Annotated in this window: 43 protein-coding genes and 1 riboswitch; of the genes, 26 read left to right on the top strand and 17 right to left on the bottom strand. The window is 59.6% G+C overall.

Annotated elements, in window-relative coordinates:
• From VGG64_06140 to VGG64_06155, 4 genes are all read right to left on the bottom strand, one after another.
• The coding region (locus tag VGG64_06140) for an efflux RND transporter permease subunit (protein ID HEY1599162.1) at positions 1-1449 on the bottom strand (1449 nt) is incomplete at its 3' end.
• Positions 1446-4829, bottom strand: a complete 3384-nt coding sequence (locus tag VGG64_06145) for a multidrug efflux RND transporter permease subunit (protein HEY1599163.1) — start codon at positions 4827-4829, stop codon at positions 1446-1448. The genes VGG64_06140 and VGG64_06145, both read right to left, overlap by 4 nt.
• An 8-nt stretch (positions 4830-4837) precedes the next feature.
• The gene (locus VGG64_06150) at positions 4838-6217 is read right to left on the bottom strand and encodes an efflux RND transporter periplasmic adaptor subunit (protein HEY1599164.1); all 1380 of its coding nucleotides are present in this window, start codon (positions 6215-6217) and stop codon (positions 4838-4840) included.
• Between the two features lie 221 nt (positions 6218-6438).
• Complete coding sequence (locus VGG64_06155) at positions 6439-8649, bottom strand: SPFH domain-containing protein (GenBank protein HEY1599165.1); 2211 nt, start codon at positions 8647-8649, stop codon at positions 6439-6441.
• Positions 8650-8982: 333 nt separating this feature from the next.
• A riboswitch (cyclic di-AMP (ydaO/yuaA leader) is annotated at positions 8983-9160 on the bottom strand.
• A 226-nt stretch (positions 9161-9386) separates the two neighbouring features.
• On the opposite strand from VGG64_06155, the gene VGG64_06160 reads away from it, so the two are divergent.
• From VGG64_06160 to VGG64_06170, 3 genes are all read left to right on the top strand, one after another.
• Positions 9387-11168 carry an arylsulfatase gene (locus tag VGG64_06160; GenBank protein HEY1599166.1) on the top strand — a complete coding sequence of 594 codons (1782 nt, stop codon included), beginning with the start codon at positions 9387-9389 and terminating at the stop codon, positions 11166-11168.
• A gap of 269 nt (positions 11169-11437) precedes the next feature.
• Positions 11438-13126 (top strand): arylsulfatase, encoded by a 1689-nt coding sequence (locus VGG64_06165; protein ID HEY1599167.1) that lies wholly within the window; start codon positions 11438-11440, stop codon positions 13124-13126.
• A gap of 162 nt (positions 13127-13288) precedes the next feature.
• Positions 13289-14014 carry a DUF1080 domain-containing protein gene (locus tag VGG64_06170; protein ID HEY1599168.1) on the top strand — a complete coding sequence of 242 codons (726 nt, stop codon included), beginning with the start codon at positions 13289-13291 and terminating at the stop codon, positions 14012-14014.
• 102 nt (positions 14015-14116) lie between these two features.
• Here the strand turns inward: VGG64_06170 and VGG64_06175 are convergent, their stop codons facing one another.
• Both VGG64_06175 and VGG64_06180 read right to left on the bottom strand, forming a co-directional pair.
• Positions 14117-14755 carry a response regulator transcription factor gene (locus VGG64_06175; protein HEY1599169.1) on the bottom strand — a complete coding sequence of 213 codons (639 nt, stop codon included), beginning with the start codon at positions 14753-14755 and terminating at the stop codon, positions 14117-14119.
• 99 nt (positions 14756-14854) lie between these two features.
• Positions 14855-18028, bottom strand: coding sequence for a two-component regulator propeller domain-containing protein (locus VGG64_06180; GenBank protein HEY1599170.1), 3174 nt, complete (start codon positions 18026-18028; stop codon positions 14855-14857).
• A gap of 228 nt (positions 18029-18256) precedes the next feature.
• On the opposite strand from VGG64_06180, the gene VGG64_06185 reads away from it, so the two are divergent.
• From VGG64_06185 to VGG64_06210, 6 genes are all read left to right on the top strand, one after another.
• Complete coding sequence (locus VGG64_06185; GenBank protein ID HEY1599171.1) at positions 18257-19543, top strand: efflux RND transporter periplasmic adaptor subunit; 1287 nt, start codon at positions 18257-18259, stop codon at positions 19541-19543.
• Entirely contained in the window at positions 19543-22659 is a 3117-nt protein-coding gene (locus VGG64_06190) for a multidrug efflux RND transporter permease subunit (protein ID HEY1599172.1), read from the top strand. The genes VGG64_06185 and VGG64_06190 overlap by 1 nt, the downstream gene beginning before the upstream one ends.
• Positions 22656-25766, top strand: coding sequence for a multidrug efflux RND transporter permease subunit (locus tag VGG64_06195; protein HEY1599173.1), 3111 nt, complete (start codon positions 22656-22658; stop codon positions 25764-25766). Before VGG64_06190 ends, VGG64_06195 begins: the two co-directional genes overlap by 4 nt.
• A 166-nt stretch (positions 25767-25932) precedes the next feature.
• Positions 25933-26253 carry a small basic protein gene (locus tag VGG64_06200; protein ID HEY1599174.1) on the top strand — a complete coding sequence of 107 codons (321 nt, stop codon included), beginning with the start codon at positions 25933-25935 and terminating at the stop codon, positions 26251-26253.
• Between the two features lie 108 nt (positions 26254-26361).
• Positions 26362-27639: a nickel-dependent lactate racemase gene (larA, locus tag VGG64_06205; GenBank protein HEY1599175.1), complete on the top strand. Its 1278-nt coding sequence runs from the start codon at positions 26362-26364 to the stop codon at positions 27637-27639.
• 54 nt (positions 27640-27693) lie between these two features.
• Complete coding sequence (locus VGG64_06210) at positions 27694-28347, top strand: sugar-binding protein (protein ID HEY1599176.1); 654 nt, start codon at positions 27694-27696, stop codon at positions 28345-28347.
• A 39-nt stretch (positions 28348-28386) separates the two neighbouring features.
• Here VGG64_06210 and VGG64_06215 read toward each other — a convergent pair whose 3' ends face one another.
• The 3 genes from VGG64_06215 to VGG64_06225 are packed head-to-tail and all read right to left on the bottom strand — an operon-like array spanning position 28387 to position 30339.
• Positions 28387-28635, bottom strand: coding sequence for a lipoyl domain-containing protein (locus tag VGG64_06215; GenBank protein HEY1599177.1), 249 nt, complete (start codon positions 28633-28635; stop codon positions 28387-28389).
• 50 nt (positions 28636-28685) lie between these two features.
• A complete protein-coding gene (gene lipA / locus VGG64_06220) occupies positions 28686-29615 on the bottom strand; it encodes a lipoyl synthase (protein HEY1599178.1) in 930 nt (309 codons plus the stop codon).
• Positions 29590-30339, bottom strand: a complete 750-nt coding sequence (locus VGG64_06225; GenBank protein ID HEY1599179.1) for a hypothetical protein — start codon at positions 30337-30339, stop codon at positions 29590-29592. The genes lipA and VGG64_06225 overlap by 26 nt, the downstream gene beginning before the upstream one ends.
• A gap of 280 nt (positions 30340-30619) precedes the next feature.
• On the opposite strand from VGG64_06225, the gene smpB reads away from it, so the two are divergent.
• From smpB to VGG64_06270, 9 genes are all read left to right on the top strand, one after another.
• Positions 30620-31105 (top strand): SsrA-binding protein SmpB, encoded by a 486-nt coding sequence (gene smpB / locus VGG64_06230; protein ID HEY1599180.1) that lies wholly within the window; start codon positions 30620-30622, stop codon positions 31103-31105.
• A 258-nt stretch (positions 31106-31363) separates the two neighbouring features.
• A complete protein-coding gene (locus VGG64_06235; protein HEY1599181.1) occupies positions 31364-32035 on the top strand; it encodes an ABC transporter ATP-binding protein in 672 nt (223 codons plus the stop codon).
• On the top strand, positions 32032-33690 hold the full coding sequence (locus VGG64_06240; protein HEY1599182.1) for an ABC transporter permease: 1659 nt from the start codon (positions 32032-32034) through the stop codon (positions 33688-33690). The genes VGG64_06235 and VGG64_06240 overlap by 4 nt, the downstream gene beginning before the upstream one ends.
• A 57-nt stretch (positions 33691-33747) precedes the next feature.
• Positions 33748-35352, top strand: a complete 1605-nt coding sequence (locus tag VGG64_06245) for a hypothetical protein (GenBank protein ID HEY1599183.1) — start codon at positions 33748-33750, stop codon at positions 35350-35352.
• 87 nt (positions 35353-35439) lie between these two features.
• Positions 35440-36114: a hypothetical protein gene (locus VGG64_06250; protein HEY1599184.1), complete on the top strand. Its 675-nt coding sequence runs from the start codon at positions 35440-35442 to the stop codon at positions 36112-36114.
• A gap of 32 nt (positions 36115-36146) precedes the next feature.
• Positions 36147-36734, top strand: a complete 588-nt coding sequence (locus VGG64_06255) for a DUF3299 domain-containing protein (GenBank protein HEY1599185.1) — start codon at positions 36147-36149, stop codon at positions 36732-36734.
• Complete coding sequence (locus VGG64_06260) at positions 36734-37870, top strand: hypothetical protein (protein HEY1599186.1); 1137 nt, start codon at positions 36734-36736, stop codon at positions 37868-37870. The genes VGG64_06255 and VGG64_06260 overlap by 1 nt, the downstream gene beginning before the upstream one ends.
• 97 nt (positions 37871-37967) lie before the next feature.
• The gene (gene ricT, locus VGG64_06265; protein HEY1599187.1) at positions 37968-38816 is read left to right on the top strand and encodes a regulatory iron-sulfur-containing complex subunit RicT; all 849 of its coding nucleotides are present in this window, start codon (positions 37968-37970) and stop codon (positions 38814-38816) included.
• Positions 38817-39020: 204 nt separating this feature from the next.
• The gene (locus tag VGG64_06270; protein HEY1599188.1) at positions 39021-39437 is read left to right on the top strand and encodes a Minf_1886 family protein; all 417 of its coding nucleotides are present in this window, start codon (positions 39021-39023) and stop codon (positions 39435-39437) included.
• 386 nt (positions 39438-39823) lie between these two features.
• Here the strand turns inward: VGG64_06270 and VGG64_06275 are convergent, their stop codons facing one another.
• The gene (locus tag VGG64_06275) at positions 39824-40051 is read right to left on the bottom strand and encodes a hypothetical protein (GenBank protein ID HEY1599189.1); all 228 of its coding nucleotides are present in this window, start codon (positions 40049-40051) and stop codon (positions 39824-39826) included.
• Between the two features lie 709 nt (positions 40052-40760).
• Between VGG64_06275 and VGG64_06280 the strand changes: the two genes are divergently transcribed.
• The 7 genes from VGG64_06280 (at position 40761) to VGG64_06310 (ending at position 46726) form a co-directional block, all read left to right on the top strand.
• Positions 40761-41399 carry a metallophosphoesterase gene (locus VGG64_06280; GenBank protein ID HEY1599190.1) on the top strand — a complete coding sequence of 213 codons (639 nt, stop codon included), beginning with the start codon at positions 40761-40763 and terminating at the stop codon, positions 41397-41399.
• 569 nt (positions 41400-41968) lie between these two features.
• Positions 41969-42094 (top strand): hypothetical protein, encoded by a 126-nt coding sequence (locus VGG64_06285; protein HEY1599191.1) that lies wholly within the window; start codon positions 41969-41971, stop codon positions 42092-42094.
• A gap of 664 nt (positions 42095-42758) precedes the next feature.
• Positions 42759-44282 (top strand): signal recognition particle protein, encoded by a 1524-nt coding sequence (ffh, locus tag VGG64_06290; protein ID HEY1599192.1) that lies wholly within the window; start codon positions 42759-42761, stop codon positions 44280-44282.
• Positions 44283-44419: 137 nt separating this feature from the next.
• On the top strand, positions 44420-44860 hold the full coding sequence (gene rpsP, locus VGG64_06295; GenBank protein HEY1599193.1) for a 30S ribosomal protein S16: 441 nt from the start codon (positions 44420-44422) through the stop codon (positions 44858-44860).
• Between the two features lie 68 nt (positions 44861-44928).
• Positions 44929-45672 (top strand): tRNA (guanosine(37)-N1)-methyltransferase TrmD, encoded by a 744-nt coding sequence (trmD, locus tag VGG64_06300; protein HEY1599194.1) that lies wholly within the window; start codon positions 44929-44931, stop codon positions 45670-45672.
• Positions 45673-45761: 89 nt separating this feature from the next.
• Complete coding sequence (gene rplS, locus VGG64_06305; protein ID HEY1599195.1) at positions 45762-46133, top strand: 50S ribosomal protein L19; 372 nt, start codon at positions 45762-45764, stop codon at positions 46131-46133.
• Positions 46134-46309: 176 nt separating this feature from the next.
• The gene (locus tag VGG64_06310) at positions 46310-46726 is read left to right on the top strand and encodes a YraN family protein (GenBank protein HEY1599196.1); all 417 of its coding nucleotides are present in this window, start codon (positions 46310-46312) and stop codon (positions 46724-46726) included.
• A gap of 140 nt (positions 46727-46866) precedes the next feature.
• Here the strand turns inward: VGG64_06310 and VGG64_06315 are convergent, their stop codons facing one another.
• The 7 genes from VGG64_06315 to VGG64_06345 all read right to left on the bottom strand — a co-directional run bounded on the left by VGG64_06315 (position 46867) and on the right by VGG64_06345 (position 56271).
• On the bottom strand, positions 46867-47046 hold the full coding sequence (locus VGG64_06315) for a hypothetical protein (protein ID HEY1599197.1): 180 nt from the start codon (positions 47044-47046) through the stop codon (positions 46867-46869).
• Between the two features lie 1116 nt (positions 47047-48162).
• Complete coding sequence (locus VGG64_06320; protein ID HEY1599198.1) at positions 48163-48822, bottom strand: phosphoribosyltransferase family protein; 660 nt, start codon at positions 48820-48822, stop codon at positions 48163-48165.
• Positions 48823-48893: 71 nt separating this feature from the next.
• Positions 48894-49505 carry a dTMP kinase gene (tmk, locus tag VGG64_06325; protein HEY1599199.1) on the bottom strand — a complete coding sequence of 204 codons (612 nt, stop codon included), beginning with the start codon at positions 49503-49505 and terminating at the stop codon, positions 48894-48896.
• Positions 49506-49603: 98 nt separating this feature from the next.
• Entirely contained in the window at positions 49604-50668 is a 1065-nt protein-coding gene (locus tag VGG64_06330; GenBank protein ID HEY1599200.1) for a WYL domain-containing protein, read from the bottom strand.
• A complete protein-coding gene (locus VGG64_06335) occupies positions 50610-52943 on the bottom strand; it encodes a TolC family protein (GenBank protein HEY1599201.1) in 2334 nt (777 codons plus the stop codon). The genes VGG64_06330 and VGG64_06335 overlap by 59 nt, the downstream gene beginning before the upstream one ends.
• Before the next feature lie 670 nt (positions 52944-53613).
• Positions 53614-54090, bottom strand: coding sequence for a hypothetical protein (locus VGG64_06340; GenBank protein HEY1599202.1), 477 nt, complete (start codon positions 54088-54090; stop codon positions 53614-53616).
• A gap of 15 nt (positions 54091-54105) precedes the next feature.
• Positions 54106-56271 (bottom strand): hypothetical protein, encoded by a 2166-nt coding sequence (locus tag VGG64_06345; GenBank protein HEY1599203.1) that lies wholly within the window; start codon positions 56269-56271, stop codon positions 54106-54108.
• A gap of 381 nt (positions 56272-56652) precedes the next feature.
• Here VGG64_06345 and VGG64_06350 point away from each other — a divergent pair, with 381 nt between their 5' ends.
• Positions 56653-57561, top strand: a complete 909-nt coding sequence (locus VGG64_06350) for a hypothetical protein (protein HEY1599204.1) — start codon at positions 56653-56655, stop codon at positions 57559-57561.
• Positions 57562-57671: the final 110 nt, after the last annotated feature.

Genomic DNA, 57671 nt, shown 5'->3' on the forward strand with positions numbered 1-57671 from the left:
AAAGGCGCACGGTACGAATACCGCACACAGCACCAGCGCCACGGCCACCACGGGGCTGGTGACTTCGTCCATCGCCTTGCGGGCTGCATCGCGCGGCGCCAGTCCCTCTTCGAGCCAGCGTTCGACGTTTTCTACCACCACGATTGCGTCGTCGACGACGATACCGATGGCCAGTACGAGCCCGAACAATGATAGGTTGTTGAGCGAGAAGCCCAGTGCCGCCATCGCGGCAAATGTCCCCACGATGGCCACCGGCACGGCGATCAGAGGAATCAGCGCGGCCCGCCAGTTCTGCAAGAAGACCAGTACCACGATCGCCACCAGGATGATCGCATCGCGCAGCGTCTTGAAGACCTCGCCGATCGATTCCTTGATGAAGGGGGTGGTATCGTAAACGATGTTGTATTCCAACCCGTCGGGGAACCGAGCTTTCAGTTCGTCCATCTTCTCGTAAACGCCCTTGGCGGTTTGCAGCGCGTTCGAGCCGGGCAACTGGTAAATCGACAGCGCGACCGAGGGCTTGCCATCCAGCGTGCAGGATTGATCGTACTGCTGCGACCCCAACTCGATGCGCGCCACATCGCGCATCCGCACGATGCCGGCGGACTGGCTCGATTCGTTCTTGGGCGTGGTACCGCCACTTTGACCTGGGCCCCCCGTGGGTCCCGACACGGCCCCCTGCCCTACCTTGATGATGATGTCGGCAAATTGCTCGGGATCGACCAACCGACCGAGCGTGTTGATCGTCAATTGAAACTGCTGCCCCTTGGGAACCGGCTGCTGCCCGATCTGCCCAGCGGCGACTTGCAAGTTCTGTTCGCTGATCGCGGACACGACATCGTCGGCCGTGAGGTTGAGCGATGACATTTTTTCCGGATCGAGCCAAGCCCGCATGCTATAGTCGCGCTCGCCCATATAGGCCACATTGGCTACGCCGGGCAAGCGGCCCAACTCGTCGCGGATTTGGATCGTGGCATAATTGCTAAGAAAGATATTGTCGTAACGTCCGTCGGGCGACGTGAGGTTGACGATCATCATGGTGCTGGGGGACATCTTTTTGACGTTGATCCCCTCGCGCTGCACGAGCTTGGGAATCACCGGCTCGGCCAATTGCACGCGATTGAACGTCAGCACCTGGGCCATGTCGGAATCCATTCCCAGCTTGAACGTCACTGTCAGCACGTAGGCGCCGTCGTTGGTGCATAACGACGACATGTAGAGCATGTTCTCCACGCCGCTGACCTGCTGCTCGATGGGCGCAGCCACAGTGTCGCGCACCGTTTGCGCGTTGGCGCCCGGGTACAGGGCCGTGACCAACACCGTCGGCGGCGTAACGTCTGGATATTGCGCCACTGGCAGCCCCAAAATCGCCACGGCGCCCGCCAGCGTCGCCACGATCGATAGCACCGAGGCAAAGATCGGTCGGTCGATGAAAAAGTGCGATATCACGTTTGTGGCTCCTCTGCAGATTCACTCGTCTTGGGCAAAGTCGTCGCAAACTGTCGCTTAAGCCGACGCCGCCGCATGATCGCCCAGGTAATAGCCGCGACCAATGCCCCCGCGACAATCGCCCCGCCGCTGCCCAGCCGGCCCAGGGCAAAGAGTTGCCAGCCGACGATTGCGCCGCCGGCGCACGCCCACAGGGCAGAGCCAATCTGCTGCACGCGGGCATTCGCGAAGAAACGAGTCTCGCCGATACCTTGGATCACCAAGAAAAATACCGGAGTAAAGAAGATGCCAAAGATCGTCACGCCGAGCATGCCGCTGAACACGGCCGTGCCCAATGCCTGCCGCATTTCGGCCCCGGCACCCTTGGCAATGACCATCGGAAACACACCCAGGATGAACGCGAACGAGGTCATCATGATCGGCCGCAAACGCAGGCGGCAGGCCTCGCGCGTGGCATCGCGCAGTGGTTGTCCTTCGTCGCGCAACTGCTTGGCGAATTCGACGATCAGAATGGCGTTCTTGCACGCCAACCCCACCAGCACCACCAGGCCGATCTGCACAAAGATATTGATCGCCATATGCGCCAGGGCCACGCCCACGATCGAGCACAGCAAGCACATCGGCACGACTAGGATCACGGCCAGCGGCAGCGACCAGCTCTCGTATAACGCCGCCAACGCCAGAAACACAAACACCACCGCCAAGGCAAACACGTACATGGCGGTGTTGCCAGCGCGAATCTGCATGAGCGTCAGCTCGGTCCACTCGGTCTTCATCGACAGGGGCAACGTGTCGACAGCCATGCGGTCGATCATCGAAATCGCCTCGCCTGAGCTGAGCGTGGGAAAAATCACGCCATTGACCGGCGCGGCGCTGTACAGATTGTAGCGCGTCACCATGATCGGCCCGTTGACGTCGTGCAGGTCGACCAACGTGCTCAAGGGCGCCATATTGCCTTGCTTGTTCCGCACCTTGAGAAAGTTGATATCCTCCTCGCGATTGCGGAAATGGCCGTCGGCCATGATGTTGACCTGCCACGACCGGCCAAAGGCGTTGAAGTTGTTGACGTAGAGCGAGCCCATGTAGATTTGCAGCGTCTTGTTCAGATCATCGATGGTCACGCCCATCGAGCGGACCTTGCTGCGGTCGATGTCCATATACAACTGCGGCGTGTTCGAGCGGAACATCGTGAAAACGCCGATCAGCCCGGGCGTCTTGCTCAACGTCTCGATCAGCTTGTCGGTGTACGTTTGCAACATCGACAGCCCCAACGACCCACGGTCTTCGACCATCAGCTTGAAACCGCTGGCGGTGCCAATGCCAGGCACGGGCGGGGCGCCAAAGACGCTGACCGTGGCACCCTTGATCTCGCGCTCGTACAACTCGCGCAGTTTGAACATGATGGCGTCCCCCTTCAAATCGGCCGCGCGCCGTTTATCGAAGGAATCAAGCACGACGAACATCGAGCCGAAGTTCGAACTGTTGGCCGTCAACAAGATCGACTGCCCCGAGACGGCCACCGTGGCGCTCACGCCCGGCGTCGCGCGGGCCAGCTGATCCACGCGCTGCAAGATGTTCTGGGTGCTCTCGACCGAGGACGAATCCGGCAGTTGCACGTTAACCAGCAACCACCCCTGATCTTGTTGCGGAATGAAGCCGGTCGGCATCCGCGAAAACAAGTAATACGTCGCACCCAGCAGGCCCACGTAGACCAACAGCACGATCACGGCCAGGCGCAGCAACCAGCCGACCAGCCCCGCATAGGCGTGCGTCGCGAAATCGAAGGTGCGCTCGAACAAACGAAACAGCCAGCCCAGCGAAAAATCGAGCAGCCGGGCCAGCCAGTCTTTCGGCGCAGTGCGGGGCCGCAACAGCAATGCGGCCAGCGCCGGGCTGAGCGTCAGCGAATTGAACGCCGAGATCACGGTCGACACGGCGATCGTTACGGCAAACTGCCGGAAGAACTGTCCGGATATGCCCGTGATGAAGGCACAAGGTACGAAGACGGCACACAGCACCACGGCCACCGCGACCACGGGGCTTGTGACTTCGTCCATCGCGCGGCGTGCCGCGTCGCGCTCCGGCAGCCCTTTTTCCAGCCAGCGTTCGACATTTTCGACGACCACGATCGCGTCGTCGACGACGATGCCGATCGCCAACACCAATCCGAACAACGAAATATTGTTAAGGCTGAACCCGAACACCTTCATGACGGCAAACGTGCCCACGATTGCCACCGGGACGGCCACGAGCGGAATCACCGTGGCCCGCCAGTTTTGCAGAAACAAGAGCACGACGATCGCCACCAACCCGATGGCCTCGAACAGCGTGCGGACTACGTCCTCGATCGATTCGCTGATGAATGGCGTGGTATCGTAGGCGATATCGTACGCGACCCCCTCGGGGAAGCGCGCACTCAGCTCCCGCATCTTCTGCTGCACGCCCTCGGCCACATCCAACGCGTTGGTGCCCGGCAATTGAAAGATCGCCAGACCCACGGACGGCATCCCGTTAAGCGTGCAGCTCTGGTCGTATTGCTGCGCGCCAAGCTCGACTCGTGCCACGTCGCGCAGCCGCACAACCTGCGGCGCCACGCCGTTCGGGCCTCCGTCAACCGTCTTGATGATGATGTCGCCGAACTGCTCGGGCGTGGCCAATCGCCCCAGCGCGCTCATCGGAGGTTGAAACGCACTGCCCGAGCTGCTCGGTTCCTGGCCGAGCTGGCCCGGCGCGGCGGGTTCATTCTGGCTCTGAATAGCGTCGGCAACCTCCGCGGCAGTGATGCTACGCGAAGCCAGCAATTCGGGGTCGAGCCAGGCGCGGATGCTATAGTCGCGCTCGCCCAGATAGTTGATGTCTGCCACCCCCTCCAGACGAAACAGTTCGTCCTTCACATTGATCGTGGCAAAGTTGCTCAGGTAGATGCTGTCGTAGCGGCCATCCGGCGAATAAAAATTGACCGAGAGAAGTATGTTCGGCGATTTCTTCTTGATCGTCAGCCCTTGCTGCTGCACCGAGTCGGGCAGCTGTGGCATCGCCAGCGACACGCGATTCTGCACCATCACCAGGGCCGTGTTCAGATTCGTCCCCAGGTCGAAGGTCACCGTCAAGTTGTACGAGCCGTCGTTCCCCGACTGGCTCGACATGTACAGCATCCCCTCGACGCCATTGACCTGCTGCTCGATCGGCGCGGCCACCGTGTCGGCGACCACCTGCGCACTGGCGCCCGGATAGCTGACCGACACCTGCACCGTGGGGGGAGTGATCTCCGGATACTGCGACAGGGGCAGCGTAAAAACCGAGATGCCGCCGGCCAGCGTAATGACGATCGACAGCACGGCCGCGAAGATCGGGCGATCGATGAAAAATCGCGATATCATCGGCGGCCCTACCGTTTATCGGTGCCTGCCGTGCCATCGGAATTTTGCGCCGCGGGCGCAGTGTCCGCCGCTGCTGGACCCGGCTTACCATCTACCGGCTTATCCGCCGGCGGCGCTGTGGGCTTGTCGTCCTCAGTGGCAGCCGGTTTTGCCGGTGGCTGTGCCGGGGCTGGCGTTTTCGCAGCAGCACCGTGTTCCGCGGCATCAGATTCGGCCGCCGCTGCCGCTTCGGCCACGGGAATCGGCATCGGCAAGCGATCGGGCGTGACCTCGATCCTCGGGCGGATTTGTTGCAGGCCACTGATAACGACCCAATCGTCGGGCTCCAGCCCCGTGGCGATCACGCGCAACCCATCCTCTTGCAAAGCTCCCAGCGTCACGCGGCGATACTGCACCTTGTTCTGGGCGTCGACCACGTAAAGAAATTTCAAGCCCTGGTCCGTCCCCACGGCGCGGTCCGTGACCAATAGCGCCGGATGCGGTTCTCCCAACGGGATTCGCACCCGCACGAAGAATCCCGGCGACAGCAGACGAACGCCGCTGGCCGGCTTCGGATTCTTGAACATGCCGCGGAGCGTGAGCGTGCCGGTATTGGGATCGACTTTGTTATTGATGAAATTGACAACCCCTTCGTGCGGATAGCCGTCTTCCCCCTGCAATCCCATCATGATCGCGATTTCGCCTTGCTCTTTAGGAAACAACTTACCTTCGTTGATCGCGTTGCGAATGCGCAACAACGTGCGTTCGTCGACGTCGAAGTAGGCGTACATCGGGTCAAGCGAAACCACCGTGGTCAGCAGAGTCTGATCCTGATTGACCAGGTTGCCGAGTGTGAAATAGTAACGGCTCACCATGCCGTCGATCGGCGAAGTCACTTCGCAAAACTGACGGTTCAGCCTGAACGTTTCCAAGTTCGCCGTCGCGGCATCGACCGCGGCCATGGCCTCTTCTTCAGAGGCCTCGTACTTGTTGAGGTCTTGCACGCTCACAGCGCCCGGCGTCTTCGAAGTCTCTTTCGCCAGGGCGTTGTCGGCCTGCGCCAGCTTGAGCCGGGCTTTGGCCAGCTTCAATTGCCCCTCGGCCTGATCGAGCTGTGCCTGATATGGCCGCACGTCGACCTCGAACAGCAGTTCGCCCGCCTTGACGTCGCTTCCTTCCGTGAACGGCATCTTGGTCAGATAGCCCGTCACACGCGGACGGATGTCTACCGAATTCGGGGAATCGGTCCGCCCCGTGTAGTCGATGTAATCCACAACATCGCGGCGAATCGGCTGACTGACGCTGACCACGGGCATAGCCGGTCCCGCGGGCAGGGCCGGCGCGTGGCCGCATCCCGGCGCGAACACCAGCGCAAACGCGATAATGGTCCCTAACGGACGGAGAATCATGCCCAATAAACTCCCGACGGAAGGCAGGCAGAGGCGGAGCGTCTGGCAGGAAAACGAGGGCGGAGCAAGAAAAATATAGCTCCGCGATTGCGCGCAAAATCCCGGATAAGCCGCCAAAATAGGCTCAAGTAGCCGGCCGTCGTGTGCGGCCCTCATGCGCCGACGCGTACCCAGGGGGGTGGGCATAGTGCCCCTCCCCCTAGTCGCGCCGTCGCATATAGCTACTGCTGGTCCTTCGTGCCGGATTGCACCGATTCGATGACCTGCTTCGTCATCCGCGCGGCGAAATCTTTGAACTCCACCGTCGCCGGATCATTCGCCTCGGACTGAAAGCCCGATTTCTCAGCCACTAGCAGGCTGATCAACAGCCCCAGCAACCCCGTCGCCTGACCAGAGGGGGCTGCGCTCGCGCCATCTCCGCCGGCGACAAAAACGCGTTCCGGCACCAGCGGCTGCGTGCTCTTGGACAACTGCTCGGCCAAGAGCGACATGGCATATAGCCGTGGATCGCGATACGAGGCGATGCGCTGGAACAAAACTGCCGCCTCCGACAGACCCACGTGCGCGATCCGCTGCGCTTCGCCTCGGCCAGCCAGCTCGCGCTGACGGGCGTCGGCTTCGGCCAGCACGATGGTTTGCTCGGCCTGTCGTCGCGAGCGCGACAACTCGCCGTCCGAGACCACGACCACCTGCTCGGCCTGCTTGCGGGCACGTGCCAGGTCGGCTTCTCCATGGCTTTCCGAAATCTGAATCTGCACTCGGGCGTTCGTCAACTCGGTTTGCATATTGGCCTGGGCCTGCGACTCGTTAAGGATCCGCAGCTTGTCAGCCGCGGCCCGCTGGCGCTCGTAGGTCTCTAGTTGCTCGAACGATAACTGGCGTTGCCGTAGCTGTTCGAGCAGCGTCTCGATCTTCAGATCCCCCTTCTCCGAATCGGGCTTGCCGATCAAGACATCGACGCATTCGATGTCAAATTCGCGAAACCTCTTGCGCAGCACTTCGCGGGCTTCGGCCTGGATCTCATCGCGCTCGTGCAACAGGGCAAGCATGGTCTTCTTATGCGCCACATCGCGAAAGAAAGCCGAGAGCATCGGATCGAGCGTCTGAGTGATCAGTCGCTTAACGTCGCCGAAACGCTGGATGACGCTCGGCGCCCGCTGATAGTCGATATGCACGACGACCGACAGCGGCAACAACGGTTCGTAGGCATCCTTCGTCACCAAATCGATCGATCGCAGACTCTCGTCGTAACGATGCGATTCACTCTTGCCCGTGATCCAGTGCAATACGAAGTTCGTCGTGGGCACCAACACGATGCTGCCGGCGAAGGTATTAAATGGGTATTTTCCGGGGCCTAGAGGCCGCTCCCACACACCGCGCTCTCCTTCGGCCACCCGCTCACCGTGACGGAAGGCATCGCCCGAAACGTCCGTTCCCTGGCGACCGTAATAGCTAACCACCACGCCGACATAGCCGATCGGCACCACGGTCTTGGGAATCAACTCGACCGCTGCAAACCAACGGTTGATAAAGTACGTGCCGTCGGTCAGTGGCAGGTACTGACGACCGCGCCGGCCGCCGGCCCGCAACATGGCCTCGGGATCCTGATAGTTGTTGTGATAATTCTCATCGGCCGGATCGGTACCGACCGCCGGTGCGATGATTTCTCCCGGCGCAAGGGACGGTCCGTCATGCACTGTGACAATGCCGATGCTATCGACTTCTTCGACACTGTCGGGGTCGAGCGGATGAGGCGTGGGCAACGGACGCCCGACGATGACCGGCTCGAAACCGTCGATTTCGAGCAGATCTTCCCGCCACTTGGCCACGATCTGCACTTCCTGCGGGTCCATCAAATGCCGCAGCGCATGAACCCGTGCTTCGGTAATGACGATAAAGGTCGCCGCGTTGATGGCGTACACACCTTCACGCAGAATGGCGCGCTGGCGACCACGCTGACCGTGCGAATCGTTCCCTGATCCGTTGCCGGCCAGGAACCGTCGTGCGTCTTGAAAGTAATTGCAGTCCACGATTCGCCCCAACGTCTGTCCCGACGAAAGCGGGGCTCCGTCGCGGGCGTAGACGTAGCCGATCTTGCCCTGAGCGATCGTCACCAGTCTCGATTTATGGATACGGTATTGCCACCGCCAATAACCGAAGTGGATGCCACCGCGCAGCAATTCGGCCTGATAGCCGGCCTCGCGCCCTAGCGCCACGATGCGTCCCTCGGGCACCGATCCGGCCGCCGACCATAGCTTCTCGACGATGCCTACCCGATCGTTGGGAATAAAACGCAGCGTCAGCCAAGAGAACAGCAACAGCGCCGCGAATACTGCCAGCACGATCAAACCTACCCCCGTCCACCCCTGAAGTAATGAACCCGCAGTAACAGCAAACAGAACTTCCGACCCACCAATCACCCAGGTAGTCATGTGCCCGATCCTTGTTTTGTCTGTGCTGTGCGTTCGACGCCTGAGGGCTCTGCACCCTGCGTTAAGCACTACTTTTCCCAACAAGCCACGATTTGCAGGGCTGGTACTCTGCCGCGCAGACACACCCCTGCCGAGCATCACCGGCGATCATAGATCGCGCGCGAACGCAATCCAGCCGATCAATCGTGGAGATGGGTTAAGTAGTCCCTGCACCCGTGAGAGCCTGCCGAACAAGCGCGCAGCCAGAATTGGATACACGCCAGAACACCGAGAGGATGCGCTCACCGTCTACGCAAAAGACGAGAAAGTGTCCTTTCAACGCTTGGCCGGGATCACATCTCCCGGCGGGCCTACGAGGTTAGCTGTCGGGCTAGGGCTTGAAAGTGCCCTGGTTCGCAATCAGGCGAACCTGCGCCCCGTGAAATCAGGCCAGAATCAAAACTGGCAGCCTGATTTCGTTTGGGTCCCCCGCTACCGCGTCTGGCGACGCGTTATTAGGCTACACACTGTAATTATACAATGCCGCCGAAGGTCAACAATCTTTCGCGCTCCCGATTCGATCGCAACTCGAATCAGCGCTTCGAGATTGGTTTCGTTTCCTGTTACCACCCGAGTGGTGTCGAGTGACGAACGTTCCGTAAAGGCATCGAAGTTTCAGGAACGTGTTCGCGACGTTCCTACTGTTTGTATCGCACAAAGAAGAGTTCGCGACGCATTGCACCTTTTGAGGGACCATCATGCGAGCGGCGATAAGTGTTCTGCTGACCGCGTTCGTCTTAGTCGAGACCGCGCACAGCGCCACCGCGCCAGCCAAGGCGCGGCCGAACGTGATCGTGATTCTCACCGATGATCAGGGGTGGGGCGACCTGAGCGTGCATGGCAATACGAACCTGCATACGCCGCACATCGATTCATTGGCACGCGACGGGGCGCTGTTCGAGCGATTTTACGTCCAGCCCGTCTGTTCGCCGACGCGCGCCGAGTTTCTTACCGGGCGCTACCATCCGCGTGGCGGGGTCTTCAGCACGTCGACCGGCGGCGAACGACTCGACCTCGACGAGCGCACGATCGGCAACGCCTTTCACGATGCCGGTTACGCCACGGGCGCATTCGGCAAGTGGCACAACGGCGCCCAATACCCATACCATCCCAACGGCCGCGGCTTCGACGAGTTCTACGGTTTCTGCTCGGGCCATTGGGGAGACTATTTTGATCCTCCGCTGGAACACAACGGTGAATCGGTGCGCGGCCGGGGCTATATCAGCGACGACCTGACCGACCACGCGATGGCATTTATCGACGAGCATCGCGCTAACCCGTTCCTGTGTTACCTGGCTTTCAATACGCCGCACTCGCCGATGCAGGTGCCGGATCGCTTCTTCGAGCCATTCCGAGACGCCGAAATTCCGCTGCGGCACAAAGGGCCACAGCCCGAAGACCTGGGCACGACGCGCGCGGCTCTCGCCATGTGCGAGAACATCGATTGGAACGTGGGGCGCGTGCTCGAAAAACTCGCCGATCTGAAGCTCGCCGACAACACGATCGTGGTCTATTTTTGCGATAACGGTCCCAATAGCTGGCGTTGGAACGGCGGGTTCAAAGGGCGCAAGGCATCGACCGACGAAGGGGGCGTCCGCTCCCCGCTGCTGGTGCGCTGGCCGGGACATATTCCCCCCGGCACGCGCGTAAAACCGGTCGCCGCCGCGATTGATCTGCTCCCTACCTTGGCAGGTCTGTCGGGCGTCGACAGCAAAGCCGACAAGCCGCTCGACGGAGTCGATCAAACCGAGTTGCTGCTCGGCGCGCGAGCGACCGCGCCGCCGCGACTCATCTTTTCGCATTGGAATGACAAGGTCAGCGCGCGGGACGATCGTTACATGCTGGACCACACCGGACATGTTTACGATTTGTCGGTCGACCCGGGCCAAACCACCGACAAACGACAAGTACTCGCCGCCGAGGCGACCCGACTCTCGAGCGCTCTGAACGAATGGAAAAGCACGGTACTCGCCGAGCTGACGATGGACCCACGTCCCTTTACGGTAGGCTACCGCGAGTTTCCCAATACGGTGCTACCGGCCCGTGACGGCATGCCACACGGCATGGTGCAGCGCAGCGCCCGGGCGCCCAATTGCTCGTTCTTCACCAACTGGAAAAGTCCAGATGACTACATCACGTGGGACATCGACGTGGCGACGACCGGACGCTACGAAGCAACCCTCTATTACACCTGCCCGGCGGCCGATATTGGCTCTGCGTTTGAATTGCGTTGCGGTAGCAATCAGGTAACGGGCAAGGTGACCGAAGCCCACGATCCGCCCCTCGTGGGCGCGGAACACGATCGCGTGCCGCGCGAGGGGGAGTCGTTTGTCAAGGATTTCAAGCCTCTCTCGGTCGGCGTGATCGAACTACCGAAAGGACGAAGCGAGCTCCGGCTCGTCGCCACCAGCGTTCCAGGACAGACGGTGATGGACCTGCGCGGTATCACGCTCAAGCTCCTGGGTGAGACGGGGCGGTAACCGACTTTTGGTGACCGGTACAAGACCTGCGGCGTCCGTCGATCGACGGTAGAATACGAGTCATGTCGTGGCCCATGACAAACGGACAGAAACGGACAGAATTTGGGACGAAACTCATTATTTCCCGGGAAATGCGCTAGATCGTCCGGTCACGACGTCAATTTTCGGACCGTTGAATAATGTGAATAATGTGAATAATTCCCCGCAGCATGGTAGCGCCGCTGGGGGGTAATCACACCAGTGTCGGCGGAAATTAACAAGTGACAACCATGATGTGGATCGTTCGCCTGACGTCGTTTCTTGGTCGACAGCTTTATGTGCCGCGACTGGCAGCCGCGAGGATCCTCGCCTTCGCAGTCATCGCAACATTCGCAGCCAACGCGCTGGCCGCTCAATCGCAGCCGCCGAATATCGTGCTGATCGTGGCCGACGACATGGGCTGGTCGGATCTGGGTTGCTATGGATCCGAAATTGCGACGCCCAATATCGACAGGCTGGCCGCCGGCGGACTGCGATACACGCAGTTCTACAATGCGGCCCGTTGCTGCCCCACACGAGCCGCGTTGTTGACGGGCCTTTATCCTCACGCGGCGGGCGTCGGGCATATGTTGCAGGATTGGCGCGTGCCGAACTACACGTCGGGCATCCTGCCCACGACCGCCACCTTTGCAGAGATTTTGCACGAGGCCGGGTATCGCACGTACCACGTGGGGAAATGGCACGTCGGCGGAGCAGGCAAGGCCGATCACCCCAATCATCCGTTAAACCGCGGGTTTGATCACGCTTTTGGCACCGCGGGCGGCGGAGGTTATTTCAACCTGCAACCGCTCTACCGCGATCGCGAATACATCAAACCCGGTGAGAATTTCTACGCGACCAATGCCTTCACAGAGAACGCGATCCACTTCCTGGAAGACTACGGTCGCACAGGCGAAGGAAAACCGTACCTGCTGGAACTCTGCTACACGGCTCCGCACTTTCCCCTGCACGCGTTGCCCGAAGATATCGTGAAGTATCGTGGACGCTACCGCGATGGCTGGGACGCGCTGCGAGCCAAACGTTTCGCGCGGCAACAAGAGATCGGCCTGCTGCCGGCCGACACCAAGCTCTCGCCCCGCGACCCGGTCGCCAAGGCCTGGGAGGATTTGCCGGAATCGGAGCGTGACGAGTGGGATTTGCGCATGGCGGTTTATGCCGCCATGATTGATCGGATGGATCAGGGCATCGGCCAGGTTCTGGCTGCGGTCGATCGCCTGGGATCGCGCGATAATACTCTGGTACTTTTTCTTTCCGATAATGGCGCGAGCGCCGAGGCACTCGATACTTGGCCTAATCCCGCCCGCGGACATCGCCCCGGAACTCAGACAGGCGAACCGGGCTCGCACCACTGCCTGGAAGTAGGCTGGGCCAACGCGGCCAACACACCCTTTCGCGAGCACAAGATGTGGGTCAACGAAGGCGGTATTTCCACGCCGCTTGTGGCAAGCTGGCCGGCCGGCATCGCGGCCCGCGGCGGTCTTTGCCATGACGTCGGGCACGTGATCGACATCATGCCGACGCTGCTGCAAGTAGCCGGCGCAAAATATCCCGCCGCACTGCACGATCGCCAGCTGTTGCCGTTGGCCGGACAGAGCCTGGCAGGCACATTTGCAGGCGACAAATCGAGCGAGCGGACATTGGCGTGGGAGCATGAGGGAAATCGCGCCATTCGCGTGGGCGATTGGAAGCTGGTTGCCGTCTATCGTGGCCCCTGGCAACTCTTTGACCTGGCGCACGACCGTTCGGAAACCAATGATCTCGCCAGCCAACAACCAGAAAAATCCCAAGAATTGGCCGTCGCCTGGCAAAGCTGGGCCGACAAGGTCGGCGTCGTTCCCTGGGAGCAATTGCCCGGAGCCAACTACAAACCATCGGCCGGCTACCGCAAAAAGTCCGAACCGGTAACGCCGGGACCATGATTTGGCTTTGGCAACTCGCGGCAGCTCGCGATCCTGAATCGCGTGCGCCGGTGCGTTGCGAGCCACAGTTTCCCCAGTTATGCTTCGCCCCATCGCGACAGTACTCCGTTTGTGGCCAGGCACGGCCGGGCTCGTCGTTCACTTTCGTTGAGGATTCTATTAATGAAATCTGTCAGCTTGCTGGGAGTGCTCGTGGTTGCGTTTGCGGCCCTGGGCGGCGCGGGAATATCGCGGGCTGCAGAGCCACTGCCCAAGGCCTTTGTCGACGGCACCGGCCTGGGCTGGAAACAGCTAACCGAGGCGGACTTCGTAAACGTCAACTGCAACGCCGACACTTGGACATGGAAGGACGGCGTCGCACATTGCACAGGCCAACCGGTCGGCGTGATTCGATCAAAAAAGGAATACATTAACTTTGAACTGGTTGCCGAGTGGCAGCATCTGAAATCGGCCGGTAACTCGGGAATATTTGTCTGGACGATCCCCGCCTCGCTCGATGGACTCAAGCCCGGCAGCCTGCCGCAGGGGATCGAGGTGCAGGTGCTCGATCATGGCTACAAGGACCAGTACGAGAAACAGTCCAAGAAACAGGCCGATTGGTTTACGACCAATGGTGACGTGTTCCGTGTCGGCAAGGCGCGGCTGACCCCCTTTCCGCCCATCTCGCCCGACGGCTCGCGCAGTTTCCCGCGCAAGGAACTAAGCAAGGGAATCAACCAGTGGAACCACTACTATGTGCGAGCCATCAACGGCGAGATCCGCCTGTGGGTCAATGGCGAGGAAGTCTCGGGCGGACAAGATGCAGATCCGCGGACGGGTTTCCTCTGCCTCGAATCGGAGGGTTCGCCCGTCGAGTTCCGCAACCTGCACATTCGCGAGCTACCTTAAGGCACCTCTCTCGACGAAGAGTGGCGAGCGTGACATGAAAAACGCTGATGCAAAGGCCTCAATACTTCCGCTTTGCAATCAACGTTTTGTGATCTGTCTTTCCTACAGGTGGATGATTCCCCGTGCCAGGGCGATCGTTACGGCATGCGTACGATCCGTCGCATCGAGCTTTGCCAGGATGTTCTGAATGTGCATCTTGACGGTGCCGCTGGCGGTGCCGAGGCGGGAGGCGATCTCTTTGTTGGCCAGGCCTTTGGCGACCCAGGACAATACTTCGACCTCGCGCGCCGTGAGGGCGACTTGCGGGAAGTATCCGCTCAGCCGCTCGACGACTTCTGGCGGGAGCAGACGCTGGCCGGAATGGACAATGCGGATGGCCTTGAGAATCTCGGTGTGGACCATCTCCTTCAGCAAATATCCGCGCACACCGGCCTCGAGGGCGCGGTAAATGTCCTGATCGCCGTCGAAGCTGGTGAGCGCGATAATTTTGGCTTCGGGATACTCCTGGCGAATCAGGCGGCTCGCTTCGATTCCATCGACGTCGGGCATTCGCAGATCCATGAGCGTAACGTCAGGCTTATGCTGCCGAAAAAGCTCGACGGCCATACGACCATTGGCGGCCTCGGCAACCAGCTTGATATCGCTTTCGTTGGCCACGATCGACGAGATCCCCTTGCGCACCAGGGAATGATCGTCGACGCAAAGCACGCGAATCGGCATCGTTGGCGGAGCGGTTGGCATTAGTGACCTGTGTGCGCCATGCGCACCCTTTCCTTGTCTGCTAGAGTGATCGAGGATCGCCAATAAACGGGTGCCGCGTGGCGTGGAAAACGATCATGCTCAGGCCTCCCTGGTGGCGGGATGACGCGACGTGACGGGAACGCCGTGCGCAGAGTCCGACAGGGGCAGACGAACCGACACGGCAGTCCCCGCACCCGGCTCGCCCGCCATGCGGAATTCGGCACCGATTTGCGTGGCCCGTTCCTTCATACCGATAAGGCCGTAATGCCCCGGCCGCGCCCAAGGCCCTTCCGCGATTGCAAATCCGACCCCGTCATCGGCAATGGTCAACAGAATCTGCTGCTGCGTGCAAGCCAGCGAGACGTCGATCGTTCGTGCGCCGGAGTGCTTCACGGCGTTGGTAACGGCTTCCTGCGCAATTCGCAGCAAGTTGTACTCGACTTCCACCGGCAATTGCCGGGGGCTGTCGCTAAGCTCCAATCGCAGGCGCACTTCCCGAGTTTCGGTAAGTTGTCGGGCCGCCTGGGCAATGGCGCCGGCCAGCCCCGACCGATCGCCAGGGCCGCTGCGCAATCCGGCCACCGAACGACGTGCGTCCCGCAAGCAGCTAGCGGCGTCGCGAATGATTTCATCAAGGGTGCCACGTTCGTTCGAAGGCGAGAGCCTCGCGGCGAGGGCCTGCATCTCCATTGTCACCCCAGAGAAACCTTGGATCAGCGTATCGTGCAACTCGCGGGCGATGCGGCTTCGTTCGGCGACGACCGCTCGCATTTGCTCCTTGATACGGCGGACGCGCAACCGATACACCCCCAGGCCTGCCAGCCCCAATGTCATGCCGACGAGCGGTAGAAACCACGACGTCTGGTAGAAATGCGGCTCAATCGTGAAGGCCACCGGCTCCCCCTGGTCCCAGTCCGCATTGTCCGATTTGCGGGCCATCACACGGAACCGATAATTGCCGGGCGCTAAATTGGTGTAGAAAGCCTCGCGCCGCGCGCCGGCGTCGATCCAATCGTTGTCGAAGCCTTCCAGTTTGTAGCGGAATGTAATCCGCATGGGCGTCAAAAGGCTAAGCGCCGTGTACTCAAACGCCACGTTGGAAGAACCCGGCGGCAGAGTGCCGATTTCCCGCGGATTACGGATTTGACCATTGACCACGACCCCCTCGACGACAACGGGCGCCGGGGGAAGAACGCGCACCAGGCGCGCCGGATCGATGACCAACAGGCCGAGCGTGGTCGACATCCACAGGCGTCCGTCGCGGGTCTTGCACATGCTCGCTTGAATGCCTTCACGTGCCTCGAACGTGCGCATGGCGTCGGTCATCCGGAACGGCGTGCTTTTCAGCTTGGCGAGATTGCCGCCGGCAAACTTGAGCAGATCAGCCCGCGGAACGTAGGAGATTCCGCTGCTAGAGGCCATCCACAACCGATCTTCGTCGTCGACCACCAGGCCGGAAATATCGTCGTCGTAAAGACCAGTCCTCGTCGTGAAGGTGATGACCTTCTCGCCGTCGAGCAGCAACAGCCCGTCCGCTTCGGTGCCGATCCACAGTCGGCCGTCCACGTCCTCGTAGAGTGTGTCGACGTCACGATTTGCCAGTGCGCCACTGGGAAATGGTCGATACTGCTGATCGGCGTAAGAGTACAATCCGTCGCGTGTCGCCGCGATAAGTGTGCCGTCTCGGCGTTCCAACACCGCGCGAACGGGCGCGGCAAGATCGCCGGCATTTCCGGGGGGCAGTACGATGCGTCCCTCATGCAGCTTGGCGATTCCGGCCGAAGTCCCTATCCACAGGCATCCGCGGCTTCCCTGACACAAGCTGGTGACGAGGTTCGCAGGCAGCCCGTCTTCGACGGTAAATTTCTTCTCGATTCGTCCTTCGCGCATCGAGTTTAGACCGCAATCCGTACCAATCCACAGCTGTCGGTCGTTGTCAGCAGCGAGCGCGTAAATGGTGTCACTTACCAAGCCGTCGCTCTTGGTCAAGTTGACGAACCGTCGGCCATCGAAACGCGCCAATCCGGCACCGAGCGTGCCGACCCAGATGTTTGCATCGGCATCTTGGCAGATCGGCCCAACTTCGTTGCTGGGTAACCCCTCACGGACCGTGAAGGGGAGAGTTCTTCGGTCACTAAACTGATTCAGTCCGTGCTTGGTGCCGACCCATAGGCTGCCTTCGCGATCTTCGCATATTGAATAGACGGTACTTTGCGACAGTCCATCGGCCGCGGTGAGGCTTTCGAACTCGCCATCGCGCAGGCGACTAAACCCGTCTTTGGTACCAACCCACAAACTGCCGTCTCGTCCGGCCGTTAAACAGAGGATCGAATCGTCGGCCGGCGAGCGCGCGCTCGACAGTCGATTGTCCCGACCATCCTTGACTCGAATCAGACCGGCTGAAGTTCCAACCCAGACGGTTCCGTCCTCGGCTTCGGCGATAGCGCGCACGCGTGCACCGGCAGGCATACTGGCCAGCTCGCGTGTGGTCCATGCTTTGCCGTCGAAAATTCCTAACCGATTTCCTTCGCCACCGACCCAGATATTGCCGTCTTGCGTTTCGGCCAGTGCGTGAATGTCGACCAACGGCAACCCCTGGTCTCGACCAAAGGCCGCAACTCTGTCGTCCGTAAGCCGCACAATGCCGGCCGAGGTGCCAGCCCACACCGCGCCTTTTTTATCAGCAATGACGCATTGCACAGTCTCTGACGGAAGGCCGTCGGCCAAAGTAAAGCGTCTCGGCGTCGGGCAGCGGTAGCGGATCAATCCCTGTCGATCCGTCGCGATCCACAAGCTATGTGACTGATCCTCACAAAGATCGTGAACCCAGAGGTCTTCCGGTTTAACACCCGCGCATTCACGAACCGTTGTGAAGCGCAATCCGTCGAAGCGAATCAGTCCGGCCGGCGATCCCAACCACAGATAACCGTCGCTGGTTTGCGAGACGACAAAAATCTTGGGATCTGGCAAACCTTGCGGTACCTGCCACACGCGGTGAAACGCCTGCGTTAATGCTCGCGCTGCGTCGAGCGCGTTGGCCGACTCAGTTATGCCAACGATCGCGATTAAGAGGGTTAATAGGAATACAAGCACGGCCGGTCGGCGCGCGGGTTTCAAATACGAAACGATCGCACGATTAAGGCCGGATTGAATCTCGATGTGCATGTCCTGATAGCCCTCCGGCAGAGTCCGAAAAAGCGCGACGGCTAGCGAAAACCGGGACTGCACACCCCGTCGCAGCACGGTAATTATCCGACGCTCCACCCACCTCATCTTCCACTATATCCGTGTTCCCAGGGGGGCGGAAACTGGCGTTGTCATGAATCCTCTTGCACGCTATGCCAAATGGCATAGCGTTAATCTGGCCACGTTACGATTGCCGTGAGGCTGAATAACGTACATGATGGTGGAGGGTGCTGACGGTCACGCTACGTCTTGAGTGGGGCGCCCGCAATCCTTCATCACGCCTGACCAGCCGGCAGGGGCGTCGAGGTGGCCAGTATGATCTCGAAAGTCCTCGTCAAGTCGCCCGAGCATAGACAGCAGCCGACAACGGCGCTGCCTCCGCTTGGGCATCCGCCCAAGGCTCGCCGCCGCATGGGCAGATGGCTTGCCTTGGCCGTCTTGGTTGGCGCTGCTGCGGCCGCCTATTTCACCGTACCTTGGGAGACCGTCGCAGGGTTGCTACCGTTAGGCGGCGCCAAGCCTGTCGCCACACGCGAAGTGCGGGCCATTCCGGTCGTAGCCGTAGCCGCCCGGCAGGGCGATATGAGCTTGTATCTCAACGGCCTCGGGTCCGTGACAGCGCTCTACACGGTCACGCTCCGCAGCCGGGTTGATGGCGAGCTTCTGAAGGTCGCATTTTCGGAGGGTCAGGTTGTCGAGAAGGGAGACCTACTAGCTCAGATCGATCCACGTCCCTACCTGGTTCAACGCCTGCAAGCGCAAGGGCAATTGCTCAAGGATGAAGCGGCCCGGCAAATCGCCCAACTCAATCTGGATCGCTTTTTGGCCCTGCTCCCCAACAGGACAGTAACCCAGCAACAAGTGGACGAGCAAATAGCACTCGTCAAACAGGCCGAGGGTGCTATCGAGGCTGACCAGGCGTTGATCAAGAACATTGATCTGCAACTCGAATACTGCAAGATCGTGGCACCGATCCCCGGCACCATCGGGCTGCGTCTAGTCGACCCCGGGAACATGGTTAAGGCCAACGATCCGACCGGCATGGCCGTGATCAATCAATTGCAGCCCATCACAGTTGTCTTCACCATCCCGCAAGATGATATTTCCCGGCTGCAAAAACAAATCAACTCGGGACGCGAACTCGGCGTTGATGCGTTCGACCGCGATTTCAAAAATAAGCTTGCCAGCGGCACGCTCAAGGCACTGGATAATCAGGTCGACGTCACGACCGGAACGGTCAAATTGAAGGCGATCTTCCAGAACGAAGATCACATGCTGTTTCCCAATCAATTCGTGAACGCCCGGTTGTTGGTCGATACGATGCACGACGCGGTAATCGTCCCTGCGGCGGCAGTACAGCAGGGGCCCACCGGCACGCTGGTTTACGTGGTGGGGCCGGATTCTACGGTGGAAGTGCGACCCGTGACCGTCGGACCCACCGAGGCAGACGAGACCACCATTGCCAGCGGGTTGTCGCCGGGTGATGTGGTCGTGGTGGACGGCGTCGACAAGCTTCAGCAGGGAACCAAAGTCGCACTGCGAGAGCGTGTGTCGCCCGCCGGCGGCGTGCCCACTGCCGGACGCCCCGCGCAAGGTTCCTAATGAATCCCTCTCGGCCATTCATTCTGCGGCCCGTCGCCACGGTGCTGTTGATGGCCGCCATTCTGCTGACGGGCATCGTCGCCTATTACCAGTTGCCGGTTTCGGCGCTGCCGCAGGTCGATTACCCGACGATTCAAGTCATGACGTTTTACCCCGGTGGAAGCCCCGAGGTCATGGCGTCGTCCGTTACGGCCCCCTTGGAGCGGCAATTTGGCCAGGTACCCGGTCTGAACCAGATGACGTCAAGCAGCTCGGAAGGCTGCTCGGTGATCACGCTGCAATTCATTCTCGATCTGAATATCGACGTGGCCGAGCAGCAGGTGCAAGCCGCGATCAATGCCGCGGCGACGTTCCTGCCGCGCGATCTGCCGGTCCCTCCCATCTACAGCAAGACAAATCCGGCGGACGCACCGATTCTGACACTGGCCCTCACCTCGTCCACGCTCCCCCTGTCCAAGGTGCAGGATTTCGCCGATACCCGGCTGGCCCAGAAGATCTCGCAGCTCTCCGGCGTCGGGCTGGTAAGCATCAGCGGAGGGCAAAAGCCCGCCGTGCGCATCCAGGCCAACCCGACGGCATTGTCCGCACTTGGCATGAGTTTGGAAGATGTCCGCATGGCGGTTTCGCTGGCCAACGTAAACCAGGCCAAGGGCAGCTTCGATGGCAGCCGCCAATCGTTCACCATCAGCGCCAATGATCAACTGCTCACGAGCGACCAATACCGCAAGCTGATTATCGCCTACCGCAACGGCGCTCCGGTGATCCTGTCGGATGTAGCCAGCGTCATCGACGGCGTTGAGAACGCCCGGCAAGCTGCGTGGATGAACGAGATTCCGGCCGTGATTCTCAACATTCAGCGGCAACCCGGGGCAAACATCATTGACGTGGTCGAACGCGTCAAAAAACTGTTGGTCCAGCTCCGCGCCTCGCTGCCCGCGGCGATTTCGATTTCAGTGCTGACCGACCGTACCACTACGATTCGGGCCTCGGTCGAAGACGTGCAGTTCGAGTTGGTCCTGACCATTGGGCTGGTGGTGCTGGTCATCTTTTTGTTCCTGCGCAGTCTGACGGCCACCGTGATTCCGAGCGTGGCTGTCCCGCTGTCCTTGGTCGGAACGTTTGCGGTGATGTACCTGCTGGGGTACAGCCTGAACAACCTTACGTTGATGGCGTTGACGATCTCGACCGGCTTTGTCGTCGACGACGCCATCGTCATGATCGAGAACATCGCGCGCTACATCGAACAAGGCGAAGCGCCGATGGCGGCGGCGTTAAAGGGTTCGTCCGAAATCGGTTTCACCATCGTATCGCTCACGATCTCGCTCATCGCGGTACTGATACCCCTGCTGTTCATGGGCGATATCGTCGGCCGGCTCTTTCGCGAGTTCGCAGTTACGCTGAGCGTCACCATTCTGGTGTCAGCGCTGGTGTCACTGACGCTCACCCCCATGATGGCCGCGCGCATCCTGCAGCATCAGCCCGAGTCGCAGCAGGGGATGATGTACCGCCTGTCCGAGAGCTTTTTCAACGAGGTGATCCGCTGGTACGGCGGCACACTGAGATGGGTGCTCCGGCATCAGGTCATGACGCTTGTGGTCGCGATCGCCACGCTGCTGGCCACCGTGTACCTGTACATTGTCGTGCCCAAAGGCTTTTTCCCCGTTCAGGACGGCGGCGTGATCTTGGGCATCTCGGAAGCCCCGCACACGGTTAGCTTTGCAGCCATGTCCGAGCTGCAACAGAAGTTGACCCACGTCATCGTAAAAGACCCGGCCGTCGAAAGCTTGTCGTCGTTCATCGGCATCGACGGCACGAACTCGACGCTCAACAGCGGCCGGATTTTGATTAACCTCAAGCCGCTCGAAGATCGTCACATATCGGCCTCTACCGTCATCCGCCGCCTGCAGGGCGAACTCGAACATGTTGACGGCATCACGCTCTTCATGCAGCCGGTGCAGGACCTGACCGTAGAAACCAGGGTCAGCCGCACGCAGTTCCAGTACAGCCTGGAAGATCCAGATGCAAAAGAACTGAGCCTGTGGGTTCCCCAGCTGGTAAGCCGTTTGAAGACATGCCCTCAACTGGTCGATGTGACGAGTGATCAGCAGGACATGGGACGACAGATTCGCGTCGTCATCGATCGGGACTCGGCGTCACGGTTGGGCATCACGCCGCAAATGATCGATGACGTGCTGTACGACGCGTTCGGTCAACGGCAGATATCGATGATGTTCACGCAACTGAACCAATACCGGGTCGTGCTGGAGGTTAAGCCCGAGTTCCGCGATAATCCACAAGACATCAGCAACATTTACATTCATTCTCCGCTGGCGGGAAAAGTACCACTTGGCACGTTCACGCGCATCGAAGAGTTGAATGCGCCGCTGGCCGTTAACCATCAGGGCCAGTTTCCGGTGACCACGATCTCGTTCAACCTGGCGCCGGGGTCGTCTTTGGGTGACGCAGTGCAAGCGGTGGAACAGGCTAAAGAAGAACTCGACCTGCCGCTGAGTATCAATGCTACGTTCCAAGGCACGGCGAAGGCATTTCAGGCGTCGTTGCGCAATGAGCCGTTATTAATTCTGGCGGCGCTCGTTACGGTATATATCGTACTCGGCGTACTCTACGAGAGTTACATTCATCCGATCACGATTCTCTCGACGCTGCCGTCAGCTGGCGTCGGCGCATTATTGGCGCTCATGCTCTTCGGCATGGACTTGGATGTGATCGCGCTGATCGGCATCATCCTGCTGATCGGCATTGTGAAGAAGAATGCGATCATGATGATCGACTTTGCACTCGAGGCCGAGCGGCACGAGGGCAAGCCGCCGGGAGAGGCCATCTACGAAGCCTGCCTGTTGCGCTTCCGGCCCATTATGATGACCACCATGGCCGCGCTATTGGGTGCACTGCCGCTGGCGCTGGGAAACGGCGTCGGTTCCGAGCTACGACGCCCCTTGGGCATTACGATTATTGGCGGCCTATTGGTAAGCCAGGTACTGACGTTGTACACAACCCCGGTCATCTATTTGGCCTTCGACGGTATTGCCAAACGCCTCCGCAAGCGGTCGTCCTCGGAACCTGCGGCCACGCCCGTGGGGGAGGATTGGACATGAGTCTCTCGACTCCGTTCATCTATCGCCCGATCGGCACGACCTTGATCACCGTGGCGATCACGCTGGTCGGAGCCCTGGGATATTTTCTGCTGCCTGTTTCGCCACTGCCGCAGGTCGAATTCCCCACGATCCAAGTGAATGCATCGCTTCCCGGTGCCAGCCCCGAGACGATGGGTTCGGCGGTTGCTACTCCGCTTGAGCGGCAATTCGGTCGTATCGCCGGTGTAACCGAGATGACGTCGATGAGCTTCTTGGGCTCGACTTCGATCACGATGCAATTCGATCTGAATCGGAACATCGACGCGGCAGCTCGCGATGTCCAGGCCGCCATCAATGCCGCCAGAAGTCAGTTACCTGCCAATCTGCCCAGCAACCCTACTTATCGCAAGGTGAACCCGGCCGATGCGCCGGTGATGATATTGGCGTTGACGTCAGATACCTACGAGAAGGCCCGTATATATGACGCAGCCTCGACGATCCTGCAGCAAAAGTTGTCGCAGGTGCGCGGGGTCGGGCAAGTGATCGTCGGCGGTGGCGCACCACCGGCGGTCCGCGTCGACGTGAATCCTACCTCATTGAACCATTTGGGATTGGTCCTGGAAGATGTGCGTACCGTACTGGGCACGGCCAACGCCAATCGCCCCAAGGGTCACATCGCGGATGACGATCGAGCCTGGTCGATCACGACCACGGATCAGCTTCTGAAAGCCGACGAATACCGCCCCCTGATCGTGGCCTATCGCAACGGCGCACCCATTCGACTCCAGGATATCGCCACCGTTACGGACGGGGTCGAAGACATCTTTGCGAAGGGGCTCTCTGACGGCAAGCCGGCGGTGCAGATCATCATCTTTCGCCAGCCGAACGCCAATATTATTCAGACTGTCGACCGTGTGCGTGCACTGCTGCCGCGACTGCAGGCCGAAATTCCCGCCGGCATCGAATTGGCCGTGGCGCTCGATCGCACGACGACGATTCGCGCCTCGGTCGAGGATGTGCAGTTTACGCTCGTGATTTCGATCGGCCTGGTGATCCTGGTTGTGTTTTTGTTCCTGCGCGATTTGCGCGCGACCTTCATTCCCAGCATCGTCGTCCCCGTGTCGCTGATCGGCACATTCGGCGTCATGTATTTGATGGACTACAGCCTCGATAATCTGTCGCTCATGGCACTTACCGTCGCGACGGGCTTCGTCGTGGATGACGCCATCGTGGTGATCGAGAACATTAATCGACATCTCGAAGAAGGGATGAAACCACTCGCTGCCGCCCTGCACGGCGCACAGGAAATCGGCTTTACCGTACTCTCGATCAGCGTCTCGCTTGTTGCGGTATTCATACCGATCTTGCTCATGGGAGGAATCGTCGGGCGCTTGTTCCGTGAGTTCGCCGTGACACTGTCTGTCGCCATCGCAGTCTCGATGTTGATCTCGCTGACGACGACGCCAATGATGTGTGCCACGTTGCTAAAAAGCCATGGCAAAGATAGTCATGGCTGGTTCTATCGGGTGAGCGAATGGTTTTTTGATGTCGTTTTGCGGGCCTACGAAATCACGCTCGGATTCGTCTTGCGCCATCAGCGGATTACAATGCTGGTCACGCTGCTGACGCTGGCTTTTACCGTTTACCTGTACGTCATCATCCCCAAGGGTTTTTTTCCTCAGCAAGACACCGGGCGTCTGAGTGGTTCGATCGTGGCCGATCAAAACACGTCGTATCAGGCGATGGAGCACCTGTTGACGCGATTCGCCAGCACCGTCAGCGAGGATCCGGCCGTCGAGGGCGTTATCGCCTTCACCGGCGGTCAAGGCGGAACGGCCAACGCCGGACGCATGTTCGTCAGTCTGAAGGCGCTGGAAGAGCGAAAGATGTCCGCGGACGAGGTGATCGGAAGATTGCGTGGAAAGCTGGCCCGTATTCCAGGGGGCACCCTGTTTCTACAAGCCGTGCAGGACCTTCGCATCGGCGGTCGATCCAGCAGTTCGCAGTACCAGTTCACCCTGCAGGGTGACAACCTGGACGACCTGGTCGAATGCGGTCCTGTCGTGCTGCGCGAGATTCGCAAGCTATCGACCGTGGTTGACGTCAGCACCGATCAACAGAATCGCGGATTGCAAGCATCGCTCGACATCGATCGACTGATGGCGGCGCGGCTGGGCATTACGCAGCAATCGATCGACGACACGCTGTACGATGCATTTGGGCAGCGAATGGTGTCGACGATGTACATGCCACTCAACCAATATCACGTCGTGATGGAGGTCGACCCCGGTTTTCGTCAGGATCCTACAGGCCTGAAGCACATCTATGTCGCCGGCGCCATGCAAGCGGAAGTTCCGCTTAGCGAGTTTTCCAAGTCCTCGACCAAGACCACAGCCTTGGCCGTCACGCATTCCGGCTTTTTCCCCTCGGTCACGATCTCGTTCAACTTGGCGCCGGGAGCTTCACTAGGTGAAGCGGTCGAACAAATCCAGGACGTGCAGCGCGAGCTGGCGCTGCCCGCCACGATCCGCAGCAGCTTTTCCGGTGCCGCCCAGGCGTTTCAGGCCTCGTTGCGAAACGAGCCGATTCTGATTCTCGCGGCCTTGGTCACGGTGTACATCGTCTTGGGAATACTCTACGAGAGCTTCATTCACCCGATAACGATTCTGTCGACGCTCCCTTCGGCCGGCGTAGGCGCGCTACTCGCGCTGATGCTCTGCCGGACGGAATTGAACGTGATGGGCTTGATTGGCATCATTTTGCTGATCGGCATCGTCAAGAAAAACGCGATCATGATGATCGATTTCGCGCTCGAAGCGGAGCGCAAGGATGGCACGCCTCCGGACGAGGCCATATTCCAGGCTTGCATCCTGCGATTTCGCCCGATCATCATGACGACCATGGCCGCTCTATTGGGCGGTCTCCCCTTGGCCCTGGGAACGGGCAATGGAGCCGAGTTACGGCGGCCGCTGGGCATCGCCATCGTCGGAGGCTTGATCTTCAGCCAGGTTTTGACGCTCTACACGACACCGGTTGTGTATCTGTACCTCGACCAATTCCGCCTATGGTGTGCACAATGGCGGCGACGCGCGCCGCATGCCGCAGTCGAGGAACTCGTCGAAGTGTAGCACCGGCCTGGCGGCAATGGATAGATTTTGCCCTTTAGGCCAGACTAAACGCTGCCAGACGCCTTGATAAGTCCCGGTCCACATTCGTATACTGGCGGGTCTTGGCCGGGCCCGCAACCGTGTGAGTGGGCCGTGCGTTGCTATTTGCGAGTCGGAGAGATTTGCCATGACGATGGATAAGAGTTTGCGGATTCAGCTCGGCCTGGTCCGTGCCCGCGGGGTGCTCACACGCGGCGAACGAATCACGAAGCTGCAAGAGGGGGACCGCTGGGCCGACGGACGCAGCCCACTCGGCCTGCCCAAGGTGCGCGTGCTGAAGCTCTCGATGAAAAAGAAAAAGAAAGCCAAGGAAGAGGGTGCCGACGCAGCTGCACCAGGTGCGGCTGCTGCTGCGCCAGCCGCCGGTGGCAAGGCCCCCGCAGGCGGAAAGGCCCCAGCCGCAGCCGCTGCCAAAGCACCGGCCAAGGGCGCCGCAGGCAAGAAGTAAGGCATTCCTCGGGCGTCTTTCCCATCCGTACTCTGCCGCGCGCTGGCGGTACAATAACGGGTCGGTCTACGGCCTACCGCGCCGCAACAACATCCAGGCAATCCTCGCATGCGCGTCACGCTTGAATATGGCAAGACTGGGCTGGCCGTTGAATTGCCGGCGGACCGTGTCGTTCGCTCCTTAGGGTACAAGAACGCTCCGCCGCTCGCCGATCCGGCAGGCGAATTGGCCGCCAAGCTTGCTGCGCCGACCGGGACGCCCCCTTTGCCAGAGCTCGCACGCGGTCGCACAAGCGCCTGTGTCGTAATCAGTGACATCACGCGCCCCGTGCCGAACCGCCTGATCCTATCGCAAGTTCTGCCGATTTTGGAAGCCGCCGGTATACCGCGCGAAAAGATCACCATCCTAGTCGCCACCGGGCTGCACCGCCCGAACGAAGGCGCCGAACTGGTCGAAATGGTTGGCCAAGATATTGTGGATCGCTATCGGATTGAGAATCATCACGGTACGGTACTGGCCGAGCACACGTACTTGGGAGATAGCCCTCGCGGTGTACCGATCTGGATCGACTCGCGCTACGTCGAGGCGGATCTAAAGATCACTACCGGCTTGATCGAACCACATCTGATGGCGGGCTTCTCTGGCGGTCGTAAGCTGATCTGCCCAGGCATCGCGGCACTGGAAACCGTCAAGGTCTGGCACGGGCCGACTTTCCTCGAGCACCCCAAGGCCGATTGTGGCATTCTTGATGGCAACCCTGTTCACGAAGAGAACACCTGGATCGGCCGCCACACGGGCTGCGATTTTATCGTCAATTCCGTGATCGATACGGAGCGCCGCCCACTGGCGCTCGTCGCAGGCGACATGGAACAAGCCTTCCTCGAAGGAGTGGCATTCGTCCGCAAAGTCGTCGTCGACACTGTGCCGGAACCGGTCGACGTGGTCGTCACAAGTTCGGCCGGCTACCCGCTCGACACTACTTTTTACCAGGCAGTGAAGGGACTGACGGGAGCCCTGCCGATCGTCAAGCAAGGAGGCACGATCGTGCTGGCGGCGAGCCTTTCCGAAGGAATTGGCAGTCCCGAATTTCAGCGGCTGTTTGACGAAAACCCCAGCCTGGACGTTTTCGTCGAACGGATCTTGGGGAAGGACTATTTCGTGATGGATCAGTGGCAGCTCGAAGAACTGGCCAAGGTCTGCCGCAAAGCACGTGTCAAGATCGTCAGCCATGGCCTGCCGGCCGCGACGATCAATCGCCTCTTTGTCGAAAGTGCGCCAAGCGTCGAGGCTGCCGTCGCGGAATCGCTGGCCGAGTACGGTCCGAACGCGACCTTGGCCGTGATCCCCAAGGGGCCCTACGTGTTGGCGCAAGTTGCGACGGATTAAACGCCTGACACCGGCGGTACGTCGAAGTCAGTTATCCAGCCTGCTGGTTAAGGTATGAGCGAACGCCTGCTGCCGCCACGATTCCTGTTTCGCTTTTCGGCGCCGTGCCATCATCACGAGCCGCTTTGGTCGGCCGCTGGCGCACAACTTGGCCCTCAGCATCGGCTGCCCAGCATTGCCGACTTGGACGACAGCCCCACGTTCGCCGAGGTGCGGGCCGGCTGGAGCGCCGCGGGCCTGGCGTTTTTCGTGCAGGTGTCTGGCAAACGCCGCCCACCGTGGTGTCGCGAGTCGCGGCCCGACGAGAGCGATGGTTTACGCATCTGGATCGACACCCGCGACACGCACAACATCCATCGAGCGAGCCGTTTCTGCCACCAGTTCATCTTCATGCCGTCCGGCAGCGGGCGCAATCTGGCCGACCCCTACGGCGAGTTGTACTTCATTAATCGCGCACGAGAAAATCCCAAAGCCATCCGCCCCGAAGCACTCAAATCGCGCAGCGAGAAACGGGTCGATGGCTACCTCCTCGAGGCCTTCATTCCGGCGGCCACCCTAACGGGCTGGGACCCAGCCGAACATCCGAAATTGGGCTTCAATTACGCCGTAATCGACCAAGAACTCGGCGAGCAATCGTTCAGCTGCGGCAGGGAGTTTCCTTACCGCGACGATCCCAGTGTGTGGGGAACGCTGGAACTGGCGAAATGATCGAAGCCCGTGAGGAAGCGCGCAATCAGCGGTAGCGGACTACGACGATTCGTCCCCTTTGATGATTCCCAGCACCTGTCCGACATGCACTTCGTCCTCTTCGGCCACGAGCGTCTCGATGAGCGTTCCGCTGGCAGGTGCCGGTAGGTCGACTGTCACGCTATCGGCGGCTAACTCGACTATCCGGTCCCCTTCCGTGACTCGGGCGCCGCGTTTGACTAACCACATACTGAGCGTAATTGGCCGAGTGCCTAATCCAAGTTCCGGCACGACAAGATTGTGGCGCATGGCGTCGACTGCGGAGTATGCGGATCGCTGTGCTGACCGATTGCTCGCGATCAGTTGGTCGCGACTTGTCCGGCCATCTCACGGGCGTGATAGCTCGACCGCACGAATGGCCCGCTGGCTACCTGCGAGAAACCCATTCGCCGCGCGGCCAGCCCCAATTCGTCGAACTCTTCCGGCGGCACGTAACGCACCACAGGCAGATGCTCGGGCGACGGTTGCAAATACTGCCCCAATGTCAGCAGGTCACAGCCCGCGTCGAGCAGATCGACCAAGGTGTCGAGCAATTCGTCATGCGTTTCGCCGAGTCCCAGCATCAGGCCGCTTTTGGTCTTGATCGATGGATCGAGTCGCTTGACGCGCGCCAGCAGTTCGAGCGTCCAGCGGTAGTCGCTTTTGCGGCCACGTACGTCGCGGTACAGCCGCGGCACGGTCTCGGTATTGTGATTGAACACCTCGGGCCGACTGCTTACGACTCGCTCAATGGCCCCAGACTTGCCGAGAAAATCGGGCGTCAAAACCTCCACCGCCGCCCCCGTGCGCTCGCGAACCGCCAGCACGCAGCGATAAAAATGTTCGGCTCCGCCGTCGGCCAGATCATCGCGCGTTACCGACGTAATCACCACGTGTGCCAAACCAAGTCTTGCGGCCGCCTCGGCCACCCGCTCGGGCTCATCATCCACGATCCCCAGCGTTTTTCCCTTCGCGACGGAGCAAAATCCGCATGGCCGGGTGCAGACGTTTCCCAGGATCATGAACGTGGCCGTCTTCTGCGAATAGCACTCCATGCGATTGGGGCACTTGGCGTTATCGCAAACGGTCTCTAACCGTAATTCTTCGAGTAGTCTCGCTGTGAAATGGTTAGCGTTCCCTTTGGGAACGTTACGTTTCAACCACGGCGGTAAGCGCGGACCCGCCGCATCAGGACCCAGATCCGACGGCGTGATGATCGGCAGGTTAACTAGCGCGGGCGGATGTGCCATGTCGTGTACGAGCGTGCGCCAACAGCGCGTGCCCGGTATGAAGGTGATAACGTGGACAGTCGAAGGCCTCGGCCAAATGCCGCACCAATCCTTCGCGAACCCGGGACATTTTAACAGGCTGTTGTCGCTCGATCGCCAATGAACTCATCGCGACGGGCTTCAACGCGCCATGCTGCACCGCCGAAAGGATTCGCCGCGAAGGAGATACGTTCACATAAGCGCCGTAATACGTAGTCCAATTCTTCACGGCCACTCCCACCGCGACAATCTGACCTGTCCGTCCCCACATGCCCAGTTGTCCGTCGGGGGCTTGTCCCTGAAAGCCTACCTCGGACAACGCCGCCGCGATGCCCTGCTGCAAGCGGTCGAGAAATCCGCCCACGTTCCACCCGCAGGCCGCCAAGGGAACGATCGGGTAAATCGCCAATTGACCGGGGGCATGAACCAATGAGCCGCCACCACGATTCACCCAGCGGACGGTCAATCCTTCGCTGGCCAACGTGCGCGGGCTGTAACGAATGTCGATCCGCGAACCATGGCGCCCCATCGTGATGGCGGGCGGATGTTCGCAAATGAGTAGCGAGATGTGCCCATCGCGGCGGGCTTCGGTTTCGTACACCAGCCGCTGCTGCAATGCCAGGCAGGTGTCGAAGTCGACCGAGCCTAACAGGTAGGCAGCCAAGGCTGGCACGGCGGAAACCGGTTGGCGATCAGCAGGTGTCATGGGGGACGCAGCGCGCTAGCCGAGAAACCTATGCGTCAAACGACAATTGCGCGACCTCCGTCACGACTTGAGTCCCGTTTTGCCAGAGAGTAAAAGGAACTTGCGTATCCGCCGGTCGGCATCTTGGCTACTCTAACACCGGACGCGCACCTGTAAAAGACGGAACGACTGGCCAGGCCTTACAGGGACAGACAACCTTAAGGGGACACCGGTTTCGTAACGCGTGCGGCACACCGCAGATCGCAGTCGTCCTACTGACTGCAAAACAGTTCGCTACCTCATGTCAAAGCAAAAACCGACCACCGATCGCGAGCACGACAACGAGCGGGTTGTCAGCCAGAACCGCTCGGCTCGCCACGAGTATGAGGTGATCGATACGCTGGAATGCGGCATCATGCTGGTCGGAAGCGAGGTGAAGAGCCTGCGCACGGGCCATATTTCGCTGGATGAAGCATACGCGCGCGTGAAAAACGAGGAAGTCTGGCTCGTCGGCTGCGACATCCCCGAATATGTGCAGGCCAATCAATTTAATCATGAACCTCGTCGTCCGCGCAAGCTGCTACTGCACCGTCGCGAGATCAAAAAATTCGCCGGCAAGGCCTACGAAACCGGACTAACCCTGGTCCCCTTGAAGATGTATTTCAAAAAGGGAAAGGCCAAGCTACTACTGGGGATCTGCCGTGGCCGCAAGCTGCACGACAAACGCGAAAAGCTCAAAAAACAGTCCGTGCAACGCGACATTCAGCGCGCATTGCGCGGTCGCTAAGGGTAAGGCTGTGCTCCGGACGGTGATCTGAATCCCCGGTGCCACGATTTCACTCCTATTGCTCACGGGGCGAACTCGATTCGGGTCGGCCTCGTAAGTACAACCGTGTATCCGCGCGCACGATGCCGACACTGGCTGAGTTCGGGCCGGCAAACTCAGCTTGTCGGATCGAGGTAACATGTTATCTTCAAAGACCTTGTTTCGATCTGACCGACGCGACGTACAGTCTCAGCACTAGGCGAAAAACGAGTTTCCGGCATGCTGCAAGTCAAAGATCTCAAAAAGTCGTTCCCCCAGCCCGACGGCACGCGGCTGCCGATTTTGGACATTCCCGAGTTCAGTGTCGCCGCGGGTGAGCAAATGGCCCTGATGGGGCGTAGCGGCTGCGGCAAGACGACATTGCTGCACATCATCGCCGGCATAAGCCGCCCCGACTCGGGACTGGTTCAATTGGGCGGCTGTGACATTCATCGCCTTTCGGAACATGGCCGGGACCGTTTTCGGGCCGACAACATCGGCTACGTCTTCCAAACCTTCAACCTTTTGCCCGGCTTCTCGGCCTTGGAAAACGTCCTTTTGGGCATGAGCTTTACCGGTGGCCGAGTGGACGAACCCCGTGCCCGATTGCTGCTTTCCCACGTCGGTCTCGCACATCGGCTGACGCACAAGCCGGCCATGCTGTCGGTCGGGGAACAGCAGCGCGTGGCCGTGGCCCGGGCGATGGCCAATCGGCCGAAGCTGCTGCTGGCCGACGAGCCCACCGCAAACGTCGATACTCGCCATCAACAACAAGTGATCGATCTAATACGCACTTCGTGTACCGAGGAAAACGTAGCACTGGTGCTGGTCACGCACACTCCCGAAGTGAGCGAGCAATTCGCGCGTGTGGACCATCTCGATCAACTCAACCAGGCCGTGGTGACAGCATGAGCTTGTGGAAGATTGCCTGGCGCAGCATCCAGCAACGAGCATTGGCTTCGACCCTGACGGCACTGAGCATGGCGCTTGGCGTGGCGCTTGTCGTCGCCGTGCTGGTGGCTCAGGGGGTGATCCGCGATTCATTTACGCGCGGCGCTGGTGGCTACCACCTGGTGGTCGGCAAGAAGGGGAGCCAGTTACAACTGGTCCTCAATACGGTCTATCACTTACAGGACCCGATCGAGAATGTGCCCTACTCGTTCTACAAAGAATTCGTCAACACCCCGGGCCATTCCGGACGTTTCGCACCCTATGTGCAAGTGGCGATTCCCTATTGCCTGGGTGACAACTATGAGGGCTTTCGTGTAGTCGGCACCGTGCCCGCCTTGTTCGACGAGTTCGAATATGCTGGAGGCAAGAAGTACGAATTCCAGTCCGGCGGCCGCAACTTCGAGCAAGAGCACTTCTTCGAGGCGGTGATCGGTTCAGCCGTGGCCCACAAGACTGGTCTTAAGGTAGGGGATGAGTTTCAGCCCACCCACGGTTTGTCCAACGAGGGGGATGGGCACAAGCACGATGCGTTTAAGATCGTCGGCATCCTCAAGCCGACAGGTACGGCCAACGACCGCGCGCTGTTCATCAACATGGAGGGTTTCTTTTTGCTCGACAAGCATGCCAAGCCGGTCGACGAAGTCGCGGCCGCGCATGGCGACGAACACCATGACGCCGAAGACGCCCATCATCACGACGAGCACGCCGAACACGATCACGATGATGGAGCAATGCCTGCCGCTGACGTGGGCGAACAAGACGCCAACCATCCGGCCCACGACGACCACGAGCATTCAGACGCCGCGAAGCCGGACGCTGATCATCATCATGACGAGCAGCCGGGCGAAGCCCATTCGCCCCACGATGCCGTGGGCGGAGGAGCAGAGCATTCCGAGCATGATCATGCCGCCCACGACCCTGCCGCCCCGGATCATGACGCGCATGCTGGCGATGATCACGATCATGATGCCCACTCCCACGTGCGACATGATCACGATGCTCATGACCACACAGGCCACGATCACGAGGGACACGATCATCACCACGAACCTCTGCCAGACGATCAGCGCGAAGTGACGGCCATTTTGGTGCTGGCATCCGACGACTTTAGCGCCGAAGGACTGCGTACTACAATCAACGAGGGCGAGGTTGCTCAGGCCGCCTCCCCCATTCGAGTTATCAACGACTTCTTTAAGACGATGGTCAGCGGAGTAACAATCGCCCTGTTGGCGCTAACCGTGCTGATTATCGTCGTGGCCGGAGTCGGCGTGATGGTGAGCATCTATAATTCTATGAACGATCGCCGTCGCGATATCGCCGTGATGCGGGCTCTAGGGGCGGGTCGCGGCACGGTTTTGTCAGTGATCTTGTTCGAATCGATCCTGCTGTCGCTCGGCGGTGGTTTGCTCGGCTTTGTGCTAGGTCACACCTTGGTAGGTGTGCTCGGGCCCATCGTCGAGGCATTTTCAGGCGTCACACTCGGTTTTATGCAGTTCGTCTCGTATGAGTTAATCTTAATTCCAGGCCTGATCGTACTGGCGGCGCTGACTGGCTATTTGCCCGCGATGAGTGCCTATCGCACCGACGTGGGCAAAGCGCTGTCGGCCAGTCCGTAAAATAGCTGTGGGCAGCACCGGTCCGCAAAAAGAATGTTTCTCCTCCAGGAGCCTGCCGTGAATACGTCATTCGTTCGCTCGTGGGCACTTGTTTTGATCGCCGCCATCGCAATTGCTCCCGCGCCGTTGCGAGCGTGTCCGTTTTGCAGTGCGGTGTCGATGACGCTCGGCGAAGAGTTGAAAACGTCCGACGCGGCCGTGATAGCCACGCTGGTCGATCGGCCAGCTTCGTCTGACCCCGCCGGCGGTGCGCCGGTGAAGAGCAAGTTCAAGATCACCAAAATCCTCAAGGGAGAAAAGCTGCTGGCCGGCAAGCCGGAGATCGAGATGCTCTATTTCGGCTCGCAAGATCCGGGAGCCACATTCCTGTTGTTCGGCGTCGATCCGAAGGAACTGGCCTGGGGCACGCCGACGGCTCTCTCTGAGCGCGGCCTGGCGTATATCGAAAGGGTTGCCCAGTTGCAGGACAATTCCACTGAGCGTTTGGCTTTCTTCCAGGAGTATTTTGAGGACGCGGATCCTCTCCTTTCGAGCGATGCCTTCAACGAGTTCGCCAAGGCGCCCTACTCCGATGTCACGCAGCTCAAAGAGCAAATGCACCGCGACAAGTTGATCGAGTGGATCAAGGACGACAAGGTGCCGGCCAGCCGGCGTCGACTCTATCTGACGATGCTCGGCACCTGCGGCCAGCCCGACGACGTACCGCTGATTGAAGGCATGATCAAGACCGACGACCGCCAGGTGCGCAGCGCGCTCGACGCGATGATCGGATGTTATCTCAGTCTGCGTGGTGCCGACGGCCTGCCGCTGATCGAGGACCTGTTTCTGAAAAACGACAAATCCGAATACGTCGACACGTATTCGGCCATTGTGGCCCTGCGTGTGTTGGGTCAAGAGACGACCCTGATCCCCAAGGATCGGTTGGTCGCCGCCTTGCGGAATATGCTCGATCGACCACAACTGGCCGACCTTGTGATACCGGATCTGGCACGATGGCAGGACTGGGGCGCAATGGACAAGTTGGTCGATCTGTTCAAAAACGCCAACGAGGAATCGTCCTGGGTCCGCGTGCCCGTCGTCCAGTTCCTGCGAGCTTGCCCTGACCCCAAGGCTCAGGAATACCTCGTCGAATTGGCCAAGATCGACCCAGATGCCGTGAAGCGGGCGACAAACTACTTGATGTTGCCAGGCGCGTCGGGCGCCCCCGCGCCGGTAGCCGCCGCGACGAGTGACTCGAAACCAGCCGCCGAGCCCGCAGCATCGGTTGCGACCCAATCGGCATCAGGCGGAGCTGAACAGCAGGCGCCTGCGGAAGGTGCTGTGACGGCGAACGATGGCGCGTCCGGCAAAAAACCTGCTACGTCAGAATCCTCCGGAATCAATGCCGAGGTTTCGGCGACCAAGCCCGATTATGCGACGGGGCCTGCCGCCGAGGCCGTCGCTATTGGTGCGTCGGCGGACGCGAACGGATCCGCATCGAGTCCCAGGGATAAATCAAAGTCCGAAGATATCACGCCAGCAGAGAGCGACAAACAATTCCCGGATCGGGCCGCCAGCCGCAGCGCAACGACACCGATCGGCGTGAAATCCGACTGGACCCTAGTGGCGGTGATCTTTGCCGCGATCGCGGCCGGATCGATTTTCTTGTTCCGCCGACATTAGAATGAAACGTGGGATAATTATGATGACAGGCGTGGGGCTTGGGAGCCTTGGTTTGTCGATCAACCGGGTTGCGACAAAGGTTGTGGTATGAGCGTCGATGTAGCGTCCCGCGTGTCTGATGTCACGATGGAAGACTACGCGCACTATCGTGCGCTCAGCGTGCTGGCCGTCGTCAGCTGCCTGCTCAGTGTATTATCCGTCGCTGCCTTTCTCAGCTGGACGCTGCTGGTAATACCCGCGTTGGGACTCCTTACGGGCCTCGTCGCCGTGCGTCGCATTCATGTCAACGCAAGTGAACTTACTGGCAAGCGCATCGCGTGGGCGGGCGTGTTACTAAGTCTGTTGATGCTCTGCGGCGGCGGCGGCTACCTAAGCTATGAATACGCAGCCGAGTTACCACCGGGCTATGAACGATTGAACTACGCTCAGCTTCAGCCCGACGCCGAGGTTCCAGGTGAAATCTATCCTCCCGACATCACCGAATATGACGGGCACCGTATTTTCATTAAGGGCTATGTCTACCCCGGCAAGCAAACTTCCGGAATCAAGCAGTTCGTGCTGTGTCGTGATAACGGAGATTGCTGCTTTGGTGGTCAGCCCCGGTTAACGGATCGAATCTTGGTAAATCTTGATGGGCCGCTGACACTCGAATATACGACACGGCAACGGCATGTGGCCGGTACGTTCCGCGTTGAACCGGGCCAAGCCGTGGATGGGCTCAGCGGCGTGATCTATCACCTCGACGCGGATTATCTGAAGTGAGAATGCCCGGCACGCAAATCTGGTGTGCAGCAATGCTTTTGTCAGCGTTGCTCTTGGCCGTGGGGTGCGAGGAGAATCGCAGCCCAGCGGCCGTCGAACGCTCTTCCAAACCGACGACCGATTCTGCACCACAATCGACCGCCGGGATGGAGACGGCCGAGGCTGCGTCTGCCGAGGGGGATACCGTACCGTCGAGTCCTGAGGTTCCGGAACCGAAGGCCGCCCCCGTAGAAACGACGTCCGCGGCACCGCAGAATATCACGTTCGATACGCTGAAATTCCCCTTGGAAAAGAATGACGATTATCAGCGGTCCTTGCTGACGCCCGCGATCGCATCGCTTGATCACCGTCCGGTCAAATTGCGTGGCTACATCCTGCCCAGCTTTCAGCAGTCGGGACTCACGCAATTCGTGCTGGTCCGTGACAACATGCAATGTTGTTTCGGTCCCGGCGCGGCCTTGTACGACTGCGTCGTGGTGAATATGAAACCTGGCAAGACCGCGGACTTCACGGTGAGGCCGGTGGCAGTCGAAGGGACATTTGAATTGCGTGATTACAAGGGCCCTGATGGCAAGTTCCTGGCCATCTATCATCTCGACGGCGATGCCGTGCGGTTTTAATGACATATTCAGTGCTCTCGCCGGCGCTGCTTCTCTTAGGTGTGCAGGTTGTAGTCGCCTGCCCCTTTTGCACGGCGGTTAAGCCCAGTCTTGGCCAGCAACGCGACGAGGCGACGGTCACATTATTGGCCGACGTCGCCCGCAGCGAGGCAGGAAAGTGGTATCTCACTATTCAGAAGATCTTCACCGGCGCAGACCGGCTGCCGAATCCGCGGCACCTGACCATTGATGTGGCCAATATTTCTGGCGGTAGTGGTGTCAAGGCGGGGCAGCTCGCCCTCGTCCTGGCGACGCCCGAGGGCCCCGAGTCGAAGTCGGCATGGCAGATCATACCGCTCGATGAGACCAGCTACGCATACGTGGCGCGGTCACCTTCGGAGCGTTTGCCCGCGGCCAAGCGATTGCCTTATTACGCAGAATATCTCGAACACGCGAATCCGCTGATCGCCGAGGATGCCTATCGCGAGTTTGGTAACGCATCGTACGACGAAGTAGCACTTGTCACGGATCGGCTTCCGTTTGCCGCATTGCGACGTGCGATCGAGGATCCGCACGTTCCCGAGGCGCGTCAGGGCTTTTACGGATTGGCGCTCGGTCTGGCAAAAAGCGCAGCGGACCGCCGCGCCAATGAAACCGTCTTGCAGCGCTTGATCGATGCTGACGCCGACGACTTTCGGGCCGGATTCGATGGTGTGTTGGGGGGCTATCTCATGCTCACCGGCACGCCAGGGCTTATCCACGTCGAAAAGCAGTTGCTTGCCAATCCCCAAGCGCGGTCGGGCGACCTGAGACATGCGGCGACGGCGCTGCGCTTCGTCCACGAGTTTGACCGGGGCGTGATTCCGGACGCAGACCTGCGACGGGCCATGCGGCGACTGCTGACGCGACCCGAGACCGCACCAGCGGCAATTATCGACCTAGCGCGTTGGCGAGATTGGGATTGCCTGAACGATGTTGTGGCACTGTTTAGCCGCGCGGAGTTTACTGATCCTGCGACAACGGCAGCCGTCGTTGGTTATTTGCTTGCTTGTCCACGACCGGCAGCTGTGGCGGCCCTGACGCGACTACGTGAACAAGACCCCCAGCGCGTAGCTGACGCCGAAATTCAAGGAATTTTGCCCGCCGCCAGCCATTAGCGGTCGTCGCCATGCGGCGAGTTATTTCGCAATCGAGGGAGCATTTCCGCTCGATGCGGTGAATTGAGCCATCGCGGCTTCTCTTTCCGGTTACACCGTGAGCGACTATAGTGTCGTTGCCATGCAAAAGTATGTCGTCCGCTACGGGGTCATGCGCACCTTGGGGGTCTTCAGCACCAGCCGAGGCGATGTCTTTACGCGCGGTGCCCGCGTGATCGTACGGACCGATCGTGGGCTGGAAGCCGGCGAAGTGCTCTGCGTGGCAACCGAAGAAACCACCGGCCAGTTGCAAGACCCGCAACGCGGACAAATCCTGCGTCTGATGACCACCGACGACGAGCACGAGTTGTCGCGGATGCACGGTCAGGAGCGCGCCGAGTTCGAGAGCTGCCGCCGCGTCGTCAACGAGCTGAAGCTGCCCATGAAGCTGGTCGACGTCGAACACGTGTTTGGCGGAGAGCGAGTGGTGGTGTACTTTTTGGCGGAGAATCGGGTCGATTTTCGCGTCCTGGTGAAAACGCTTGCTAGCGAATTCCAAACCCGCATCGAGATGCGGCAGATCGGCGTCCGCGACGAGGCCAAACTGCTTGCAGACTACGGCGATTGCGGCAAGCCGGTGTGCTGCAATACGCATCTGTCGGAGATGCCGCCGGTATCAATGAAGATGGCGAAATTGCAGAAGGCGACGCTCGACCCGACCAAGATTTCCGGCCGCTGTGGCCGCCTGAAATGCTGCTTGCGATATGAGTTCGACACCTATGAGCAATTGCAAAAGGACTTGCCGGCGGTGGGGTCGAACGTAGTTACGGCCAAGGGGCGGATGCGTGTCTTGGCGCACGAGATTCTCGCCAACCAATTGTTGGTGGAAACTGAGGACCGTTTGCGCGTCCTGATTCCTGCCGGTGATGTGCTGAGCGTGCTCGATTCCGGCGCTCGCAACAATTAATTTTCCCTCGCCTGACCCACGAAGTTCCTCAATCCGCTACATCCTCCGGTCGACGTCCAATATGCTGCGGGATCGACACCCAGAGATTTAGACACCAACCTCAGGGCCTCACTCGGCCAAGACCCGTCAGGCGGCCCAACAGGGTAGCCTGCGTCAGGCCAAGTTGATAATGCAATAGGCCACTGGAAAGATATTGGCGACACCATGTCAGACGCTGCGAACACGCTCGCCGAGTTGCTGCGCGAAGACAAGCGATACCAGCGATCGGCGTATTTATTTGTCTTCGACGCGCTGAACTACGCTCATTCCGTCTTGGAACTGGGCGGACAAAAGGGAGCCGAAGGGGACGAACCGTCGCCAACCTCGGAACGGCACCTGACCGGTCAGGAACTATGCGAGGCGATCCGCCTCTATGCGCTCGACCAATATGGCTACATGGCCAAGGTTGTGCTCGACAGTTGGGGAGTTCATACCACCGGGGATTTTGGTGAGATCGTGTTCAATCTCATCCGCGTGGGACTAATGCGAAAAACGGACGACGATCGCCGGGAAGATTTTGACGATGTGTTCGATTTCGAGAGTGGGCTGAGACAAAGCTTCCAGATCACACCGCCGGAATAAGGTTCCCGGCCGTCAGTTAGTAGTACAGAGTACGCCTCACCGGGACCTTCTTCATATGGCTGCTAAGCGCAATCGGCGAGGCAAATCTTCCGCAGCCAACCAGAGCGGCCGTGCCAAGGTATCAGCGAAGCCGGCGCTAGTCGCGATTTCAAGCGAGGAAACGCCCAGCGCAGACAAGCCGTCGTGGATCAGCTCAACACGGCCCAATCCGCCACGGCAGCATTTCTGGTTTCTGGTCGTTAGTGCCGTGGCGTCGGGGTCGTGGATGGTGTTTCTGCTCGCTATGGCGATGCGTGGTTAGTAGTGCCGGACTGTTACATACCCAACGCAAGCCACCGTCATATCACACGCCTTTTCCTCCTTCTGCCATTTCCGCCTCACGCGATTTAGCGCTTGGGGCCTGAATAATATCGTGACGTGTCGTTGAAAAGCGTCCGATGCCCCGTGCTGCGCAACTGCTGATTGCCTTGCGAACTCGACTGCGCACGGACCGGAGCAGCTTGTCGTTGCAACTGGGAAATGGCGCTACTTTGTCGCCGATTGAAATTATTTTGGTCGAGTTGCGGCCGCACCAGGCTTTGGTAATTCGTGGCGGCTGCTGAGGGATTGTTCACCAAATTCATATATAGGGGCTCACCGAGGGGCGACGTGTCGACGCCCCTTCAAACGGTCGTTGGGGACGATTCTGTCCGCTGGCCGAACGGCTCGCGACAAGCAACATGACAACCGACAACATGAGGGCAATACGCATTCGTGCTCCTTTTGCGCAGAGAATTTCTAACCGTAGAAAAGCGCACCCTAACCAAAGGTGGACCCAACGCGAGTGAGAGGGTCACGCCCAGCCCGCGAACGAATGTTCGTGGTACCAGGCGACTGATCCAAACCGACTCTACTCGGCGGCTACAAACACCACTACTGAACGGCGCGTGAGTTTGTGCTGAGCATTCGATGTAGTTTGTATTCGCTCCCCGTCGAGCGCGTGCGAGTCTGCGCGTCGACCCTGTGGCTTTGTCAAACGCACATCCGTCGGCATGTCACGGGCGGCCGTGCAACCACTCCTGCGAATCGACCTGCCGGATACCGCTAGCACGTGGCGCCTCGGTTTCTCACGAAAATCTAGCGCGACTCTCATCTCCGGAAAATGGGATCCGCCGATGATTACACTAGGCAGGCGATTAGGATGTCGTCGCAAGAAACCCTCTCAAGGAAGCGAGTCTCATGGTGAACTTCGACGCGGTCATCGTTAGCGATTTGCACTTGGGCGCGCGCAACAGGCGGGGTAATGACTTCCTGCGTTTCCTGCACACGATTCGATGACAGCGATTGGTCCTGGCCGGCGACTTGTTCAACGATTCACGTCTACGTGGATTGCAGGAGCGAGACGTGCAGATCGTGGAGTTGCTGAGACGGTACACTAAACACGTTCGCGTTGATTGGGTCGTCGGCAATCATGACCCGTCTCCAACCTGGTTCGCCGCGTTGCTGGGAATCGAGGCGCAAGAGGAAGTCATCTTGAACGTCGGTGCCGCGCAGTACCTGGTGTATCACGGGCACGGCTGGGATCCTTCGCTTAGTTGGCCACAACTCGAAGTCGACACGGCGGACGCTGTTTACTTCGCGTGCCAATGGCTCGACTCTTCGCATCGTCTGGCGCGACGCCTTAAACGCACGTCAAAGCATTTCTTCCATGTGACCGATGTCCTCCGTCGGCGAGCCATCGACGAAGCGCGCCTGCGAGGCGTGGCCGGTGTTATCCTGGGCCACTCGCACCTGGCGTGTGACGTACGTAGCGCGGACGTTCACTATTTGAACTGCGGATGCTGGACAGAAAAGCCTTTGTCGTTTGTTGGCATCTCGGGCTCGACAGCGCGAGTTTACGATTGGGATCCTGTGGCACGTACGCCGCTGCCGCGCAGTCTGACGCCGCTTGATGCCGAGACACTTCTGAATTCCTGTGCCTAGCGTTCGGCAACGAGACACAAATTACCGCGATCAGGGGAAGGAATTCGACGGGTGATTCGTATTCCAGCGCCTCCTGGATGCCTTGTCCGTCAGGCCCGGCGGCGCCGTCGCGGGGCGTCCTCCTCTATTTTTCCCATACTGCGCCAACGGACTCCTAGGGCGCCAATGTCACGCACCCCTTTTGCCTAAACGGGGCAAGATTTTCGAAAAACCTTATTTCTTAAAAAAGCGTCATGGTGGGTCAACGTACAGCCCACGATGAGGGGTTTTTCATGGGGCCAGTGTGATCACACCCTCCGAGGTGTGGAGTGAGAGCAGCGCAAAAGCCTTGAAGTGAACACCCCTTACGATAATTGCGTCCATCGCACAGTTCCTTCGCGTCTCGGCGATATCCGTTGCATCTTGCGCGCCATAAATGGCTGCCGCGCTGGCGGGCTTGCGACGGCGCGGCTGCCTTGGTGGTTGACGACGAGGATCAAATCTATACCGTGGCACCAAGCACTCTACGGGGGATGAAACCCTAGCGCGTCGGGGTTGGAGGACGCGCGCTTCAATGAGGAGTCCTCGTGATGAAGAAGTTCACTGCTATTTGTGCCCTGCTGTTGGTTCTCGCCATGGCCGTTCAAGCCGACGCTGGTTTGCGCCGTTGCCGTGGCGGCAAGTGTGGCAAGGCTGCCTGCGGCGCGTGCAAGTAAAGCACTCGCGCATGCCCTGTGCGATCCGGTTGGATCGCGGCGTTCGTGCCGCGATCCAACCCGGTTTTCGCCCAGGCGCGATCAGCATGCGACGGACCCCTCTGAGGCGCAGCTCTTGTGCCATTTCGGTCGCTTGAGTTGCAGGCCCACCACAGTCGCTGCTGGGACCCGGTCCCAGAATCCCGATCGCCGAGGCTCCGTGCACCATCCCAGGCGAGTGGCCCGCCACCAGGGTCTTTGTTCGAGGCTGGGCACGCCTTGACGGCTTGTGGCGGGCAATTCCTGGCCCCCGTAGCGCCCCAGGCTATATCGTCCCACCTGGGCCCACCGGGCCGAAACGCCTAAGAGAGGTCTAAGCTTGCCCACCGCTCACGCGGCACGACCACGCGAAGCGGTGTTAACCCCCTTGCGGATGGCGTACTTACCACCGAACGAGGATTGCCAACCCGGCCCGCGATGGGCTAGAATCCTGGTTTTCGCCCAAGTTGGCCTACGGCTACCTCTAATGCTCGCCCCGGCTGCTGGTTCCGGCCAGCGTCGACGGGTCAGGCACGTATGGTAGGAGTGCGCCAAAACCCCGCTGGGCCAGCGGCGGGGGATGGGCCGTGGGTTTGCGCGCGGGGCAAGCCCCGTCGTTTGTTCGTTCACACGTAAGAGATCGCGAATGTTCGAGTCGTTGCAAGATGGCCTCAGTTCGGCGCTGCGGACTCTGAGCGGGAAAGCCCGGCTCACTGAGTCCAACATGCGCGACGGGCTGCGCCTGGTGCAACAGTCGCTGCTCGAGGCCGACGTCAGCTTTCCGGTCGTCAAGCAGTTCATGGACCGAGTCAGCGAGCAGGCCGTAGGGGAACAAGTCCTCAAGAGCCTCCGCCCCGACCAACAAGTAGTAGGCATCGTCTACAACGAGTTGGTCAATCTGATGGGTCCGGTCGACCATTCGCTGCACCTCAAGCCCGATTTGACCGTGCTGATGATGTGCGGTCTGCAAGGCTCGGGCAAAACGACGACCTGCGGCAAGTTAGCGCGCCTGTTGATCGAGCGTGGCCGTAAACCAATGCTCGTTGCGGCGGACTTACAGCGTCCCGCGGCCGTTCACCAATTGCAGGTACTCGGCGAACAGATCGGCGCACCGGTTTACGTGGAAGAGGGTGCGAGCGATCCCGTGGCCGTCTGCCAGAATGCGCTCAAACAAGCCAAATCCCAAGGCGCCGAGGTTCTGATCTTGGACACGGCCGGCCGTCTGCACATCGACGAAGAGTTGATGCAGCAGCTGCAGCGTATCGATCGCCGGGTCAATCCCGATCAGGTTTACCTGGTGGTCGACGCCATGACCGGCCAGGACGCCGTCAATAGCGCGAAGGCCTTTAACGAGGCGCTCGAGCTCGACGGCTGTATTATGACCAAGCTCGATGGCGACGCCCGCGGCGGCGCAGCCCTGAGCGTAAAGGCCGTCACCGGCGTGCCGCTGAAATTCATGGGAACGGGCGAGCATTTGGACGCGCTCGAAGAGTTCCACCCAGACCGCATGGCCAGCCGTATCCTGGGCATGGGGGACGTGCTGACACTTGTCGAGCAGGCGCAGCAAAAGTTCGACCAGGACGAAATGCAGGAGCAGGAGGAACGGCTCCGCCGCGGAGAGTTCACTCTGGACGACTTCCGCAAACAGCTCAGCCAGATTGGCCGCCTCGGCCCTCTGAACAAGGTAATGGGTCTGATCCCCGGCATGGGCGGCCTACAAAAAATGATGGGGGATGCCGACGCCGACGGCGACATGAAGCGCCTGGTCGGCATTATCGATTCGATGACCGCCGAGGAACGTCGCAACCCTTCCAAAACGATCGACCAAAGTCGCCGACGCCGCATCGCCGTGGGCGCCGGCGTCGAACCGGCCGAAGTCAATCAGCTGGTCAAGCAGTTCGACGGCATGGCCGACATCATGAAGCGGATGGCCGGCATGGGAATCCGCGAACGGATGCGGGAGGTGCAGCAACTGCAGCGAGGTGGCTTCCTCGACCCAGGTTCGTCATTGGCTCGACAGAAAAAAGGCACCGGCAAGCGCCTTTCCGCCCAGGAACGCACCAACCTGAAAAAACAACGCGAGAAGGAAATGCGGCGACGCAAACGGGATGGCAAGCGAGAGCGCGGCGGCAGTAGTCCGGAGCAGAACGGAAATCCGCGAGGCTTTTAGCAAACTTGTGGGCAATCGCAGCTGCTTGGGACGAACCCCGGCGAGCCAAGTGCAATTGAGTTGAAATGTGAGGTTTTGCGGTCTCGATCGCAAAATAAAGAAGTAACCAAGGCGACGGATTAATTCAGGAGGACCTAGTGGCAGTCAGAATTCGCATGAAGAAGATGGGGCGGAAGCATCGGCCGTTCTTCCGCATTTGCGCGGTCGACTCGCGCAGCCCGCGCGACGGCAAAGTCATTGAAGAATTGGGGACTTATGATCCGCTCGTGCCGGATGTGGACGCCCGCGTGCTATTAAATCCGGAGCGGGTTTCGTACTGGCTATCCGTCGGTGCCAAGCCAAGCGTCAACGTCAACGTATTCATTAAGAAATACGGCCCGGAAGGCACGCACCTGGAAGTGCAGACGGCCGCCCGCGAACGGTTGGCGCTGCCGAAGCAGGTACCTCCTGCGCCGGAACCTGTCTTCGTTTACTCGCCAAAGTCCGCCGAAGAGCCGAGGGCAGAAGCGACGAGCGAAGAGCCAGCAGCCGCCGAAGCTACCACGGAGCCGGCAGCGACTGAAGCCGCTTCGGAATAGTATTTAGGCGCGACCACATCGCCACGATACAGAGACCGCGACACTTTACACCGCAATGATGATGTGCCATGCGTTTCGACGTGCTGACCCTATTTCCGGAGATGTTTCCGGGCTATCTGGGCCAAAGCTTGTTGAATCTTGCGATCCAGCGAGGGCTGGTCGACGTGCGGCTGCACAACATTCGCGATTGGACGCATGACCGCCATAAAACGGTCGACGATCGGCCGTTCGGCGGTGGGCCAGGCATGGTGCTGAAGGTTGAACCTGTAGTGGAATGTGTCGAGGCCGTGCAAGCCCAGGCCGAAGAGGCAGGGCACGTGATCATGCTGACGCCGCAAGGCCGCCGGCTCGATCAAAGCGTTGTTGAGGAGTTGGCCGCCAAGCGGCGGTTGCTGCTATTGTGCGGCCGGTACGAGGGTTTTGACGAACGGGTGCGACAGATCCTCGCCCCCGACGAGGTTTCGATCGGTGATTTCGTGCTCAACGGCGGCGAGGTCGGGGCAATGGTGCTTATCGACACCGTGATTCGGCTGGTGCCAGGTGTGCTGGGAGACGAGGAGAGCAATCAACAAGATTCATTTACCGGGAAGCAACGACTTTTAGAGTTTTCGCAGTACACGCGTCCGCGCGAATTTCGCGGGTATGAAGTGCCAGAGATTCTGCTCAGCGGCGACCACCAGGCCATCGCTCGCTGGCGCGATCAACAACGTATCGAGCGGACAAATCATCGCAGAGCCGCAGCCACACGATCGCCCGGCCCCGTAGCCGATCCGATCACCACTACACAGGATACCTCGCCGAGCACCCGGTAAAACGAACCAAGCCCGGGCAATGAATTCAGTCTGCCCAGGTCAAGCGCCGCGCTCGGCATAAAGAAATACCTTAGAAAGGACCATTAAAAATGAGCCAACAATTACTCGCCAAGGTGGAAAAAAGCAGTCTTCGTGAACAAGTCCCCGAGTTTCAGATCGGCGATACCGTGGACGTACACACGCGAATTCTGGAAGGCGACAAAGAGCGTATCCAGATCTTCAATGGCGTAGTTATCGCCCGTAGTGGATCCGGCACACGCGCAATGTTCGTCGTACGTCGCATCGTGCAGGGGGAAGGGGTTGAGCGGAAGTTCCCGCTGCACTCCCCGCGGATCGCCAAGGTCGAAGTTAAGCGATCCGGCATTGTGCGTCGTGCCAAGCTGTACTTCCTCCGCGATCGCATCGGCAAGGCCGTGCGCCTGCGTGAGCGGCGTGGAGCGAAGCAGGATAGCGCGGAATAACTTCCGCATCGTCAATCGGCACAAGGAAGCCCGCGACGTCTTTGGCGGCCCTTCAATGCGACGTCGGGCAGTAACGCGCGATATCGTTGGTTACACGCGGCCAGTTCGTTCGCTCGTCAGCCGAAACTTGGGCAACGATTTCCTCATGGATTCCGTTCATTCACGCGGCGGGCAGCATGCGTTTTCTGAACTTTCTCCGACGCTTCATGGCCGTGAGAACTCTTGGGCAGCGGGGCGAGGACGCCGCAGCGAGATTCCTGCGCCGTCGCGGCTATAAAATTGTGGCACGTGGCGACCGCGCGGTCTTGGGAGAATTGGACTTGGTCGCGGTTGACGGTCGCACGATCGTCTTCGTGGAAGTGAAGACCCGTGAGTCCCACGACAAGGGGCACCCGGCTGATGCCGTTGACCGGGAAAAACAACGCCGGCTCAGCCGTTTGGCCGTGGCGTACCTGCGCCGCCACGATCTATTGGAGCAGCAAGCACGGTTCGACGTTGTCGCCGTTACTTGGTCACGCCACGCTCGCCGGCCGGTGATCGAACATTTCCAGCACGCCTTCGAGGCCACGGGCTGGAGCGGGATGTTCAGCTGAGGCCGCGCGGCACGTCCCCGTCCTGCCGCGCGGCGTTATTCTCCGGCAAGCATCTCGTGCCGGACGGGGACATTCCCGTCCGGATAATTCTGGCGCTGCCATTTCATGGCGGATCCGTGCGTTGGACTCGCTACAGCCGACTACAAGCCGTAATGTCGACGACGGCGATTTTTCATGCCGCCAGTCGGCTTGATGACGTTATGCGACGAGGAGCGGGCCGCCACTGGCGCGATTCGCTTTTCAAAGCCCTTTCGCAATCGCTTGGGAACGCGGCGATCAATCGATTCGTCGTGCGAGAATTCAAACTGGTCCTTTGACATTAGCTTTCTCCTTACTTTCAAAAGCTGTGGTGTTTCCTACCGCCTGTCTGGCCTTGACCAACCCGGCCAAACGACGGCACTTCGCATTCCGCCCTCCCGAACGAAGCAGCGGACCCGCCAAACAGGTTGCAGGGCCTTCCTAGACGCCAGCCGTCGCGTATGGGCGTGACGTCTGACGCGATGTCTTGGCTCTGCAGTTCCGATTTGGCTGCCCTTGGTAAAGCAACGAACATGCCAAGCCTGCTGGCGACCTGAAAGAACCGAGACTTCGCGAAAATGCCGTGAAAACGGGTCATTTTGCGTTCAGATTTGGTCGCAAGACTTGATCGCGCGCGCGAGCGCTTCCGCGTCTTGGTGAAAGTCACGTCGCATGACGATAAGCGCAGTCTGCGATTTGTGTTAGAGCGGAGCCCAAGGCCGTCCCGCTCAGTCTGGCAAAGGCAATCGCGCGCTGCCACACGCCTTAAATCACTGCCTGCAAGTAACTTATGGCGCGGTCACAAAAACGGTGATGCGTTTCACCAAAATGGTGAAATCACCGGACCGCTCCGCCGGCGGTCCCACGTCCTATGTCCGGTTCTGTTCGCACGGCCCACAATCGAGCGAGCGAACGCCGTCACGGATTAAAACTCACCCCGGAACCGTCGCATGCCGCGGCCTGACGCGTGGGTTGCGCCGATGCCACTGCCGTTTTATTTAGGACGCGATCAGCGCAGCGCGCAAAAAACGCATCCTCTTTAGTTGTCGTTAGTTATATATCTAATGTCGAACAACCTTTGAGTGTATTGTGCCATCGCGGCGCGGACCTGGTCCGAACGCCGCGCGTGCCGAGCCTTCGCTCCAAAACAAATACAAATATCGGCGCGGGCGCGCAATCGAGCGCGAACTTGCGTTTAAAGACTGTTCCGAGTCCCGTGCCGCGCGAGCGACTAACCATTCGTCGCCCGAGTAAGCGCACGGAGCCGATCTCATATATGCAAGTGCGGTGCCAAAGCCCTGCGTCAATCCACGAACAGCAAGAGTTGAGCCGCCCTTTGGCATGGCCTGACGCCGCCGCTTGGGGTCAGTTCTGAGTGGCGGTCCGCCATTGAGCCTGCGGAGGGCTGGATCCGCTGATCAGAGCTGATCCTGCCGGGTGTCCAAGAAGTCTTGCCCGTGAGCATATTGAGTATTCACTGGCACTCCCTGCCCGCAGAGCGGACAGTCGGCCGCGGACCACTCGGGAATATCGGTTTCCAGTGAATAGATGTACCTGCTGACCCCGATTCCAACGGTGTCAACATTTCCACGGTGAACAAGCGCCGCGACCGTGGTTACATGGCCTCGGGCCCGACGGACCGCCTCAACCGTTTGCCGTACGGAGTGACCACTATTTACGATGTCGTCCACGACGAGAACACGACGCCCCGCCACAAGATGGTCGTAACCGCGCCGCAAGACGAATCTGCCTCGTAGTTGGCCGAAATCAGGGGATGCCTCGTGTTCGGCAAAGACCGCCGGCAAGCCCAGGGCGTGCGCCGTCCACTGCGCCACGATTAGTCCCCCCGTTGCCGGCCCGCAAACGACTTCGGCATCGATCGGTCGCACGGCTTCTGCCAACATAGACGCGAGATGATCCACACGTTTTGGGTCGATGAAAATCGCATCCTTGTCGATCCAACCGCTACCGTGATCGCCGGAAATGTAGACGAAGTGATCATTTTCAAGGATAGCGTGGCAAGCCGTCAGGATGCTCTGAGTTTCGTCGGCCCGGCGTTTGGCAATATCGTCGCTCATCGATTTAATGGGAACCCGTTTCGCAACAGATCGTCAAAAGTGGTGAGTCGCGATGCGAACCACGTTGCATCTCAACTGCTTGACAGTCGCTCTTCAACCGCGCGAAAGATGTCTGCCTTGACCGCCTCGATCGGCCGGGCGGCATCGATCACCACGATCTGTTCCGGTCGTCGGCTGGCTTCGGCAAGAAAGCCTTGCCGCAATCGGTGGCGGAACTCGTCCCCTTGCCGCTCCATACGATCCAGCGGCCGTGCCAGGCGCGTGGTCGCCGCCTCGGGAGGCATGTCCAGCACAATTGTCAGATTTGGTTCCAGTCTGCCCGTGGCCGTTTGTCCGATGCGCCACAATTCCTTGATGTCGAGCCCGCCGGCATGTCCCTGATAGACGACATTCGCCAATAAGTATCGATCGGAAATTACAATCTGGCCGGCCTCCAGTGCAGGCCTGATGACGTCGTTCACTAGCTGAGCTCGTGCGGCCATGTAAAGCAGCATTTCTGCTGTCCGTGTGATGGGCACGTCATGCGCGTCGAGCAAGATGCGACGAATCGCATCGCCCAGGGGAGTGCTGCCGGGGTCTCGGCACGTGACGATGTCGCGCCCCGTTGTCCGCAACCAAGCGGCCAACAGTGCGAGTTGCGTGCTTTTTCCTGCCCCGTCTATGCCGTCTAGGGAAAGAAACACCTGGAATCGAGCCTCGCGACAATAGTGCAGGAATAGCCACTCGGTGTGTCTCGCATTGTAGCAAGATCGCGGTCTGCGGCCGAGGTGGACGCCAGCTGTCATGACAAGCGGGCGCGACGCTTGCTGGTTGCGCGCTTGCGCGCGGCGCGGGGCACGCCACCAGTTCTGCCGCCCGTCTTCGGCAGCGAGCCGGTGTCTCGATATCGCGTGAGCATTTGCTGGCAGCGACTAATGATCAGATCCCGCAGCGCCTGCGGCTGTAGCACTTCGACCTGATCGCCATAGCCTAAAATCCACCAGGCAATTTCCTGAATGCCGGATACCGTGACATGAAAATCGAGACGCCCGTCGTCGCGCCAGACAAGGTGCTGCGTTTTGTGCCACGTCACCTCGCCCACATTCTTGGCAACCAGCTTTTCAAACCGCACCACGATCTCTTGATCAGGCCCCGGTTCGGGAATCAAATGCCACGCATTCCGCAACTGGCGCTCGATCGAGAAGCCTCGCGGGAATTGGAACCTCTCGTCGAGTTCTTCCAGGTTGCGGATCCGGGCGACGTTAAAAGTGCGCGTCTGTCGATGTACGGACGAACGAGCAAACACAAACCAGCTGCGACGGCTGAAGAGAAGGCGGTACGGACTTAGCTTCGTGCGAATGATCTCGCGATCGCTGAAGCTATCGTATTCGATGCGTACGCAACGGCGCCTGGCGATAGCGCCGATCAATTGTTGATACACCGGCGCACTGGCGTTCGAGCCACTGGTAGCGCCTAGCCGCAAGTGGATCGCCCCGGCTGCCTCGCGCAGATACTCGCGCAATCGCTCGGGTAGCGCACTCTCTAGCTTGATCGCCGCCGCACGGGCCGGGGCATGGAAGGGAATTCCAGATCGATCGCCTAGGTCGTAACATAGCACCAGAAGGGACAGAGCTTCCTCGGGCGTAAAGTTAGTCGGCGGCAGGAAGTTCATCCCTAGAATACGATAACGTTGTTCTTGCTCGTCGTACTCCAGGGGTACGCCGGCCAGCCGGAGGATATCGAGATCGCGAAAGATCGTCCGCCGGCTCACACGACAGTTAACGGCCAAAGATTGCGCGTTATGCCCCCTACCGGACTGCAGCAGTCCCACCAGTTCCAGCAGGCGAGTTATTCGGGTCAGCGTCATTGGCCATCAATACGCGTTCTGGTATCTGCGGGGCAAACGATGCCTGTAGCAGAGACGAGACGCCGCGTGTCGCCGGTAGCGAGGGGACCGTAGGGGCCTGGATCGGTTTATTCGCGGCCCCCCAATCGTACGACAGATTATTAGAGTTGCTTGCTGGCATCCCGGGAACAGGTGCCAGACCGGACCTCGTGGCCCCCCCGTTCGCCGCACCCGGGCGTCGCGGCGGCACGGCACCCGTGTCTGATACGCCCGGCATGGCCTGACCAGGAGCGGGCGTGGGCACGGATTCGGGAACCGGCTTCGGCGGTGTATCCTGTCCATCGCCTTTGAAGATCATGTCTCCTTCTCCGACCTTTTGATTGACCGGACCGCGACTGAAAACGTTCGGTTGGATGAAACCGTAATTGATCTGGAAGCCGGCATCACGCTCACGTGCTCGCTTGCGGGCGTCGAAGTAAGCCTTGCCTGGCCAAGGACCTTCCGCGAGGTAGACGTTGTTGTATTCCAACAGCGATCCCTTGCGGTAATGCACCGTGCGAATCGCCAGGTTGTAGTCGATCAGCGACCGGAAGTAATCGCTCATGGCCACGGCCAGCCGGCGTTGGGCATCTAACAACAAGTCGAGTGTTACGGTGTCCGTCTCGTACGCCGCACGCACCGCTTCCACGTTCACCCGGGCGGCGATCAACCGGTTGAAATTGGTCTCCGTCAACTGATAGGTTCGATCGAGCGTGCGAATGGCCGAGGACAAGCCGTGCACCATTTCCAGCTCTTCTTCCTGCAAGACGGCCCGCTCTCTGGCCAGTTGCAGTTGGGCATTGCGGACACCGGACAAGGCGGCACGGAAACCGATCGGAACGTTGGCCTGGAATCCCATTTGCCATTCCTGGAAGTTGCCACTCGTCAAAGACGCCATTGCGTTCTGAAACTGGTCGATGCTGCGTCCCTGTTCCCACAGATTTTGGCCGAAGCCCAACCAGCGATACGTGGCGTCGAAGTCCAAGCGGGGCAAAAGGAAGTTCTTCGAGGCGATCAGTTGCAGCTCGCGCTGCTTCACGATCCACTTCTGACGACGAAGCTCTGGCATACGGGCCAGGCTTTCGATCTTCACTTCGTCCCAATCGAAATCCACGCGGGCCGTTGTCGGATCGTCGGCCGGACGAATCAATCGGCCGTCGGTCGGACTGATACCCATTTGATAGCGAAGCCGGTTCTCGGTCTCGTACACCTGGCTGACCGCGGCTTCCACCTGGCCGCGGAACAAGAAGTATTGCTCGCGGGCTTGGGCTTCTTTTTCCGCTTCACCGCCACGTGCCCCCGCATCGTAGAGGGCCTTCACCTTTCTCCAGGTCGACAGCGCGCTGTCGCGGCCGACGACCAGCGCATCCAGGTTGCGATAGGTGAAGTACAACTCCCAATAGGCCAACTCGGTATCGTTCACGACATCGCGAATACGACCCTCGAAGTCGGCAATCGCGATGTCGACGTTCGAGCGGGCGATGGCCACGCCGTTATAAACGCCAGGGATGTTCGTAAAGCCGCCGACGCCCGGGATACCGCTGGGACCGGCGATGCGGTTGAACTGCGTACCACCACCTTGCAAAAAGGGATGGCGGAATTCTGCTTCAAAGTTAGTCGTATAGTACGCTGGGAAGAGGTTGGACGGGTTGTTGTTCATGTCATAGTTGGTGTTGTTGCGGAAGTAGACGCGATCGCCTGCCGCCGTAACCTTGGCCAACTGTGTCTGAAACTGCGCCGCGTCCTCTTGGAGAACGTTTGCCAACGCTCCGCCGAAGGTCGTATTCACCGGATGGTCGTTCTTTTGCCAGAAGACGCTGGTGCTCCACTGCGTATCGAAGTTCGCCAACGTACCTTCAACGCCGAAACGCGGATCGCTTTCCGTGATGGCCGGTGCATAGACCGTTTGGGCATTGAGCGGGGCCAACGACACTTGGAACGTGGGATTCGTCACCTGGCCGCCCAAGGTGCGAAATACCTTGCTATTCTCCAGGGTGACCCGCACGGCCTCTTCCAGTCGCAGAGGCCAGAACTCCTTGGGCTCGGGATTCTCCAGCGTGAGCGGCCTTTGCGAGCCGCTAACGTCGGGGATGGTATCCGCATTGACATCCGGATACTCGACCTCGGTGGCGACACCCTTATAGTGCGAAAGATCGCCATCCTCGAAGAAATAGAATGGCCTGCTGGGCTGGCATCCAGCGATCAGCACCACAATGGCGGTCAGCACGGCCCAAAATTTGGCATCTCGCAGGCTCATGAATTCGCGTCCTACACGACGGAGTTGCCGTTGATATTCATTGGCGATTTGCCCGCTCGAGCCGTTGCCTCACGTTTATGTTAGGCGGCGGAGTCGACGGCAAACTGGGCGCAGCCCTCCGGGGCGCTCCCATCGTCAAACCAGATATCGACCTCGTAATCGTCAAACTTGCATAAAATCATTTAATCGGCAGTCTCAACGATCGCCACGCAAACTTCGCGTTCATCTTATGCATCGCATTCAACGCAAACTTACGATCAAGCGCGAGTTCGGGCGCTCTGGAGTTAAGCTAGCGCCGTCTCCCAGCCGAGTGACTGCTGCTGACTTTCGCGGAGAAGTCGGCAGCAGCCCGATGAATCACCGATATGGACGTTGGTCCAACGAAGAACCTAGCCGAGGTGGCTCGCTAGCTGTGCTACCAGGGCGGGCAAAGCGATAGGTAGTCGAGGCAGGGACGCAGCCAGAAGCCCTCGATCGGCTCGCTGCGAAGACTCCGATAGAATTGGTCCCAATGGCCCCAGAATCGGCTAGTGAGCCGTCAGTCCGCTTCTGGCCCCGCGCCTATCGCCGCCGGGGACAATTGATGTTCCGACAGCCTGGAAAATCGCCAGTATGCCACTAGCGCAAGCATTAGATGGGCATGCTAGCGTAGCAAGCCATCAGGCTCGACTTAGAGATACATGCCGACGAATCCGCCGTGGTCGTCACTATCGGCCTGGATTTTTCGCACGCGCTCGACAGTTTGCTGAAGATCACCGGCGGTAATGTAGCGATCGAACTCGGCGCGCACGGCAACGGGCACGGTCTCGGCAAACCAGTGGACAACCGGCTCTGTCAACCAATCGCAGGTCTCGCGCGTCAGTTCGACGTGCAGATCGCACACCTCTGTCTTCTGATCCGACGCGCCGGTGATCGCCGTGCCTTCGAACCGAAATTCGATTACCCCCAAATCGGGCACATTGAGCAGATGAAACGCGCAGGTTGCGTTATACAGATAATACGAATTCAATGTTCCGTGCTTGGCGATCGCTTCCAGAATGCGCTCGCAACGGGCGCGGAATTTTGGGGACGCGTCAATCGGGATGTCTGTCCGCTCGATGGAGCGCAGCGGCAGACAATCGAATGAGATGTCGACGTAACGATCCATAGGAGATTGTTCTCTTTAGCGGGCCAGCGCAGCGGCTGCGGGCGATTCGCCTGTCGCATTGGCCATGTTGGCCGCTCGCACCTGATGCCAGCCAATGCTGAGCCATCCCTGGTCGGCCGAGACGGCCTCGACCCCCAAGGGGCCGGCGGCCTTGAATTCGCCTTTAAGCGCCGTCGGCTGATCCTTGACGATCTGCTCTTCGAAGATTTTCCCCAAGCGGCGGACCATCAATTGGCGCAGTGTGGTTTGGAGCAGTGATAGCCGCTTTTCGCCCCCCTGTACGAAACCCGGCGGAAAGATCTCGATGTCGCCGATCCTGGTGGCTTTTATTCCCTCGCCAAACTTCTCGAGCTTGTAGTTCACGGTGAAATTCATGGCCGGAAACGAACGGCTGCCCGAGGTGTACTTCTTTCCTCGGCCGGTGAACACGAAGCCGCCGTCGGCAACCTTGAAGATCACAGGATCCTCGTCGGCAAAAGTAATCGTCCAGGGTTCCTTGCCTGAGTCATCCTTGATTCGGTCCGGCACTTCGCCCAAAAAGTCCTTGGCAAACTTTTCCAGTTCTGGTTGGCCGATTGTTTCGCCGGCTAGTGTACCGGCGGTGAAGTTGTTCACCAACGATTCGTGCAATCGCATGGCTACCTGCGGCTTGCCGGCAATGTCGGGGGCGCGACCTTGGGCGCCCAATTGCGCGCCGTGCGCCTGCAGTGCGGTCACATACATCCAATCGTCGCTGCTGCTGAAATAGATGTGCGGAAGATGGCCACGGCGCACCAGCGGATTGCGAAAGCGCTCCTGAAACTGCAAGTTCGAGCGGGCAAGTTCTTTGCCGATCTGATCCTCGAACTGACGATTGAGCCTCGTCTCGGCATGTTGCGCCGCGATCTTTTCGGCGCTCCCTTTTTGCTGTGCGACACGTTTCGTTGCAACGCGTTCGACTACACACCCCATTACACCAGACTTGGACGAGCCAATGCCCGTGATCTTTGTCGACGTGTCGGCACCGGCCGTGGCGGGCTGGCCATGTATGCCCTCGGCATCGATAGTCAGCCACTTAGTTGCCAATAATCGAGTGGTGCCGATGCTATGAATCACCGCCGGTCCGTTGTAGCCCGTGTTGCGAGATTGATTTACCGCTTCCAAAGTCGCTTCGAGCATGGCCACATCCGCGTTGGGCATCAGACGGAACGAAACATCTCCCTGCGTGCGTCCAGATCCCACGATTCGCGTCCCGAGGATGACATCTCTCACGGGGCTTGTCTCATCGACCTGCCGATTCATGCCGGCAGCCAGGAAGTCGCCTGACACATTCACATACAGGTTGGGCTGCGACAGTCGATGCATGACTGAATCGACCAGTGGCAGCACTTGCCGGCGGTCGACGAGCCAATCCAAGTCGACGCCAATCTGCTTCAACCGTACCTCGGAGGGCTCCTTGACATAGGCCTGCAAATGCTCACCCAGCTGGTCGATTTGCGCGTCGAACTCGGTCCGTGACTTGGGATTACGGTATACCGAGAGGGTGACCATATAATTGGCCAGGGCCGTAGCAACGTTGGCGAACTGCGATCGATCTAGCCCCCCTTTATCGGAACGAAACTGCGAAAGAACCTTGGCAAGCGATTCCAGGGAGGGCGAAGCATTCGGTTGCAGTTGCTCATTGAGCGTATCCAATTGCAGAAATGCCCCCCAGGCACGGCCGTTTGCATCACCTCCAAGATAACGACGAAGGGTCGCGGTAGCCCGGGCAACCTCGGCACGATCGGCGTCCACAGCGGCAGCGTCGGCCGGATGGAACTGTTTCTTTCCTTCTCGGACGATCTCGACTAGCTGGTCAAGCTTGGGAGCCGACAGGACCTGTCGCCACTGGAGCACAGCCTCGCGAAGCTTTACGAAGGGGCCCCGATCCAGCCCCGGCGCGCCGGTCTCCAACCGCTCTAACACGGCGACAACTTGGTTGACGTCGGCCGCCTCTTTCAGGTCGAGTTGAGCATGAAGATCCTGCAATCGTAAGTACTTACGCCAGCCCTCGGCCGAAGGTGCGTCAGCTAGCCAAGTCTCGAGCTCGGCCAGAGCCTGACCGACGGCCAAATCGCGACCTGGTTTTTGCGCGTAAGTGACTGTGCAAAAACAAGTTATCAACGCCCAGATCAGGGCAACCCGCTTGCGGTTATGTGGCATCCGTCACCTCGCAATCTGGGCGAAGAAGGGAAAACTAGGGAAATAAAGGCGCGCAATGGCTGTGATACCAGGAACGGCATAAGAAAGCCATCCAATCCGCTATCGGCATGACCCGATTTTCTGCTCAGCCGGTTGATTCCGGCCATCCGCCCTGGTACACCAATACCTCCCAGATCGCGCAATCGGAAAAGCCGATCACTGGCCCACCTGACCGCAGCGGCTCCTAGGCGCCCTTGCCGCCGCTGCCTGGTATCCCCATCCAATAAAAAACCTGGCCCAGAGCCTGGACGGAGAGACCCTGTTTCCTTGGTTTGGCCGCTAGCACTGACTGCACGGCCCATTGCCAATGAATGGTTCGAGTCGCTTATTTCGGAGGGAACTATGAGTTTGTACGCGACGATCTCACGAGCAGCGGCGACCGTGGCGTGTGCCGCGGCCATTTTGACCCTTGTCACACCAGCTCCGGCTTACGCCAGCGATTACCGATCCCAGGCTCCGCACTGGGAGACAGACTACGCGCTAGCAATGCAGCGGGCCGAGCGGCAGCAAAAGATGCTGCTGATCCATTTCTTCGACGAGGCCAAACCGGCTAGTTCAAAGCCCTTCCTCAAGGAAATCGAGAGCAAGCCCGCGCTGACCGACAAGCTGTCCAAGTTTGTCCTCGCCCGCCTACCCCTCGACACAGAAATCACTGTCAAAGGGCAGCCATCGAAACTGTTGGATCATCCAGCATTTGCGGAAATGGAGAAGCGGCAAGGCCTTGTAGTTATCGATTACGCTAACGAGCGAAGCGAGTACTACGGTCATGTCGTCAGCGCGCTGCCGTTCAAGAGCGGGAAGTACTACCATTTCAATCCCAAGCATGTTGCCGTGATCTTGGATCTGCCCCCTGGCACGCAGACGCAGCGGGCCCTAGTCTTTGCCGTCCGAATTCACCCGGAAAGCCCCAAGAGCGCTAAGGGGGAGTTGGACCCCCATTTGGTGGACGAAGCCAAGAGCCACTCGAATTATCAGGCTAGGATTCACGTACAGGGGCATCACAATTGGGAATCCCGATTCCCGCGCATCTCGCGACTGTTACCGTTTGGCCTGCGCCCTCAGGAGGTCGTCGCCGAGAGTTGGCCGCACGAAAACCTACTCGATGCTGCTGTCGATTGCGTTCATAGCTGGCGGCAGTCCTCCGGCCATTGGGGGGCTGTCAAACAGGACCAGCCAAAATTCGCGTACGACATGCGACGAGGAAGCAACGGCATCTGGTATGCTACGGGCATCTTCGGGAACTACCACTAAACGGTGACCGGCGTTTCGGAGTTACCGGTCGCGCCGGATGAAGAAACCAGCGCCGAGCCCTCACCAGTTGCAGCAGATTTGTCTGCTTTGCGACGGGCGAGGGCTCTTTT

The sequence above is a fragment of the Pirellulales bacterium genome (genome assembly GCA_036490175.1).
In the GTDB taxonomy this organism is placed as follows: Bacteria; Planctomycetota; Planctomycetia; order Pirellulales; family JACPPG01; genus JACPPG01.

What these genes read in the sequence shown, in the direction of transcription:
- smpB (HEY1599180.1), top strand. Translation starts at nt 30,620, where the DNA reads ATGTCAAAGCAAAAACCGACCACCGATCGCGAGCACGACAACGAGCGG.
- VGG64_06335 (HEY1599201.1), bottom strand. Translation starts at nt 52,943, where the DNA reads ATGAGCCTGCGAGATGCCAAATTTTGGGCCGTGCTGACCGCCATTGTG.
- VGG64_06200 (HEY1599174.1), top strand. Translation starts at nt 25,933, where the DNA reads ATGACGATGGATAAGAGTTTGCGGATTCAGCTCGGCCTGGTCCGTGCC.
- VGG64_06330 (HEY1599200.1), bottom strand. Translation starts at nt 50,668, where the DNA reads ATGACGCTGACCCGAATAACTCGCCTGCTGGAACTGGTGGGACTGCTG.
- VGG64_06170 (HEY1599168.1), top strand. Translation starts at nt 13,289, where the DNA reads ATGAAATCTGTCAGCTTGCTGGGAGTGCTCGTGGTTGCGTTTGCGGCC.
- VGG64_06320 (HEY1599198.1), bottom strand. Translation starts at nt 48,822, where the DNA reads ATGAGCGACGATATTGCCAAACGCCGGGCCGACGAAACTCAGAGCATC.
- VGG64_06250 (HEY1599184.1), top strand. Translation starts at nt 35,440, where the DNA reads ATGAGCGTCGATGTAGCGTCCCGCGTGTCTGATGTCACGATGGAAGAC.
- VGG64_06150 (HEY1599164.1), bottom strand. Translation starts at nt 6,217, where the DNA reads ATGATTCTCCGTCCGTTAGGGACCATTATCGCGTTTGCGCTGGTGTTC.
- VGG64_06225 (HEY1599179.1), bottom strand. Translation starts at nt 30,339, where the DNA reads ATGACACCTGCTGATCGCCAACCGGTTTCCGCCGTGCCAGCCTTGGCT.
- VGG64_06240 (HEY1599182.1), top strand. Translation starts at nt 32,032, where the DNA reads ATGAGCTTGTGGAAGATTGCCTGGCGCAGCATCCAGCAACGAGCATTG.
- VGG64_06310 (HEY1599196.1), top strand. Translation starts at nt 46,310, where the DNA reads ATGCGTTTTCTGAACTTTCTCCGACGCTTCATGGCCGTGAGAACTCTT.
- VGG64_06350 (HEY1599204.1), top strand. Translation starts at nt 56,653, where the DNA reads ATGAGTTTGTACGCGACGATCTCACGAGCAGCGGCGACCGTGGCGTGT.
- VGG64_06175 (HEY1599169.1), bottom strand. Translation starts at nt 14,755, where the DNA reads ATGCCAACCGCTCCGCCAACGATGCCGATTCGCGTGCTTTGCGTCGAC.
- VGG64_06190 (HEY1599172.1), top strand. Translation starts at nt 19,543, where the DNA reads ATGAATCCCTCTCGGCCATTCATTCTGCGGCCCGTCGCCACGGTGCTG.
- VGG64_06270 (HEY1599188.1), top strand. Translation starts at nt 39,021, where the DNA reads ATGTCAGACGCTGCGAACACGCTCGCCGAGTTGCTGCGCGAAGACAAG.
- VGG64_06210 (HEY1599176.1), top strand. Translation starts at nt 27,694, where the DNA reads ATGAGCGAACGCCTGCTGCCGCCACGATTCCTGTTTCGCTTTTCGGCG.
- VGG64_06145 (HEY1599163.1), bottom strand. Translation starts at nt 4,829, where the DNA reads ATGATATCGCGATTTTTCATCGATCGCCCGATCTTCGCGGCCGTGCTG.
- VGG64_06185 (HEY1599171.1), top strand. Translation starts at nt 18,257, where the DNA reads ATGATCTCGAAAGTCCTCGTCAAGTCGCCCGAGCATAGACAGCAGCCG.
- VGG64_06180 (HEY1599170.1), bottom strand. Translation starts at nt 18,028, where the DNA reads ATGAGGTGGGTGGAGCGTCGGATAATTACCGTGCTGCGACGGGGTGTG.
- ffh (HEY1599192.1), top strand. Translation starts at nt 42,759, where the DNA reads ATGTTCGAGTCGTTGCAAGATGGCCTCAGTTCGGCGCTGCGGACTCTG.
- VGG64_06260 (HEY1599186.1), top strand. Translation starts at nt 36,734, where the DNA reads ATGACATATTCAGTGCTCTCGCCGGCGCTGCTTCTCTTAGGTGTGCAG.
- VGG64_06235 (HEY1599181.1), top strand. Translation starts at nt 31,364, where the DNA reads ATGCTGCAAGTCAAAGATCTCAAAAAGTCGTTCCCCCAGCCCGACGGC.
- VGG64_06160 (HEY1599166.1), top strand. Translation starts at nt 9,387, where the DNA reads ATGCGAGCGGCGATAAGTGTTCTGCTGACCGCGTTCGTCTTAGTCGAG.
- VGG64_06315 (HEY1599197.1), bottom strand. Translation starts at nt 47,046, where the DNA reads ATGTCAAAGGACCAGTTTGAATTCTCGCACGACGAATCGATTGATCGC.
- trmD (HEY1599194.1), top strand. Translation starts at nt 44,929, where the DNA reads ATGCGTTTCGACGTGCTGACCCTATTTCCGGAGATGTTTCCGGGCTAT.
- lipA (HEY1599178.1), bottom strand. Translation starts at nt 29,615, where the DNA reads ATGGCACATCCGCCCGCGCTAGTTAACCTGCCGATCATCACGCCGTCG.
- VGG64_06285 (HEY1599191.1), top strand. Translation starts at nt 41,969, where the DNA reads ATGAAGAAGTTCACTGCTATTTGTGCCCTGCTGTTGGTTCTCGCCATG.
- VGG64_06195 (HEY1599173.1), top strand. Translation starts at nt 22,656, where the DNA reads ATGAGTCTCTCGACTCCGTTCATCTATCGCCCGATCGGCACGACCTTG.
- rplS (HEY1599195.1), top strand. Translation starts at nt 45,762, where the DNA reads ATGAGCCAACAATTACTCGCCAAGGTGGAAAAAAGCAGTCTTCGTGAA.
- VGG64_06165 (HEY1599167.1), top strand. Translation starts at nt 11,438, where the DNA reads ATGATGTGGATCGTTCGCCTGACGTCGTTTCTTGGTCGACAGCTTTAT.
- larA (HEY1599175.1), top strand. Translation starts at nt 26,362, where the DNA reads ATGCGCGTCACGCTTGAATATGGCAAGACTGGGCTGGCCGTTGAATTG.
- VGG64_06255 (HEY1599185.1), top strand. Translation starts at nt 36,147, where the DNA reads ATGCTTTTGTCAGCGTTGCTCTTGGCCGTGGGGTGCGAGGAGAATCGC.
- VGG64_06155 (HEY1599165.1), bottom strand. Translation starts at nt 8,649, where the DNA reads ATGACTACCTGGGTGATTGGTGGGTCGGAAGTTCTGTTTGCTGTTACT.
- VGG64_06345 (HEY1599203.1), bottom strand. Translation starts at nt 56,271, where the DNA reads ATGCCACATAACCGCAAGCGGGTTGCCCTGATCTGGGCGTTGATAACT.
- VGG64_06215 (HEY1599177.1), bottom strand. Translation starts at nt 28,635, where the DNA reads ATGCGCCACAATCTTGTCGTGCCGGAACTTGGATTAGGCACTCGGCCA.
- VGG64_06340 (HEY1599202.1), bottom strand. Translation starts at nt 54,090, where the DNA reads ATGGATCGTTACGTCGACATCTCATTCGATTGTCTGCCGCTGCGCTCC.